Below are 57,671 nucleotides of genomic sequence, written 5' to 3' on the forward strand. Positions count from 1 at the left end.
AGAAATTTAGAGGCAGGCCAAAAAGGACTTTCCGTAGCATTTGATCTCCCCACGCACCGTGGTTACGATTCGGACAACGACCGCGTAGTCGGAGATGTGGGTAAGGCAGGAGTAGCCATAGATTCCGTTGAGGACATGAAAATTTTGTTCAACGGTATCCCTTTGGACAAAATGTCCGTTTCCATGACTATGAATGGAGCAGTAATACCCATAATGGCCTTTTATATAGTAGCAGGTCTGGAGCAAGGTGTTTCCATGGAACAACTTTCCGGAACCATCCAAAACGATATTTTAAAGGAATTTATGGTGCGGAACACCTACATCTATCCTCCCACCCCCTCCATGCAGATCGTTGCGGATATTTTTGAGTTCACCAGTAAAAATATGCCACGGTTCAACAGCATCAGCATTTCCGGTTACCACATGCACGAGGCTGGAGCTCCAGCATCCATGGAGTTGGCCTATACTTTGGCCGATGGAATCGAATACATCCGAACAGGTATAAAGGCTGGCTTAAAAATTGATGAATTTGCACCCAGACTTTCATTTTTCTGGGGTATTGGGATGAATCACTTCGCCGAAATCGCAAAAATGCGGGCCGGACGCATGCTTTGGGCCAAGTTGGTACAACAATTCAACCCTTCAAATCCAAAATCATTGATGCTCCGCACCCACAGTCAGACCAGTGGATGGAGCTTAACGGAGCAAGATCCTTTCAACAATGTGGCCAGAACCACCATTGAGGCCATGGCGGCAGTTTTTGGCGGTACCCAGAGCTTACATACAAATGCATTGGACGAAGCGATTGCCTTACCTACGGATTTTTCGGCACGTATTGCACGGAACACACAGATTTACCTTCAACAGGAAACACACATCACAAAAACGGTAGATCCATGGGCAGGAAGTCATAAAGTGGAAAAATTGACCAACGATATTGCTGAAAATGCCTGGGAATTGATTCAAGAGGTGGAAAAATTGGGCGGGATGACGAAGGCCATTGAAAAAGGCATCCCAAAAATGCGCATTGAAGAAGCCGCAGCCAAAAAGCAAGCCCGTATTGATAGTGGACAGGACATTATTGTTGGTGTGAACAAATATAGATTGGACAACGAGGACGACCTTCAAATTTTGGAAGTGGACAACGCCAAGGTTCGCAAGCAACAAATGGCTCGATTGGACCAAATACGAAGCAGTAGGGATTCCAAAGCTGTGGAAAAATCGCTCGAAGAAATACGTGTTGCTTCCAAAAAGGCCATGGAAAACAACTCCGACCGTGGAAATTTGTTAGCTTTAGCCATAGAAGCAGCCAAACAGCGTGCTACCCTTGGTGAAATTAGTGATGCCATGGAAAGTGCGTTCGGACGTTATAGAGCAAAAATTCAATCCTTTACCGGAGTGTATTCCAAAGAAATCAAAAACGACGAAAGTTTTGAAAAGGCCCGTAAATTGGCCGATGCCTTTGCCGAACAAGAAGGACGTAGACCCCGTATTATGGTGGCCAAAATGGGGCAAGACGGTCATGATCGTGGCGCCAAAGTAGTGGCCACTGGTTATGCCGATCTAGGTTTTGATGTGGATATTGGACCTTTGTTCCAAACACCTGCCGAAGTAGCCAAGCAAGCTGTGGAAAACGATGTTCATGTGTTGGGTATTTCTTCACTCGCCGGTGGACACAAAACACTGGTTCCCGAGGTGGTTCAAGAACTCAAAAAATACGGTCGCGAGGATATTATGGTCATTGTTGGGGGCGTAATTCCAAAGCAAGATTATGACCATCTGCTAAAAAATGGCGCGGTTGCCGTGTTCGGTCCAGGCACCAAAATTGCAGATGCAGCCACGGAAATTCTAAATATTCTATTGGATTAGAACCCATAACAGTCTAACAAATAAAAGTTTAACTTTATTTAACGTAGAATAGTAGGTTTATTCACCCCCTGTTAACAAATTACATTTTATCGCATCCTAAATAATCGTATTTTTAGCACCTAACTTATCTATGAAATGGGCAAGATTATTGCAATAGCAAACCAAAAGGGTGGTGTAGGAAAAACTACCACAACGGTAAACCTTGCAGCCTCTTTGGGCGTATTGGAAAAAAAAGTGCTACTTATTGATGCCGACCCCCAAGCCAATGCAACATCGGGTTTGGGTGTTGATGTTGACTCTATCGAAAAAGGTACATACCAGCTTTTGGAACACACCATGAGTGTGGAAGAAGTGACGATTTCCACCGATTCCCCTAATGTGGATTTGGTACCAGCGCACATTGACCTTGTTGCCATCGAGATTGAATTGGTGGATAAGGACAACAGAGAGTACATGATGAAAGAAGCCTTAAAGAATTTGGGCGATAAGTACGATTTCGTGCTGATTGATTGTGCTCCTTCCTTGGGACTGCTCACCCTGAACGCGCTTACAGCAGCCGATTCTGTAATGATACCCATACAATGTGAATATTTTGCCCTGGAAGGTCTTGGCAAATTGTTGAACACTGTAAAAAGTGTACAAAAGATACATAACAACGATTTGGACATTGAAGGAATGTTATTGACCATGTACGATTCCAGGTTACGACTTTCCAACCAAGTGGTTGAAGAAGTGAAAAAGCACTTCGCGGATATGGTCTTTGACACTATTATCCAAAGAAACGTTAGGCTGAGCGAAGCCCCAAGTTATGGTGAAAGTATCATAAAATATGATGCAAGCAGCAAAGGTGCTTCCAATTATCTTAACTTAGCCAACGAAATTTTGAAGAAAAACAAGGAGAAAGTTTAGATGGCGAAAGCAACAAAAAAACAGGCGCTGGGAAGAGGCCTGTCCGCTCTATTGAATGACCCGGAGAATGATATTAAGTCAGTTTCGGACAAAAATGCGGACAAGGTTATAGGCAATGTAGTAGAGTTGGACATTAATTCCATTGAGGTCAACCCTTTTCAGCCGCGTTCCAATTTTAACGACGAAACCCTTGAGGAATTGGCCAGCTCCATACGTGAACTGGGCATCATCCAACCGATTACCGTAAGAAAACTGGATTTCAATAAGTTCCAATTGGTTTCTGGGGAGCGAAGGTTCCGTGCCTCCAAATTGGTGGGGCTGGAGACCATTCCGGCCTATATCCGCATCGCAAACGATCAGGAATCCTTGGAAATGGCCTTGGTGGAAAACATCCAAAGGCAAGACCTCGACCCTATCGAAATTGCCCTCTCTTATCAAAGACTTATCGATGAAATCGAGATCACTCAGGAAAAATTGAGCGACCGTGTTGGAAAAAAACGTTCCACCATCACCAATTATTTGCGCCTGTTAAAATTAGACCCCATCATCCAAACAGGAATGCGCGATGGATTCATCAGCATGGGTCACGGTAGGGCCCTTATCAACATTGATAAAAAGAAGGACCAAATCGCCATTTATGAAAAGGTCGTTTCCGATGGTCTCTCCGTTAGAGCTACCGAACAATTGGTCAAAGACCACAAAGAACCTAAAAGTTCAGGCTCCGAAAAGAAAAAGAGCAGCTCAGATGTTCCCGACTTTGTTTCAAACAGCTTGGATTCCATCAAAGAACGATTAGCGACCAAAGTGGATATTACCACATCCAAAAACGGAAAAGGAAAAATTGTGATACCCTTTCATTCAGAAGAAGACTTTAAGCGTATCAAAAAATTGTTGACAGGTGAATAAAAACCTCCTTTTATTGTTCTTTGCCTTTTTGTTGTTTCACACAGGATTTTCTCAGGAAGAAGAGGAAAAAGAAAGCAAAAAACAGCCCCAACAAACCAAAGAGGTGGATTCTCTTTCACAAAATATGAAAGGGGAAGGCGTTACTTTTGAAGAGGTCACCAAAAAGGAGAACATTAATCCCCTTGCCCCTAGCAAGGCTGCTTTTTATTCGGCAATCCTCCCAGGTCTTGGACAAATTTACAACAAACGCTATTGGAAGGCCCCCATTGTTTGGGGCGCCATCGGAACAGGAATTTATGTCTATTCTTATAACAACACCGAATATCGCAGGGCAAGAAACGCTTTCAAGCGCAGACTTGCAGGTTTTGAAGACGACGAATTCTGGGATTTGAACAAAGACGGAAACGGGCCGGATTTAACTTCGGAAGCATTACAAGAAGCACAAGAAAACACCCAACGGGACAGGGACTTGGCTTTGGTAATCACCATTGCTCTTTATGCCTTGAACATTATAGATGCCAATGTGGACTCGCACTTAAAGCAATATAATGTAAGTGATGATCTGGCTGTTGACCTCAACCCTTATTTAGATATAAACCCTTTTACCAATCAGCCAAACTACGGTATGGCTATGGTTATAAAATTTTAATGTATGAAGATCGGTCTGTTTGGATATGGCAAAATGGGAAAGATGATCGAGCAGATTGCTCAAGGAAGAGGCCATTCCATCGTAGCAAAGATTGATGACCCTTCACAAGATGTGGATTACGCCTCAATGGATGTTGCCATTGACTTTAGTACTCCAGAAGCCGCTTTTGACAATATCACCAATTGTTTCAAAAATAATGTGCCCGTCATTAGTGGCACAACGGGTTGGTTGAATAGGTTTGAGGAGGCCATCAAAATTTGTAATGACAATAAAAGTGCTTTTATCTACGCCTCCAACTTTAGTTTGGGAGTCAATATTTTCTTTGAACTCAATAAGCATCTTGCCAAAATGATGGCAGAATTAGATCAGTACAAGGTTGCGATGGAAGAAATCCATCACACCCAAAAACTGGATGCACCCAGTGGAACCGCCATTACCTTGGCCGAAGGCATTATTGAAAACACCTCCTACCAAAACTGGAAATTGGAACAATCTGGAGATAAAATCATCCCAATAAAATCCATAAGGGAAGGTACAGTGCCTGGAACTCACAGCATTGCCTACAAGAGTTCCGTGGACACCATCGAAATAAAACACGAAGCACATAACAGAGAAGGTTTTGCTCTGGGAGCGGTTATTGCATCGGAATGGATACTTGGAAAAACAGGTGTTTTTTCCATGAAAGATGTGTTAAACCTAAGCTAAAAAACGTAACAAGAATTTAGACCTAGGGTCTAACAAAGAAACTTTTTTATATGGACGGTACACAATGGATCATTTTTATCCTGATTATTCAGGTTATCCATTTCTTGGGAACTTGGAAACTCTACGTTAAGGCAGGCAGAAAACCATGGGAGGCCGCCATACCTATTTACAATGGCATTGTTTTGATGAAAATCATCAACAGACCTTGGTGGTGGGTAATTTTATTGTTCATTCCCATCATCAATTTATTGATGTTCCCCGTGGTTTGGGTGGAAACCATCCGAAGTTTTGGAAAAAATTCCCTTGTAGATACATGGTTGGTCATCTTAACGCTTGGTTTTTATATCTACTATATCAATTACGCTGAAGATGTACAATATATTGAAGATCGTAGCCTAAAGCCAAAAACGGGATTGGGCGAATGGGTCAGCTCCATTGTATTTGCCATTGTGGCAGCAACCTTTGTCCACACCTATTTCATTCAACCTTATGTGATTCCGACAGGGTCTCTGGAGCGTACCTTGCGAGTGGGTGATTTCTTGTTTGTAAGCAAGTTCCATTATGGAGCAAGGGTTCCTATGACAACCTTGGCCGCCCCCATGGTGCATGATACACTTCCTGTTCTTAAAACAAGGTCATATTTGGCCGATGTGAATCCAGACACTTATAAAACTTCTTGGATAAACAAATTGCAACTCCCTTACATGCGGTTGCCCGGTTTTGAAAAAGTGGAGAAAAACGATATTGTGGTCTTCAGTTTGCCCGCTGATACTTTGTATCAATTCTTTAAGGCACAAAAGGCCGTTATAAAGCCTATTGATAAAAAATCAAACTACGTAAAGCGTTGTGTAGGTACCCCAGGAGATTCCTTGCAAGTTATTGATGGCTATGTGTACATCAATGGGGAACAGCTTCAATTATCTGACAGGGCAAAACCGATGTATGTCTACGATATTTATGCAAAAAACGGGGTTTCCAGTAGGTTTTTGGAAGAGGTGGATGCATCCGACTATGTTCGAAAATACATTGCAACCAATATCAGTGAAGCGCAGTACAATGGATTGGCGCCATTCATTTCCGGTGCAAGACCAACAGAGAATGGCAAAATTGAACTGTACACACAGGAAAATGGGATCCCGACCGATGTTATTCGTCAATTGCGGCTTTCGCTGACCGAGGAAAAACCTCGCTCCCGTATGGCCAATTTAACTGATGAAATGGTCTCGGCCCTCCGAAACAATCCTGCTATTGATTCTGTGGTACAGACCATAGAACCCAAAGGGGAATATGGCGGTGCTTTCCCTCAAAAACCTAACCTATACCCTTGGAACAACGATAACTTTGGACCCATTTTTATTCCCAAGAAAGGAACCACCGTCGAAATCAATTCCAGGACCATTCCACTGTACAAAAAAATTATTCGGGATTACGAATACAATGACGTAAAGGTTACTGGCAACAAAGTGCTCATAAATGGCGAAGAAGCCGATTCCTACACCTTTAAACAGGATTATTATTGGATGATGGGTGACAATCGTGACCACTCCGAAGATAGTAGAACGTGGGGATATGTTCCTGCCGATCATATTGTGGGCAAACCCGTGTTCCTTTGGATGAGCTTTGACAACTTTAGGCAGGGCATCGCCAATTGGAGGGTTCGTTGGGATCGTGTATTTACCACCGTTGGTGGAAGCGGCGAACCTGTATCCTATTTCTGGTATTTCATCGGGCTATTGGCAGCTTGGTTCATTTTTGATTTCTTCCGAAAGCGAAAGAAGAAAAACGCATAAGACAACATAATCCGAGTTCTTTGAAAATTCTTGTACACCCTTCCTATTTCCCTAGTATCGCCACTTTTGCGGCCATTGTGCAGCATGAAATGGTTTGGGAAGCCCATGATAATTTTCAGAAGCAGACGTACAGAAACCGCTGTTATATTTCAACGGACAAGGGCAAGCACATGCTCAACATCCCCATTAAGCACGTAGGCGGCAAAGAAGGTCGACAAAAATATGCTGATGTTACCATGGAGAACAGCTATAACTGGAAAAAGGAACATTGGCGCACTTTGGAAACCGCATATAGGACCTCCCCGTTTTTTGAATTTTATGAGGATGAACTAAGACCGCTTTATGAAGGAAATGATGACGCTCTTTATGACTTCAATTTAAAAACTATAGAAACGATTGCAGATTGTATTGGGCTGGCAATCCCAACAGAAAAATCCAAAAAATACGAAGTAATCCCAGAAACTTATTTTGATGCTCGGTTTTTGGTAGAGGCGAAAAAGGAGAAAGATTGGAGCGTGGAACCCTACACCCAAGTATTTGAGGAACGCCATGGATTTATCCCAAATTTAAGCGTGCTTGATCTCCTGTTCAATGAGGGAACCAACACGCTCAGTTACCTAAAAAGTCTATCTTTGGATTTAAAACATGCTTAGGCATCTACTCCATTACGGTATACATTTTTTGGTTCCCATTGTGATTGCGTTTTGGTTTTTTAAGGACAATAGAATCAAGATAGCTTTAATACTTTTGGCGGGAATTATCATCGATGTAGATCACCTTTGGGCCACTCCTCTATTTGATACCAACCGTTGTAGCATAGGGTTTCATGCCCTACACAGTTATTGGGCAATTGCCATCTACTGCATTTTGCCATTTTTTAAACCCACACGAATAATTGGATTGGCCTTGATTATCCACATTTTTGCGGATACATTGGATTGCCTACTCATGTGAACTGAAGCGTAAAGTGGCCATAACAGGATAGTGATCGGACAGGCGTTCATCAAAATTTTGATGGGAAAGTACTTCAAACTTTGGGTCTGCCAAAATATAGTCAATACGCAGTGGAATCTTCCAAAAATCATAGGTACGACCAAAGCCCTTACCTTTTTCCAGAAAGGTATCTTGTAAATCTCCTTTTACAATTTTGTAGATGTTGGAAAACTGTGTGTTATTTAAATCACCACAAACTATATTGGTATATGAGCTGTTCTCAAAATGAGTCCTAAATATTTCCGCCTGCTCCAACTGCTTCGAAAATGTATGGACCAATCTTTTATATGTCCTCTCCGATTTTTCCCCATCTGAAAAATTATCGGTACTGGGTCTTATTTTAAACGATTGCAAATGCAAATTATAAACCCTAATGGTATCTTTTCGTAATAAAATATCTGCATAAATAATGTTGTTCTGTGTGCCGGGAAGATCTAACGAACCGCTACTTATTATTGGGAACTTGGAGAATATGGCTTGCGTTGCTCTTTTATTGGCATGCGGGGTTTCACTACGGTAAGGATACTGTTTCAATTGCTGATACCGTGCCCTACTATGCTCCTGCACACAAAATATATCGGGGTCCTGTTTCTTAACAAGTTCAACAATACTATCGCCAACACCTGGTTCTTTCATCCATCCATTTTTATTGAAGCCCCACACATTATAGGACATAATTTTCAAGTCGGATGATTCTTTTTTGGGAATAGGGTCATTGCCCAATCCATAAAAAGGTCCAAACATTAAATAACCAAGAACAATCGCAACCAAGGAAAGAACAAGTTGTCTTTTTAGTTTGATGCCCCAGTAAACAAGGAATAAAATATTAAGTAAAAAAAGAAAGGGAACTACCAAACTTAGAACAGATAAGGCCGAAACAATTTGGAGCGGCATATAGGATAGTATGCCGGTGACTATCAATAAAACTGCAACTAACGCATTGATTACATACACAATCCTATCAATTATCGAGGTAGCTTTTTTCACGGTCTAATCTTCCTTACCTGCCTTAAACAAAAAGTCTTTTTCCTCTTTAGACAAGCTCTCGTAACCAGATTTACTGATTTTATCCAAAATCGTATCTATTCGTTTTTGCTTGGCCTGCTTATCGTAATCCGCTTTGCTCTTGGTCGCTGCTTTTTTCCTGTATACCGTTTTCATTGGCGCCTTCTTTTCTTTTGGCTTGAAAAGGTCCAAAATGACATTTCTGAACTTGGTAAAGCCAGCACCTATGTCATTGCCTTTGAACAATTGCCGAGCATACACATAGCCCAAAAAGGCTCCACCTAAGTGGGCCATTCCACCACCAATGTTGTCCCCCATACCTATCAGCACCAAATCCTTAACCACCAAAGCAACCCCGATATACCATAGTTTGATGTTGAAGAAAATCAAACGTACTTCTTGATTGGGAATATAGGCACAAACAAAGATAAGTACTGCGTTAACTCCTGCAGATGCTCCAATCAAGGCGGTATTGGAGTTGACCAGGGTCGGGAATACATTATAGCTGAGCAGAAACACCAGCCCACCCAACATTAAACCTAAAAAGTAAACGTTGATAAATCGTTGGGCATCAAAAAGATTTAAGAATATTCTACTCGCAAAGTAAAGCACGAGCATATTCCAAAAAATATGACCGAAGTCTGCATGGAAAAATGAATATGTGACCAAAGACCACGGTTGTGCCAAAAACTCAAAAAAGTCCTTGGGCAAATGGAACCAATGTGAAAAGGAATAGCCCAGTAATGCTCCGGATAGACCATCCAACAAAAACAACAGTACGTTTACCGCTATAAGTTTTTCCGCTATGCTCAGCCTAGCAAATTGATATCGAAGTCCTCCGTTCATCATAAGCTAATCCCACCTATTACTGTTGAACTGATTCTTTTTCCAGTACCACATCATTATAAAACCAATTAAAGCACCACCAATGTGTGCAAAATGTGCCACCCCTGTATTTACATTGCCTATCCCAAAAATAAGGTCAACGGCAATAAGAATAGGCACAAAGTACTTTGCTTTTATTGGTACGGGCAAAAAGATAAGCATCAGTTTGGCCTCCGAATACATAAAGGCAAAAGCCACCAAAATACCGTAAATAGCTCCCGATGCGCCTACCGCAGGGGTATTAAATGCTGTCAACATGCTGTCGATTGCTCCTTTTCCTGCAATATCGTACCAACCAGGGCTATACTGTCCATTGGCCAAAATATCCAAAATCTGTGTACGGGCAATACCTGCACCTTCCAAAGCACTCATTCCCTCGCTGAAAAGAAAATAATTCACTCCTGTATGCAAGGCAGCAGAACCCAAACCTGCCGAAAAATAGAAGAAAAGAAACTTGTTCTTGCCCCAAATACGCTCCAAAGGGGTTCCAAAGGCCCAGAGCGCATACATATTAAAAAGAATATGCATAAAGTTGCCATGCATAAACATGTGGGTAACCACCTGCCACCATTCAAAATTGGAGTTCTTGGGAAACCAAAGTGACATCCATTGATACATTTGGTCTCCATATAATTGTGTGGCAAAAAACAAGATCACGTTTATGATCAAAATATGCTTTACTGCCTCGGTAAGTCTACCCATTTAATTAAATTTTTTATCTATATCCCCTTCTGAGATAATGGTATATGTTATTTTTTGAAAAGGGCTCAAATTGGGCTCTTTGCACGCAAAAAGATTGTTCACCAAGGCCAATTGCGATTCTTGGTCCAACACATCGCCGGTTCTTACTGCCAAATTCCTACTTAATGCCTTGGCCAACATTTCTGCCTGCGAAATAGAGCCATCGGCATAACCCTCCATATAATCAGCAATCAAACGATCCAATACCGTGCCAATCCCACTCTCGGGAACCATCATGGGTACGCCTGTCACTTTTACAGTCTCCTGTTCCAAGCTATCAAATACAAAACCTATGTTTGTCAGGCTTTCATGGATTTCTTTGACTACGGCCAATTCCTGCTTGTTAAAGCTCAGTTCCAAAGGAAACAATAATTGTTGGCTTACCCCCTCTTTTACGGTAATCTCACCCAAAAATTTCTCAAAAAGAATACGTTCATGAGCTCTATTCTGATGGATGACCAACATGCCCGACTTAACGGTACTCACCACAAATTTGCGTCGCAACTGAAACGTACTGGCCAAATGCTCTTCGACCGCTTCTCCAGAATACAAAGTGCCCTGCTCTTCGCTTTCGGACTCAATAACCACGCTACTAAACCCCTGATGTTCATTCTGGTTGCCAAGACCTTCATACAAGTCCTCCCAACCCTTGGTACTTTGTTTACGGAAGTTACCACTAGAACTACTCTTTTTGGCCGTTGTTTCTTCAAACGGATTAAAAGTAGCATCTACCGTTACTTTCGGAAGTACCGCACCTTTTTCTTTGTACGAATAAGGGGTGTCCAAATTGGGGTCATGGTCAAAATCCAATACCGGGGCCACGTTGAATTGCCCCAGACTATGTTTTATGGTAGATCGTAATATAGCATAAAGTGTATTCTCATCATCAAACTTCACCTCTGTTTTTGTGGGATGAATGTTAATATCGATGGAAGATGGGTCCACATCCAAAAACAAAAAATACCCAGGGTATGTATCGGATTTTATCAAGCCTTCAAAAGCGGTGACCACGGCATGATGCAAATACGGACTCTTGATATATCTATTATTGGCAAAAAAGAATTGTTCTCCCCTGCTCTTTTTGGCAAACTCGGGCTTACAAATAAATCCGGACACCTTTAAAACTTCGGTTTCTTCGGAAACAGGAACCAAACGGTTATCCATTTTACTCCCGAATATGTGCACAATCCGCTGACGGTGTTTGGTACTGGGAAGGTTGAATATTTCAGAGCCGTTATTGTAAAAGTGGAATTCAACATTCGAATGCACCATGGCCACACGATGAAACTCATCTGTAATATGGCGGAGTTCCACTTGGTTCGACTTTAAAAAGTTTCGTCTGGCAGGAATATTGAAAAATAAATTTTTGACGGAAATGGAAGTTCCTTTTGGAGTCGCCACCACTTCTTGGGACACAATTTTGCTTCCCTCGATTTTTAGATGGGTTCCAACTTCATCATCAGCGGTACGTGTTTGCATGTCCACATGGGCAATTGCCGCAATGGATGCCAAGGCTTCTCCCCGAAAACCTTTGGTTTCCAGATTGAACAAATCCTGAGCGGATGATATTTTGGAAGTCGCATGCCGTTCAAAAGACAAGCGGGCATCCGTTTCGCTCATCCCCACACCATCGTCAACCACTTGGATAAGTGCTTTGCCACCATCTTTGATGATCAATTTGATTGATGTGGCACCTGCGTCAATGGCATTTTCCATTAACTCCTTTACTACGGAAGCGGGTCGTTGCACCACCTCCCCTGCTGCTATTTGGTTAGCGACATGGTCCGGTAAAAGTTTAATGATGTCCGCCATTATGGATTTAGGAATATTGATAGATCAAAATCGATGATAAACAGGAACAGCAACACCAAAACGGCCACAATAATCCAAAAACGAAGCTTTAAGTTTTTATCCCCTTCGGTCTGTAGGTCATCTACTGCAGAGGTCAACTTGTTTTTAATTCCCTTAGTGTTGTGAGCCGTACTTCGAAATTTATCAAGTTTGTGCTCAATTTTATAAGGATTCCCCTCTCCCTTGTAATACCTGGGGGAGTAATCGAAGCTCTTGTTTTTTCTAAGTTTTAAAGGGTTTCGCATGGTATCCTTATCGCTGTAGCCTCAAAGGTACTCAAAATAGAAAAAAAGGGTTGGGCGTTTGTCCCAAAAAATGTTAACAGCTAACTAGATCTTTGGATTATTGGATAAATGGATTGTTAGAATTGTTGAACTTGAACTTATTTCCCCAGCATGGCCATTTGAATGGCTGCAATAGCGGCTTCGGTGCCCTTATTGCCGTGTTTGCCCCCACTTCTGGCTTTGGATTGCTCAATGTTATCATCCGTCAACACACAGAAAATAACGGGAACATCATAAGCGACGTTCAAGTCTTTTATGCCTTGGGCCGTTGCGCTGCAAACAAAATCAAAATGACTGGTTTCCCCACGGATAACACTGCCAATGGCCACAATGGCATCGACTTTTCCCGTTTGAATCATTTTTTTGCAACCAAAAGTCAGTTCAAAACTGCCTGGAACGTTCCAACGAATCAAATTTTCGGGAAGTGCCCCGCAATCCAGTAGCGCATCTTCCGCACCTTGATACAGGGCTTCGGTTATTTCGTCGTTCCATTCAGAAACAACAATCCCAAACCGAAGATCCTTCGCGTTTGGGATTTTATTTTTATCGTAAACGGATAGGTTTTTGTTCTCTGTGGCCATGGTTTAATTTTGTGCCAGTCCGATCAGGGCATCAACACTATTGGCTTCTTGTGAGTTGGGATATTCTTCTTTGATACGCTCAAAGTATCCTAAAGCTTTGCTTTTTTCTCCGAGTTCCAAGGCAATCACACCTGCTTTGTGTAAAAATCTTGGTGCAGTAAACTCATTATCGCTGTGTTTAACGGCTTTTTCGTAATAGTCCAAAGCATCTTCGGGCTGGTTCAACTGAGAGAAAGCATCTCCGATGCCACCTTTTGCCATAGCTCCCATAATATCATCATCAGAAGAAAAACCCTCTAAATGCTCAATAGCTTGATCATATTGTTTCAAGTTCAAGTAAGTCATACCTGCGGAATACTTGGCCAAATTGGCCGCCTTGGTCCCACTGTACTCCTCGATAATGTCCAAGAAACCATATTTACCTTGGGCTCCGTTCAATGCCAAAGTAAACAAAGAATCTTTCTCTGTTTCACTTGCCAAGGCTTGATCAAAATATTGTTGTGGATAAAAAAGTTCGTTTGCTGCGGCAGCTTCTTTTGGGTTCTGGATGAATTGGTGGTATCCCAAATAGGCCAAAACACCCACAGCGATTACACCGATTACGCCCAAAATGTAGTTTTGATTCTTCTGAACCCATGCTTCGGTCTTGGAGGCACTTTCGTCCAAAGTGTTGAAAACTTCAGCGGTTGTGCTGTCGTGTTCCTCTAACTGAGCTTCTTCCTCTTTATTTTTTGGCTTAAAGCCTCTCTTCTTGTATGTTGCCATCCGTCATTTAATTGGTCGCGCAAAAATAAAGTTTTTATCCAAAACCAAAAGGTAATTTATTCGTTATTTTTGGATTCCCTTTTTAAAGGACCGCCATTTAATTCCAAAATGTTTCGCTGATCTTTTATGTTTTTAAGACATTTATCTTTAGTCAATTACAAAAACTTTGATTCCAAGACGCTGGAATTCGACCCTGTGATCAACTGTTTGGTGGGCGATAACGGGGTGGGAAAGACCAATGTTTTGGACTCCATTTACCACTTGTGCTTTGGCAAAAGCTACTTTAACCCCGTGTCCACACAAAACATAAAACACGGAACGGATTTTTTTGTGGTCGAAGGGGAATTTGAGAAAAAAGAAAGAACCGAAAAAATACTCTGCTCTTTTAAAAAAGGCACTAAAAAGGTGATAAAACGCAATGGAAAACCCTATGAAAAGTTTTCCGAACACATCGGTTTTTTGCCTTTGGTGATTATTTCCCCATCTGATCGTGATTTGATTTTGGAAGGCAGCGAAACCCGTAGGAAGTTTATGGACGGGGTAATTTCCCAATCGGATAAGGCATATCTGCAGAACCTCATCAAATATAACAAGGTGGTTTCGCAACGAAATTCCCTGCTCAAATATTTTGCCGCCAACCGTACCTTTGACCCAGATACGTTGAGCATTTACAACGAACAGATGAATACCTTGGGAACAGCAATTCATCAAAAAAGAGTGGAGTTTATTGAGTCTTTTCTCCCCATTTTCAAAGAGCAGTACCATAACATCACCGAAAAAGATGAGCAAATCGACCTCGCCTACGAAAGTCAGTTGAGCGATGACACACTTCTGAATCTCTTGGAAAAGAATATTGAAAAAGACAGAGCGTTGCAATACACCTCGGTCGGCACCCACAAAGACGACCTCAGTTTTACCATTGCCGGGCATCCCATTAAAAAATTCGGGAGCCAAGGCCAACAAAAATCCTTTTTGATTGCCTTGAAACTGGCACAATTTCATTTCATCAAACAATTGGCGGATACCACTCCCATTTTATTGTTAGATGATATTTTTGACAAGTTGGACGAGAATAGGGTGTCCCATATTGTTGGACTGGTCAAAGATGATAATTTTGGTCAAATCTTTATCAGTGACACACACGCTGACCGGACAGAAAATGTGGTCAAAAACATCCATCAGAGCTATAAAATATTTAACTTGTAGCATCATGAAACGTATCCTCCCCTTTTTATTGATTTTACTGTTCTGGAGCTGTAATGATTCATCCGTAAATAAAGACGACTTACGTTATTTGAATGGATATTGGGAAATCTCGGAGGTAGAATTTCCTGATGGAAGCAAAAAACAATATGCGGTAAATACCAGCATTGATTTTATAAAGTTTGAAGACGGGAAAGGTTACCGCAAAAAGATGCAGCCCCGATTCGATGGCACTTACGATACTTCAAATGATATGGAAGATTTTGAGGTATCGCACACCAATGAAACAATCATTCTTCTTTATTCAACCGAATTGAGCGAGTGGGAAGAAAAACTGGTGCAGTTGGATTCGGTTTCATTTTCGGTCATCAACCAAGAAGGTGTAACCTATAAGTACAAACGTTTTGAACCCATAAAAATACCACAGTAATGGCAAAACGACATAGTTCCCATATTCCATTGAGTGAAGCGCTTAGCGAGTTCATCCAAGAAAACAAGCTCCAAAAGGGCATGGACAAAGTGGATGCCAGGGAGGCCTGGGCAACATTAATGGGCAATGGGGTAAACAACTACACATCCGCGGTTGAACTGAAAAACGATACACTCTACATATCGCTCACCTCTTCCGTATTGCGAGAAGAATTAAGTTTGGGCAAAACCAAAATCATCAAGATGATCAACGAAGAGTTGGGCAAGGAACTGGTGAAGAAGTTGGTTTTAAGATAATCGCAATGTCATTTCGAGAGAGCTAAGCGACGAGAAATCTAGAAGTAATGTAGATTTCTCAATCGATGCTTTGCATCTCGTTTCGAAATGACAAGTATAATCGTAATGTCATTTGGACAGAGCGAAGCGACGAGAAATCTAACTTAAATCCTATTCTTTGTTTATGAGATTCCGTGTCAAGCACGGAATAAATAAAAAAAGCCACCCGAAAAGGTGGCTTTACTAAAATTATCTTGTAAATCGATTAGTAGATTTCCCTTCCTGAAAAGTGGAAAGCACCTTCGATAGCAGCATTTTCATCGCTATCGGAGCCGTGAACCGCATTTTCACCAATACTGGCAGCATACAATTTTCTAATGGTTCCCTCGGCAGCTTCTTCTGGATTGGTTGCACCAATCAAGGCACGGAAATCATCTACGGCATTGTCTTTTTCCAAAATGGCGGCAACAATCGGTCCTCTTGTCATAAACTCCACCAATTCACCAAAAAATGGACGCTCCTTGTGGATGGCATAGAATATTTCGGCATCCCTCTTGCTCAATTGTGTGTACTTCATGGCCACAATCTTAAATCCAGCAGCCGTTATTTTATCCAAAATCGCACCAATGTACCCGTTTTCAACGGCATCAGGCTTAATCATGGTAAATGTTCTATTTCCAGTCATTTTTTAAATTTTGCGCAAACTTACGCTTTTTCAGGCAAGGTACAAGGCTCAATAGCTTTGTTTTAACTCTTGGAGAACAGTACCATTATCTCCCATAATCTTGAATTCTGCCTTTTTTTCTTCTATATTTAGGTTGATGACACCGTAACTTTTATCCGAAACCACCTCCCCTACGCGATACTGATTGGGTTCACCGCTAAAGCTCGAGTAGGAATGGGTAAGTCCGCTGCTGGTAAAGTCCACCAATGGATAGGATAGGCCGTCAACATCAGCTCTGGAGAACTCGGAAATATGTCGGTCGCCCGATAAAATGATGACTCCCTTTGCTCCAGATTGCTTGATAATGTTTTTCAATTTCTCCACCTCCAACGGAAAGTTGCCCCAAGTCTCAAAACCATGCTCGCCAGATAGTACCTGGATACTGGACATGATCAAATTGAAGTCAGCATCCGAACCGCTGAGCTCCTTTTCCAACCATTGCCATTGGGCATCACCAAGTACAGTCGCAGTGGAATCCATAATTGGTTTGTATCTCCTATTTGAATCCTCATCTTTGATGAGTTCACTCCTAAAATATCGGGTATCTAGCACAATAACTTTCACTTTCCCCTTTGAAACCTCATATTCGTGGGAAGCATACACCCCCTGTTGGTTTCTTCGTTCACTATCTTTCGGTACATTCATAAAATCCAAAAACACCTGCTGGCTTTCTGCCTTTATCGCAAAATCGGACCCTCCGTCATTCACACCAAAATCGTGATCGTCCCAAGTACCGATAATAGGAACTTCTTTTCTCAACTTCGCATATCCTGCCACGGTATCCTGCATCGCATAGATAGTGCGTAATCGCTCAACATCGTCCGTGTCCGCGTAAACGATGTCCCCACCCCAAATCCAAACATCTGGATTTTCAGCCAAAATATCATCCCAAAATGGATTAGGTTCTTGTGACATATTGCAGGAGCCAAAGGCAACCACAAAATCAGGCGCAGGCTGCTCTTGGGACTCAGTTGTTTGCTCCGCCTTCTTTTTACAGGAAATAAACAAAACCAACGCCGCTAAAATTAGGTATGATTGCTTCATGATATGATTTTACAGAACCAAAAATACGGATAAACCAAGTTACCTCTATATTATATTATTGTATATTTGGCCGCATGAATTCAGCGGATATCACGACAGTAAAGTCGATTCTTTCCCAACCTCAAAAGATAGCGATCATACCCCACAGAAATCCTGACGGAGATGCCATGGGGTCCTGCTTGGCACTATACGGATTTTTAAAGAAAAAGGGGCATACCGTACATGTGGTTGCTCCAAATGACTATCCAAAATTCTTGAAATGGATGCCGGGGAACGATACGGTCATCAATTTTGAAAGGGAAAACTCGCAAGCCAAAGAACTTATTCAAAAAGCCTCGGTGATTTTTACTTTGGACTTTAACGACCTCTCCCGTGTTGGCCAAATGGAATCGGTTTTGCAAGAGGCCAATGCTGATTTTATTATGATAGACCACCACCAACAACCAAGTGATTATGCCAAGGTGACCTATTCCGATGTTACCATGAGCTCTACCTGCGAGATGGTGTACAACTTTATCGACTTTTTGGGTGAAACCAGTCTTATTGATGCCGACATCGCCACGAATTTGTACACGGGCATTATGACAGATACGGGTTCATTTAAATATCGGTCAACCTCAAGCAAAACCCACCGCGTGGTGGCCGAACTTATTGATAAAGGTGCTGACAATATGGAAATTCATCGAGAGGTGTTTGATACCAATTCCCCATCCCGTCTACATTTGCTGGGCGTTGCCTTGAGCAATATGGTAATCCTGCCCGAATATAGGACAGCTTACATTACCCTTACCCAAGACGAGTTGGACCAGTACGATTTTAAAAAGGGGGACACAGAGGGATTCGTAAATTATGGGCTAACTTTGGAAGGTATTATTTTTGCGCTCATTTTTATTGAAAATCGCGAAGAGGGCATTATCAAGATTTCGTTGCGCTCAGTTGGGGACTTTTCCGTTAACGAATTTGCGAGAGCACATTTTAATGGAGGCGGACATACCAATGCTGCCGGGGGCAGGAGCGAGATGAGCATGGAAGAGACCATATCCAAATTCAATGAGATTTTGAAAACCTATAAAAGTAAATTGAACCCATGAGATTTTTTCTAGCTGTTTTGTTGGTCACAATCCTTGTGAGTTGTGGAGGTCCAGAACCAAGAAAACCCGTAGAGGTTAAATCGGGCAGTTTTTACAAGGAATCCATTGAACGCACCAAAAAACTTTTGGCCGCAGAGGAAGAAGTTATCCAGGGAATCATCTCCAAAGATACGGTTCACGAATACTTGTCCAGTCCTAATGGATTTTGGTACTATTACGAGTCCAAGAACGATACGGCAACATATCAATTAAAAACGGGAGATCAAATTTTGTTTTCCTATAATTTGATGAGCTTGGGCAACGACACCATTTATACGGCGCAAGAAATTGGGCCAATATCTCACGTAATAGATAAGCAACAACTGTTTCCCGGGCTTCAAAATGCCGTGAAACTTTTAAAAATAAACGAAAAGGCCACATTTTTGTTCCCGTCTCCCCTAGCCTATGGCTATCAGGGCGACAACAAGGCCATTGGACCAAAAACTCCGCTTAAATCATCTGTAGAATTACATACAATCATAATAGACAACGACAGTTTAAACTAAATTCTTAAACAATGAAGAGATTATTTTACATCATACCCTTATTTCTCCTAGTTATCATAGGATGCAAGTCGAGCAAGTATGCAGATTTGGGAGATGGTATTTTTGCTGATATCCAAACTACCAAGGGCGATATCATTATACAACTGGAATACAAGAAGACACCTGTTACCGTGGCCAACTTTGTATCCTTGGCAGAAGGAAAAAATCCATTTGTAAACGAAGAGTATAAGGACAAAAAATTCTATGACGGCATCGTCTTCCATAGGGTCATCAAAGATTTTATGATTCAAGGTGGAGACCCAACAGGTTCGGGAAGCGGCAACATTGGGTATACCTTTAAAGATGAGTTCAACGATTCGTTGAGGCACTCCAAAAAAGGAATCCTTTCCATGGCCAACAGAGGTCCAAAGACCAACAGCAGCCAATTTTTTATCACACACAAAGCAACTCCGTGGTTAGATGACAAACATACTGTTTTTGGTGAAGTGGTCGCAGGAATGGATGTAGTGGACACTATTGCCAGTGTTGAAACCGGTGCGCAGGACAGACCAAAAACAGATGTTGTAATGAATCACGTAGAAATTGTTCGCAATGGAAAGGAAGCTCGACAGTTTGATGCCGTTCAAATTATGAGCGATTATTTTGAGGAAGCCAAAGCAGCCGAAGAAGCATTCAAAAAAATGAAAGAAGATCTGGCCGCTCAGTTTACGGAACAAATCAACGAAGCCGAAGAAACTTCCAGTGGCTTGCGTATTTTGACTTTGGAAGAAGGGGACGGGGAAAAACCCAAAGTAGGCCAAAAAGTATTGGTAAACTATGCCGGATGGTTGTTCAATGGGGATTTATTTGATAGTAATATTGAAGAAATTGCTGAACAGTTCAACCAATTGAACCCAGGCAGGAGAGATCAAGGCGGTTACCGACCTTTCCCAATGGATTATAGCCCCGATGCGCAATTGGCAGCAGGTTTCCGCGAAGGGTTGTTGACCATGAAGGTAGGAGACAAAGTCCGTTTGTTCATTCCTCCACATTTAGGGTATGGCGATAACGATTATGGTCCAATCCCAGGTGGTTCCACCTTGGTCTTTGATATAGAAATTGTTGGAATCCAAGAATAACAACCCGACCAGATAATATAAAAAAGCCGTACTTTTCCGTGCGGCTTTTTATTTTTCAGTGCTCATAACACTTTGCTTTCGTTTTTGATGGGACAAAAAACCAAAACAATCATAGCTCTAGCCCTTCCAGTACAAATGCTTTTGGTAAAGTGGATAGGAAGTTATCCTAACTTTGTTGAGAATTATTACAGCAATGGTATTTACGTATACATTTCCCGCTTTTTGCGAACCTTGTTTGGTTGGATGCCCTTCTCTTTTGGAGATTTGATTTATACAGTTCTTGTTATTCTGGCTGTCAGATACGTATATAGAAACTGGAAAAGCATCAAGCAAAAACCACTGCTTTTTCTAAAAGATATTGCCGTGGTCCTTTCCATTGTATTTTTTGCTTTTCACCTGCTCTGGGGCATGAACTATCACCGACAACCCATCACATGGAAACTTGGCATTGAACGCAATTACACGGTTGACGAATTGGTTGATTTAACCCGATATATTGTCAAAAAAACAAACCAATATCAATTTGAGTTGACAGGAGATACCGTGTCACCTGTACATATACTCTACTCCAAAAAGGAAATCTTCTCAAAAACGGAAGAGGCATACGGGAACTTTGCAAAACAATACCCCGATTTTGGATACGAACATCGCAGCCTAAAGTCTTCCATATACAGTATTCCACTCACTTTTATGGGATACGGCGGCTACCTAAACCCTTTTACCAACGAGGCACAGGTAAACGGGATTACCCCAAAATTTAGGTTGCCCACCGTTAGCGGGCACGAAGTAGGCCATCAATTAGGCTACTCGGCCGAGGGAGCCACTAATTTTATCGGTTTTTTGGTCACTTCACAAAGTGAAGACCCTTACTTCAAGTATTCCGCTTACAATCATGCCTTGGGCTATTGCCTCACCGACCTTTTTCATAAAGATGAGGAACGGTACAAAGAGATTGTGGCCACTATACATCCTGGTGTAAAAGAAAATTTTAATGAATTACGCGATTTTTGGGAAAAATATGAGAACCCCATGGAACCCATATTTAAATCCGTATTCAACACTTTTTTAAAGGTAAACAACCAAAAGGACGGCATCAAAAGTTACAACTCTGTTGTTGGATTGATGATTAATTATCGAAATCAACAGTTAGACTCTCTTTGAAACTTGTGGAGTCCTTTGAGTTAGGTTATATTTAAACCGACTAATTCAATTCAAACCTTATGAAACTTAAACTTTTAGCACTGTTTCTCTTCATGGGCAGTGTTTCTTTGTTTGCGCAGGACTACTTTCCAAAAAATGATGGCGTAAAGGCAAAGAAAAACAACAATTACACGGCATTCACCAATGCCAAGATCTATGTAACCCCAACACAGGTTATCAATAACGGTACCTTGCTCATCCAAAACGGCAAAGTGGTACAAGTGGGGAAATCCGTAAGCATTCCCAAAAATGCCGTTGTAGAAAATCTTGATGGAAAATCCATCTACCCATCATTCATCGATGTATTCTCAGGATTTGGAGTAAAACTTCCCAAAAAAGCCAACGGCGGCGGAAGATCGGCACAATATGGGCCATCCAGGGAAGGATTCTACTGGAACGACCACATTATGCCAGAGAACGATGCCATCAACAGTTTTACTTATGATGAAAAAGAGGCCAAAGAACTTCGAAATGCAGGTTTTGGGACCATCAATGCGCACATTGAAGATGGTATTGCCAGAGGGACAGGACTTTTGGTTGCTTTGAACGATGAAGCATCCGAAGCACAACGCATCCTATCCGATAAGTCTGCACAATACTTTTCTTTTGAAAAAAGTGTCGCATCCAGACAATCTTACCCAGGCTCCTTAATGGGGGCCATGGCATTGATGCGCCAGGTTTATTACGACATGGACTGGTACAGCAAGGGCAATGTGGACACCAAGGACCGTTCTTTGGAAGCACTTATCAACAACAAGGGATTGACTCAGATTTATGCTGCCGGTGATAATGGTAACGTTTTACGTGCTGATAAAATCGGAGACCTTTTTGGTATTCAATATACCATTTTGGGCGGGGGCGATGAATACGAGCGTATTGATCAAATTAAGGCCACAAACGCCAAATTGATCCTACCGCTGGACTTTCCGGATGCATTCGATGTATCCAATCCATACGAGGCAAAGTACATTGCTTTGAAAGATATGAGACACTGGAACTTGGCACCATCCAACCCAAAAGTGTTGGCAGATAATGGCGTAGATTTCTCCATCACTTTGCACGGACTTAAATCCCCCAAAGAGTTGAAGGAAAAAATCATGAAGGCCATCACTTATGGCCTTTCCAAAACAAAGGCATTGGAAGCTTTGACCACTGTTCCCGCCCAGATCTTGGGCAAATCCAACGAAATAGGATCACTACAGGCCGGAAGCCAAGCCAACTTTTTGATCACCTCCGGTGATATTTTTGACAAAGGGACCACACTTTACGAAAACTGGGTGCAAGGAAACAAAAATGTTATCGAAAACATGGATGTTATTGATATCCGTGGCGATTACAACCTAGCTGTGAATGGAACCACTTACAAGGTTTCCATAACAGGAGATGCCGATAAACCAAAGGCGGAAATCAAAAAAGGGGACAAAACCGTGGATGCCAAAATAGATTATTCTGCCGATTGGTTGAATATTTCTTTCAGTGAAGACAATGTAGGTTCTTACCGCATGGTTGCCCATATTTTGCAAAGCACGAAAACCATTACAGGTACTGTGGTTCTTCCCAATGGTGATCAAACTTCGGCAACAATGACCAAGACTTCACCTTTCGAAGAAAAATCCAAAGACAAAGAAACTGCCGAGAAGCCTCAGCTTATGGCTTTGACCTATCCAAATGTTGGGTATGGCTTCAAGAAAAAGCCTGAGCAGGAAAACATCCTATTCAAAAATGCAACCGTTTGGACAGGCGAAAGCATTCTGGAAAACACCGATGTATTGATCAAAAACGGTAAAATTTCTAAAGTTGGAAAAGACCTACGTGCTGGAGGGGCTACTGTGGTCGATGGCACAGGAAAACACCTCACCGCGGGAATTATTGATGAGCACACACATATCGCAGCCTTATCCATTAACGAAGGAGGACACAACTCATCCGCGGAAGTGCGCATGGAAGATGTAATCGACCCAAAGGACGTTGCCATTTATCGCGATTTGGCCGGTGGTGTCACCACCGCTCAATTGTTGCACGGTTCTGCCAACCCAATCGGTGGACAATCTGCCATTTTTAGATTGAAATGGGGAGAAAGTGCCGAAGATATGGTGTTCGACAACTCACCCAAGTTCATAAAATTTGCTTTGGGAGAAAACGTAAAGCAGTCCAACTGGGGCAGCTATTCCCGTTTCCCACAGACAAGAATGGGCGTTGAGCAGGTATATACCGATTATTTCCAACGCGCCAAGGAATATGATGAAAAGAAAAAGAGCGGAGAACCTTACCGTTATGATGAGGAGATGGAAACATTGGCCGAAATCCTAAACGGAGAACGATTCATCTCTTGCCATTCTTATGTACAGAGCGAAATCAATATGATGATGAAAGTCGCAGAAAAATTTGGTTTCCGCGTAAACACTTTCACACACATTTTGGAAGGTTACAAAGTAGCCGATAAAATGGCCGAACATGGTGTTGGTGGGGGTACATTCAGTGATTGGTGGGCGTACAAATATGAAGTGAACGATGCTATTCCTTACAACGCCGCCATCATGTCCAGCCAAGGTGTGACCGTAGCCATTAACAGTGATGATGCGGAAATGTCCAGAAGACTGAATCAAGAAGCTGCCAAAACCGTGAAATACGGAGGTATGTCAGAAATTGAAGCTTGGAAAACGGTAACCTTGAATCCAGCAAAATTGCTTCATTTGGACGACCGCGTAGGAAGTATCGAGGAAGGTAAGGATGCCGATGTTGTGCTGTGGAGCGACCATCCCCTTTCGGTTTATGCCAAAGCTGAAAAAACCTTGATCGAAGGGAAGGTATATTTTGATCTGGAAAAGGACAAAATGCTACGAGAATCCATCAAAAAGGAAAGAAACCAATTGATCGGAATGATGCTGAACGAAAAGAAAAATGGCGAAAAAACCCGTACTCCCGTTCAGAGCAAAAAACAAGAATTTCACTGTGACACCCTTTAAAAAATAGATCATGAAAAAAATATTTTTAATCATAGCAATTGTTTTTGGGGTTTCATTGAACGCACAGCAAACCCCTGCCCCGCCTCAATCCGAACAAGTTGCCATTATTGGAGCGACGGCCCACGTTGGTAATGGCGAGGTGATAGAAAACTGTACCATTATTTTTAATGATGGAAAGATTACCGCTATCGGTGCAGATGTTACGACACCGACTACCGGGACAACGATCAACGCCCAAGGCAAACACGTATACCCAGGCTTTATCGCTCCTTCCAAACCTCTTGGTTTGGTGGAAGTTGATGCTGTTAGAGCAAGTGACGACCAAGATGAAATTGGTGAAATGATTCCCCATGTTCGTAGTTTGATAGCCTATAATGCAGAATCCAAGGTTGTGGAAAGCATGCGCCCCAATGGTGTCCTAATTGGACAGGTAACCCCACAGGGCGGAACCATTTCTGGAACTTCCAGTATTGTTCAGTTTGATGCGTGGAATTGGGAAGACGCTGCCGTAAAAACAGACGATGGCATCCACATGAACTGGCCCAACTTTTTTAGAAGAGGTCGCTGGTGGATGGGTGAAGAAAGAGGTTATATCCCCAACAAGGATTATGGGAAGGAAATGGAAGACATCAAAATGTTTTTCCAAAATTCCAAAGCCTACGGAAAAACAAGCGAGACGGAGAAAAACCTTCCGTTTGCCGCCATGCAGGGTCTTTTCGATGGTTCTCAACGTTTGTACATTCATGCCAATGGCGAAAAGGAGATGACCGATGGTGTGACCATGGCCAAAGCAATGGGCGTGAAGCACGTGGTAATCGTTGGAGGATATAGAGCCAACAAAATAGCTGATTTTCTAAAAGAAAACGATGTAGCCGTTTTAGTGGAACGTACACACGCCTTGCCAAGTTTTGATGATGATGATTACGACATCACCTACAAACTACCAAAATTATTGTTGGATGCCGGTCTTTTGGTAGGCCTTCAAAATGAGGATGCCGCCAATTTCCAAGCTAGGAACCTTGCCTTTTACGCAGGCCAAACAGTAGCCCATGGACTGGATAAGGAAACTGCCCTACAATTACTAACTGGTAACACAGCCAAAATTTTGGGTATTGATGATATGTACGGAACTCTGGAAGAAGGCAAGAGTGCCACCCTTTTTATTTCTGAGGGAGATGCATTGGACATGCGCACCAATAAACTCACTAAAGCCTATATTGATGGTAGGGACATTTCATTGGAAACCCACCAGACCGAACTTTGGAAAAGGTATATGGGCAAATACGAAAGAGAAAAAGAAGGACAATAGTAGATTCCTCACCAAATAAAAAAACGGCGCCCAAATAGGCGCCGTTTTTAATGGATACCACTAGGCGGTTTCACTTCTAATTGAATAACACCCAAATAGTGTCAGTTCGGGCGGAGTCGAGAAACTAAATCAATTTTGATAATCAAGAGGTTTCGACTGCGCTCAACCTGACAAAATCAAAATTTTGTTGCTTTTTAGACCGCCTTTTTCATTTTATAAAACGTTCCTAAATATAATTGAAAGTGTCATTCTGAATTTATTTCAGAATCTCATCAAGTTGATGGTAAAATCAATATGAGAACCTGAACCAAGTTCAGGTTGACGAAACAACAATCAATTCAATTTCTATTGCATGTTGATGGGGACATATTCCCCATTTTCTGGTTTTTCATAAAACACTTGAGGTTTGGAGGTCTCACTCAAGCTAACTTCTTCAAAAGTGACCGTACTGGCGGGCTCTAAAATTTTTCTTCCTTCATATTTGTGCCATGTAATGGATTTTGGGAGCAATAACCCGTTCACATTTTGCCAATCATTATAATTGATCCATCTTACATTGTCCGAACTTTCTCCTGTTCGGTAAGTAACGGTATAGCCCAACCAAGCCATTTGATGGCTCTCAGGGTCAAAATGAATATAATACTCATCTTTAGATGAGGCACCAACTCCCGCCTCGTAAGCTATTTGGAGGCCGGGATATTTCTTCCCTTCGTACTTCAAATCTTCAGTTGCGGAATACATGATGCCATCATCGGCCAACACAAAAGGCATGGCATAGAAATAAAACATCAAATTATGGTAAAACCCCGCATCACCTTTATAAATTTCATCGGTGTTCAACAACCACGCTTGTTCGCCATCAAAACCCATTGAAAATTGTTCGGTATCAATTCTATCTTTTCTGGACCACAAGTCAATAGTATGTGTTTCGGGCAACTCAGGTTTTGGAAGAACATAAGACAATGTTCGTTGCTCTTTCCATTGCTCCAAACCACCATGTGCATCAAAAACTTTGACCATGGCATCTGGATAAACAGCTTCGCTTTCTGAAATCTCCTGCGGAACAGACGCTTCATTTTTTTCGGCTTTGGGTTTTTGCTTACAGCCAGTCATTGCCAAAAAAAGTAATAGAATGGTTAATTTGTTCATGAGATGAGTTTTATCAATTGGTCGAAAACCCCTTTTTATAATTACAGGAATGGCTATTTTTACCATGCGTATGGAAGCTAAACTAATCAGTAGTGCCCAGAATCCCTTGGTAAAAAAGATTCTGCTACTCAAGGAAAAATCCCGAGAACGAAAAAAGACCGGGCTTTTTGTTGTAGAGGGACAACGGGAAATTGAATTGGCCCAAAAAGGAGGTTACATGCTACAGTCGCTACTTTTTTGTCCCGAAATTATGGGCTCCGCTACTATTGAATCGTTTATCAAAGCTTCCAATCCAGAAATTATCCAAGTCTCCGAAGGCGTTTACGATAAAATTGCACACAGAGGCACTACAGAAGGTGTTCTTGGTTTAATGCTGTCCAAAGACCATACATTGGAGAACATCAGCTTTAAAAACAAAACACCTTTGGTGCTGGTGGCCGAAGCTCCTGAAAAACCAGGAAATATCGGTGCCCTTCTGCGAACCGCCGATGCGGCCGCCGTGGACGCCGTTTTAATAGCAAACCCCAAATCCGACCTATATAGTCCAAACATTATACGTTCCAGCGTAGGTTGCCTTTTTACCAACCAAATAGGCGTGGGAACTACGGACGAAATCATTACTTTTTTACAAACCAACCAAATCAAAATTTACTGTGCTGCCTTAACCGCTTCCAAAAATTATGTGGAATGTGATTTTAAAGCCGCTTCGGCCTTAGTTATGGGTACCGAGGCCACTGGATTAACCGAAAATTGGCTTAAAAATTCCGACCAAAACATAATTATACCGATGCAGGGAGAAATAGACTCCATGAATGTTTCGGTATCCGCTGCAATACTTATATTTGAGGCGAAGCGCCAGCGCGGATTTTAAGCTATGGAAAAAAATTCACTCTTTTACATTATACTGGCCATCCTTGTGGTTCAATACTTGGTTCACCAGTATTTGGAATACTTGAACGCCAAAAGGTTTACATCTACGCTGCCCCCTGAACTTGTTGATGTTTTTGATGAGGAAGAATATCGAAAATCCCAACAATACAAGCAGACCAATTATAAATTTGGATTGATTTCCGATGGGTTTTCGCTAATAGTTACCATTTGTTTCCTATGGTTTGGGGGTTTTGAATGGGTAGACCAGTTAACCAGGTCCATCACAGAAAGTACCATTCCAATGGCATTGATTTTCTTTGGAATCATTATGCTGGGGAGTGCTGTACTTGGACTGCCATTCTCCTACTATCGAACTTTTGTGATAGAGGAACAATATGGGTTCAACAAGACCACTAAATCCACTTTTTTGTCCGATAAAATAAAAGGAGGCATTCTCACCATCATACTTGGAGGAGGCATTTTGACCTTGTTTATACTGTTCTATCAGTCAACCGGACCTAATTTTTGGATTTATGCATGGGCTATGGTTGCTGTGGTCATCCTTTTCATCAATTTGTTCTATAGCCGCTTGATCGTACCACTGTTCAACAAGCAAACACCACTTGAAGATGGGAGCCTAAAAAGCTCCATTGAAAACTATGCCCAGAAAGTGGGTTTTGAGCTCCAAAACATCTTTGTGATCGATGGCTCCAAGCGTTCCACAAAGGCAAATGCTTATTTTTCGGGCTTTGGAAAAGAAAAACGCATCACCCTATTTGATACATTGATCAATGATTTGACCGAAGATGAAATTGTGGCAGTATTGGCCCACGAAGTAGGTCACTATAAACGCAAACATATTATCGTTAATCTTATCGTATCACTGTTAACGACCGGATTGACCTTGTTTATTTTATCCTTGTTCATCAACCATCCTGAAATATCGTTGGCCATTGGGGTGTCCACACCAAGTTTCCATGCTGCCTTGGTAGGTTTTGCACTGTTGTACAGCCCAATCTCCGAAATCACCGGTTTGGTGATGAACTATTTATCGAGAAAATTCGAGTTCCAAGCCGACGATTTTGCTAAAACCACATTTGCTGCAACACCGCTGGTATCTTCCTTAAAAAAGTTATCCAAAAAAAGCTTGAGCAACTTAACACCACACCCCGCCTATGTTTTTGTGCACTACTCCCACCCACCACTGGTGGAACGTATCCGAAACCTAAAGGCATAGTTTTTGTTGTTTAGATAATAAGATTGTAGTAAATTTAAAATACTATGACAGAGGCTGCTATTGAAAAAGAGAACAAGGAGATTGCGAAGCAGTACAAGGAATTACTTCGCATAAGCTACCAGACGCTCACGGATGAGGACAAGAAGTTGATTCGTTCTGCGTTTGATGTGGCCGTGGATGCCCATAAGGATCAACGACGTAAATCAGGGGAAGCGTATATTTTCCACCCGATCGCAGTGGCCAAGATCGTAGCATCCAAAATTGGCTTGGATGCCGTTTCCATTGCCTCTGCCCTACTCCATGATGTAGTTGAAGACACGCCATATACTTTGGCTGATATTGAGCGGATGTTTGGCGAGACCGTTGCCCGAATTGTGGACGGACTCACCAAAATTGCCCACCTGAAAAAGGACAAAGACATTAGTCAGCAAGCAGAGAACTTTAGAAAAATGCTGCTGACCTTGCATGATGATGTTCGGGTAATCATTATTAAGATCGCAGACCGTTACCACAATATGCTCACCATGGAATCCATGCCGGAGCATAAACAGGTGAAAATTGCATCCGAAACGCTTTACATCTACGCTCCTTTGGCACACCGGATAGGTCTGTACAATATCAAGACTCATCTGGAAGACCTTTCTTTAAAATACACGGAGCCTGAAGTATACAACGACATTCAGGCCAAAATAGAAGGGACCGAGGAGGAAAGTTCGGCCTATATCGAAGATTTCGCCAACGTAATCCGGACATCCTTGGACAAGGAAGGCTTGAATTATTACATCAAAGGCCGAATGAAGTCCATCTTCTCCATTCGCAGGAAGATGAAGGCCCAAAATGTTTCTTTTGACGAAGTATACGATAAATTCGCCATCCGGATTATATACAAATCCGATAGAAAGAACGAGAAATTCCTCGCCTGGAAAATCTATTCCATTGTTACCGACCACTTCACTCCTAACCCCATCCGATTACGTGACTGGATTACTTCACCAAAATCCACTGGTTACGAAGCGCTACACATTACAGTAATGGGCCCCAAGGGCAAATGGGTAGAGGTACAGATCAGAAGTGAGCGCATGCACGAAATCGCCGAAAAAGGCTATGCGGCACACTTTAAATACAAGCATGGGGCACAAAAAGAACAAGGTATAGAAGAATGGCTGAACAAATTACAGGAAGCACTGGAAAGTGCCAATGGCAATGCTGTTGATTTTGTTGAAGAGTTCAAACTGAACCTATACTCCAAAGAAATATTTGTGTTTACCCCGAAAGGAGACTTAAAATCAATGCCAAAAGGTGCTACGGCTTTGGATTTTGCGTTCAACATTCACACTGAAATCGGTTTAAGGACCCGCGGTGCCAAAGTAAATGGGAAACTGGTTCCGCTTGGAACCAAGCTGCGCAGTGGCGACCAAGTGGAGATTATAACTTCGGAAAGCGCCAAACCCACCCAAAACTGGTTGGATTATGCCGAAACAGCGCGAGCACGTTCCAAAATAAAATCATCACTTAGCGAAGAGAAAAAAGAGGTTGCCGAAGAAGGAAAGGAGATATTGCGACGCAAGCTGAAAGCTCAAAAAATAAACCTGAACGAGGACACCATCAACAAACTGGTAACTTTCTTTAAATTAAAGACCAGCTTGGATTTGTTCTACAGGGTGGGTATCGGGGTTATTGACAACGATAAGCTGAAGGACTTCTCTTCTTCCTATCATAATGCCTTCATCAATTTCTTTAAGAACAGGATGCGTAAAACCCCTGCCCCAAAAGATGTTGATAAAAACGAAATTACCACCAAGTACGATTTACTTGTATTTGGAAAGGAAGAAGAAAGGCTAAACTACAAATTGTCCCAATGCTGTAACCCTATTCCTGGCGACGATGTCTTTGGTTTTGTAAGTGTAAATGATGGCATCAAAGTGCATAAGAAGAATTGCCCCAATGCCATCTCACTGCAATCCAACTATGCCTACCGGATCATAAGCGCCAAATGGATAGATTCCACACAGGAAGAATTTTCCGTGGATATCAAAATCACGGGTATCGATAATATGGGGTTGGTGAAAGACATCACCAAGATTATCTCGGAAAACATGCACGTAAATATGCGCAACCTTAACTTTAGCGCAGATGGAGGCACCTTCAAGGGAAAAATCACTTTGGTCGTGAAAAACAATAACATCCTTAAAAGATTAATGAACAGTTTAAAGCAGGTCGAAGGGATAGATAAAGTAACCAGAATTTAATTTTTAACTGTACCTTTGTGCCTTAGCATAGGTAGAAAGCCATGGGAAACAATAAAAATCAGGAAATTGTAAAAAACGTGTTCACCTCGTTCCTAGAGGAAAAAGGACACCGTAAAACCCCTGAACGCTACGCCATTTTACAGGAAATTTACGAAAGTGACGATCATTTTGATGTGGAATCGCTCTACATTAAAATGAAAACAAAAAACTACAGGGTAAGCCGTGCCACACTCTACAATACCATAGAGCTTTTGTTGGAGTGCAAGTTGGTTCGTAAACACCAGTTCGGCAAAAATCAAGCCCAGTACGAGAAATCATATTTTGACCGTCAGCACGATCACGTCATTTTGACCGATACTGGCGAAGTAGTGGAATTTTGCGACCCGCGCATTCAATCCATAAAAAAAACAATTGAAGAGGTTTTTGATATTAAGATCAACAATCACTCATTATATTTCTACGGAACTCGAAACAAAGAAAAAAACCTAACTGAATAACACCCTAACATTACATGGTAGATTTATTGCTTGGACTCCAATGGGGAGACGAAGGAAAAGGAAAAATTGTTGATGTACTGACCAAGGAATACGATATTATAGCCCGATTTCAAGGAGGGCCCAACGCAGGCCACACCTTGGAGTTTGATGGCATAAAGCACGTTCTGCACACCATCCCCTCTGGGATATTCCATGAAAACGCCATTAATGTTGTGGGCAACGGAGTTGTGATAGACCCCGTAATCTTCAAGAAAGAATTGGACAACTTGGAGAAGTTCAATATTGATATCGAATCCAAGCTTTTCATTTCTCGCAAAGCACATCTGATATTACCAACGCACCGTTTATTGGATGCGGCCTCAGAAGCTTCCAAAGGCAAAGCCAAAATTGGTTCCACCCTTAAGGGCATTGGCCCAACTTATATGGACAAAACAGGCCGTAACGGTATGCGTGTCGGTGACCTTGAGTTTGACGATTGGAAAACAAAATATCGCGCACTTGCCAATAAGCACGAAGCCATGATCGATTTTTACGATGTGGATATCCAATACAATTTGGCAGAACTTGAAGCAGAATTTTGTGAAGGTGTGGAAACGCTTAAAAAATTGACCTTTATAGATAGTGAGGAGTACATTTTTAAAGCACAGTCCGAAGGCAAGAAAATCTTGGCCGAAGGTGCCCAAGGCTCTTTATTGGATATTGATTTCGGCACCTATCCTTTTGTAACATCGTCCAACACTACGGCAGCCGGTGCTTGTACCGGATTGGGCGTAGCTCCCAACAATATTAAAAGAGTTTTGGGAATATTCAAGGCCTATACTACCCGTGTAGGCAGCGGACCGTTCCCTACCGAACTTTTTGACGAGGATGGGGCAAGAATGGCAAAAACAGGTAACGAATTCGGTGCCACTACCGGAAGACCACGGCGTTGCGGTTGGTTAGATTTGGTTGCCCTTAAATATGCGGTCCAAATCAATGGCGTTACAGAACTTATGATGATGAAAGCCGACGTTTTGAGCGGTTTTGAAACCATCAAGGTTTGTACAGCCTACAAATATAAGGGAGAGGAAATTCAGCATTTGCCTTACAATATTGAAGAAGAATACGTAACCCCTGTGTATACCGAAATGAAAGGTTGGGCCAAAGACCTAACCAAACTTACAAAGACAGAGGAATTACCTACTGCGCTGAACGACTATATCACGTTCTTGGAAGATCAATTAAATGTACCCATTAAAATCGTATCCGTAGGCCCCGACAGGCTTCAAACTATTCATAGGTAAGCTATCAAAGTAGTTTTTCAGTATCTAAAACATTGCCTTATGTGACTTATATCACTTTAAGTGCACGACATTTGCTTTATCTTTAATTCAACTCTAAAAATAAAGCGATATGACTGATAAACTCAATCAAATAGGACTTGACAAACAAGCTTCGAGCGACCTATCCGACAAACTGAACGAACTTTTGGCCAACTATCAAATTTTCTATATGAATGCCCGTGGATTCCATTGGAACATTAAGGGTGAAAAGTTTTTTGAACTTCACGCAAAGTTTGAAGAACTCTATAACGATTCATTGATAAAAATTGATGAAATTGCCGAAAGAATCTTGACCTTGGGCTTTACTCCTTTACATAACTATGCCGATTATTCAGCACTATCCAAGATTAAAGCTGCAAAGAATGTATCAAGTGGCAAGGAAGCTGTTCAGGCAATCCTAAATGGCTATGAAGTCCTTCTCCCTTTGGAAAGGGAACTTTTGGAAATGTCCGCCGACTCCAACGATGAGGGCACCAACGCCTTGATGAGCGATTATATCCGTGAACAGGAAAAGCTCATTTGGATGTACTCTGCATTTTTAAACAAATAAATTATATGCAAAGGAGGTTTTTTATTACAACACCTACCATTGCAGACAAACTATGTTTTCCTTAAAACACGGAAAGTATAATAAAATGTGAGGCTGCAATCATTTGGAGCAGAAATGCCAAAGCTTTCTAAACGATATATGCCACGTCCGTTAAAAATCCTACTTTTGGGCAAAATTTTATGGACTTGAAAAGCATTTCATTTCTCATTCTATCACTTTTCGCTTTTAGCGTTTTTGCCCAAGAACAAGAACCCAAAGGAGAAAGGCAAATAAATATTGTTTACGGAGCAAACTTCACCAAGGACGAGGCTCAATTTCCTGGCGCATCCATTTTCAGCAAGGATGATGAGCGACAGGTACAGTTTGAACACCAAGGTGCAGACCTTTGGTGCGATATTGCTATTTTTTATGCCGAAGAGAACCGCTTAAAGGCAATTGGCAACATTCGATTACAGCAAGGGGATTCCATAGAAATGAACAGTGCGAAACTGGATTGGAATGGCAATACCAGCTTGGCCAAGGCCTGGGAGAAAGTGGACCTCACCAACGGTCAGATGACATTGACCACCGATACCCTTTACTTTGATAGGGAAAAACAAGAGGCATACTACAATTCGGGCGGCAAGGTAGTAGATTCCGCCAATGTGCTTACCAGCAAAGTGGGCACCTATTTCATAACACCAAAGAAGTACCAGTTCCAGCGAAATGTACATATAGACAATCCAGATTATATCATAGATTCTGAGCAGTTGGACTACTACACTACCTCCAAAAATGCCTACATGTACGGTCCATCCACCATAACAGGCGAAGAATATAAGATTTACTGCGAACGTGGGTTCTACGACACCAAAATAGAACAAGGCTACGGCATTAAGAATACCCGCATTGATTACGACAATAAAATCATAGAGGGGGACAGCCTTTATTTTGACAAAGCAACCGAATTTGCCTCGGCCACCAACAACATCCAGATTACGGACACCATCAACAATGGAGTGATCAGAGCCCACTATGCCGAGGTACACAAGGCTAAAGATTCCGTTTTTGCGACCAAAAGGGCGGTTTCCATCAGTTTGGTGCAAAAAGATTCGCTTTATATGCACGGAGATACTTTGATGGTAACAGGAAAAGAAGAGGAACGCATCGTAAGAGCTTTCAGAAATGCCAAATTCTTCAAAACCGACTTAAGCGGGAAATCGGACTCCATTCATTTTGATGAGAGAACGGGGGTCACCGAGTTGATCACAGACCCGATTTTATGGAATGTGGACAATCAAATCACAGGTGATAGCATTCATTTGATATCCGATATGGAGACCGACAAACTGGATTCCTTAAAAGTGATAGAAAATGCCTTTATTATTTCGTTGGATACCATTAGTGGTACTGGGTACAATCAAGCCAAGGGCAAAAATCTCTTTGGAAAGTTCATAGAAAACGAACTCAAAATCATTGATTTGGTCCAAAACACCGAGGTGATTTATTACGTCTACAACGATGACGAAGAGCTCATTGGAATTGACAAGACCATTTGCAGTAAGATTCGATTGCTCATGGCCGATAACGACATTGAGGACATTACCTTTTTCGTAAATCCAGATGGGGATATATTTCCCGAGACTGATTTGCCCGTTGAAAGCCGAAAATTAAAAGGTTTTGTTTGGCGTGGCGATGAGCGGATCATGTCCAAAGAAGAAATTTTTGATGAAGACGACAATAATATCGAACTAGTTAAAATTAGGGGAATAGACAGCCCTATTGATATTGATGCAGAGGAAAACGAACGGCAGAAAAACCAAAACGACCCTATAAATGCACCTAATTCCAAGGCTGTAAAACCCAAAAAGCCCGTTCTTAAAAAGAAAGCACAGACCCCATAATGTCCAAAAACGACTTTTTCACATACCAAGCCCAAACTTCCACACACCCATTGGCCTTGGAAGTCTCCCATGCCAAGGGGAGCTACATCTACGACCAAGATGGCAATGCCCATCTGGATTTTGTGGCCGGGGTATCTGCATGCAGTTTGGGACATTCCCATCCAAAAGTTGTGGATGCCGTTAAAGCACAAGTGGACAGGTACATGCACGTGATGGTCTATGGTGAGTATGTGCAAAAACCAGCGGTCGAATTTTCAAAATTATTGGCGGCACACCTACCCGACAACCTGAACACAACCTATTTGGTCAATTCAGGAACGGAAGCCATGGAAGGAGCCATTAAACTGGCACGTAGGCATACTGGACGTTCACAAGTGATTGCAGCCAAAAATGCCTATCACGGCAATACTATGGGAAGTCTGAGCCTAATGGGACTGGAGGAACGTAAAAGTGCATTCCGACCTTTGATCCCAGATATTCGTTCCATTCAGTTCAATGCTGAGGAAGAAATCGAAACCATTACCGAAAAAACAGCCGCTGTCGTCCTAGAAACCATACAGGGCGGTGCAGGCTTTATTTTGCCGAAAAATGGCTATCTGGAAAAAATAAGAAGGCGTTGCGACGAAGTAGGCGCTTTATTAATTCTGGATGAAATACAACCAGGCTTTGGCCGCACAGGCAAATTGTTCGCCTTTGAGCATTTTAATTGTGCACCCGACATACTTGTTATCGGAAAAGGAATGGCATCGGGCCTTCCGGTAGGTGCTTTTGTTGCCTCGCATGAACTGATGACAGACTTGACGGAGAACCCGAAGTTTGGCCATATTACCACCTTTGGTGGCAACCCCGTGATTGCCGCCGCAAGTTTGGCCACTCTAAAAGAAATCACCGAAACAGACCTGATTCCACAAACCTTGGAGAAGGAAAAACTGTTCCGAAAACTATTACAACATCCATTAATAAAAGAAATACGCGGTAAAGGTTTAATGCTCGCTCCGATAATGGAGAACAAGGAAATAGCTGACTATTTGGTCCTCGAGGCCGCAAAAAAAGGACTCATCCTTTTCTGGCTGCTATTTGAGCCAAAAGCTGTGAGAATCTCCCCTCCCCTAACCATTTCCATGAAAGAAATTGAGAAAGGTTGCGACCAAATCCTTGGGATTTTAAACAGCTATAAATCCGATACTGTTAACTAATTTGTTGATAACATACCCCTAAAATGGACTTTAAGAGTAGCTCAAAGGGTTAATTTTAAGTCCATAGTTCAACCAAAAACGTTCCTATGGCGTTAGAATCTAACGAATATCCTGACAAATCCATTAGTAAATTTGAGTCCATGCTCAAGACGGATGACGTCTATTTCTTTGATGCGGAGGACTTTGAGGAAATCATTCACCACTATTTGAACAATGGCAAAATCTCTTTGGGAAAAAAAGCCATCCAGATTGGCTTGGAACAACATCCAAATTCCATGGAACTTAAGCTTTTACAAGTAGAGGTTTTGGCTTTCGAAGACAAATTTGAAGCAGCGGAAACACTTCTGGACGAGATTCAGAACATCAATGCTGCAAACGAGGAAGTATTTATTCAGCGGGCCAATATCCGTTCCAAACAGGACAAGCACCAAGAGGCCGTAAACCTATTATTGGAAGCTTTGGATATTACGGACCACTCCTTTGACATTCATTCCCTTTTAGGTATGGAATACCTGTTCATGGACAACTATGAGCAAGCCAAACTAAGCTTTATGCGCTGTGTTGAGATTGACGACAAAGATTATTCATCCCTTTACAACGTAGTGTACTGCTTTGAATTTTTGGAAGATTTTGATGGCAGCATCTATTATCTGAACGATTATTTGGATCGAAATCCTTATTGCGAGGTTGCATGGCATCAACTGGGCAAAATGTACCTTGCAAAAAAACTATATATCGAAGCATTGACAGCTTTTGATTTTGCAGTGATTTCGGACGATTCCTTTATCGGAGCCTATTTTGAAAAAGGCAAGGTGCTGGAAAAATTGAGAAGGTACAACGAGGCCATTGAAAATTATGAGTCAACCATATCCATTGAAGACCCAACATCCTACGCATTTCTGCGACTGGGCAAGTGCCATGAAAAACTGGGAAACTTTGATTTGGCCAAATACTACTACTATCATACCGTTCACGAAGACCCTTTGTTGGATAAAGGATGGTTGGCCATCACCGATTTCCATTTTGGGCAAAAGAACTACGAGAAAGCGCTGTACTACATCAACAAGGCGATAAATATTGATGGTGAAAACCCAAAGTATTGGAAAAAATCCGGTAAAATATATGCAACCCTCAAAAACTGGGACGAAGCCGATTTTGCCTATAAGCAAGCTGTGGATTTAGGTAACTACGAACTCTCCACATGGAAAAACTGGGCCGAGGTGCTCAACAAAATCGGGGATTACAATTCCGCCATCCAAGTGCTGATCCAAGGATTGGAGTTTTACCCCGACAACTGTGAGCTCATCTATAAATTAGCAGGCTTACATTTAAAAAATGACGACCTGGCCGAATCAAAACAGATTTTATCCAAGGCCATGAAACTGGATATTGGTAAATTGCGACAGTTTGAAAAAGAATTCCCGGAATTCACTGAAGTCGATTGGGTGAAAGCGCTAGTTTCAAAAATCAAAAAAACAGCCAAGTAGCCGGTACATTTTATCCAAATTCATGCAAGCACGTCGTATACTAGACTACGTTTTTATTACCCTGAAAGGAATGGCCATGGGTGCCGCGGACGTTGTCCCAGGAGTATCAGGAGGAACCATTGCCTTTATCTCTGGTATTTATGAAGAGCTCATCACCTCCATCAACAACATCAATCTTTCCTTGGTTCCTATTTTAAGAAAACAAGGGATAAAGGCTGTTTGGAATAAGGTAAACGGCAACTTTTTATTAGCGCTGTTCCTAGGAATTTTCATCAGTGTACTTTCCTTGGCAAAGTTCCTTAGCTGGCTTTTGGAGAATGAACCTATTTTACTTTGGTCCTTTTTCTTTGGATTGGTGGTTGCCTCCATTTTTATGGTAGGCAAAGAAATCACCAGATGGAATTTGGGAAAAGTGGTCGTGTTGATTTTGGGCGCTGCCTTGGCTTTCTTTATAACCGAACTCCCTGCAAGCGATAACTCGGGCAGCCTCCCCTACCTGTTCCTTTCGGGGGCACTTGCCGTCTGCGCCATGATTCTCCCAGGTATCTCGGGAGCGTTTATCCTTGTACTGTTAGGCTCCTACAAAACCATTTTGGATGCTGTCCACGAAAGGGATATCAAAATAATTTTAACTGTGGGCGTTGGGGCGATTTTTGGGCTTTTGAGCTTTGCTCGCCTGCTCAAATGGATGTTCAATCACTACAAAAACATCACTTTGGCACTGCTAACAGGGTTTATCTTGGGGTCCTTAAATAAAATTTGGCCGTGGAAAAAAGTCTTGGAAACCAAAACATTTGGCGAAAAAACAATTGTTGTGGATGATATGAACGTACTTCCGGGCGCTTTTGGGGGCGATAGCAAATTAATACTGGCCATAGTCTTAGCCATCCTAGGTTTTTCACTTATTTTTATCCTGGAAAAAGTAGCTTCCAAAAAATAAGTAAACTACCTCGGGACAAGCCCACGAGACATCGGTAGGAAAACATATTTTGATTTCGAGGCAAGCCTCGGAGCATTTAAATCTCGATTATCGAGAAAACCATCAGGTCTTATGCCACAGCAACCTAGAACATTTCTGGATAACTTCTTCCTGGTCATCAAAGGCCTGTGCATGGGGGCCGCCAATAAGGTTCCCGGGGTTTCGGGCGGTATTGTAGCCTTTGTTGCCGGATTTTACGAGGAGTTTATCTACTCCCTACAAAAATTGAATTCCAAAGCGGTGAAGTTGTTCTTTAACGGCAGGTTCAAAAGTTTTTTCCGATACACCAATGCCAAATTTCTGGGCCTGCTGATTTTTGGAATGCTGGTCAGTTATTTTAGTGTTTCCCGGATTCTAGATTATTTTTTGGACCATAACGAACTCTTTGTCTGGGCCACTTTCTTCGGAATGGTCATAGGCTCCATTTACCATATAGGGAAAGATTTTGCTCCTTGGAACAAACGTACCATTCCAGCAGGTGTCATCGGGTTTATCATTGGAATTTCCATTAGTTTTTTAAACCCTGCCAAAGAGAACGACAACTTATTTTTTGTTTTTTTCTGTGGGATTGTTAGTGTTTCCGGGATGACACTTCCCGGGCTGTCCGGCTCCTTCATATTGATTTTATTGGGCAACTATGTCCTGCTACTGGTAGATTCCGTCAACGCACTCTACGATACTTTTTCTGAAGTTTTATCTGGGGATTTTAGCTTCGTAAAAAATTCCGAACGCATACAAATCTTAAAGATACTAGGTGTTTTCACCTTGGGGTCCGTCACCGGATTGGTTACCTTTTCACATTTGCTCAGTTATGTCCTCAAACATTTTAAAGCTACAACAACTGCGGTATTGCTAGGTTTTATCACGGGATCTTTGGGCGTACTTTGGCCTTGGAAAAGAACCATTTTTAAGGTGGACGAAGCCGGCAACCCTTTATTGGATTCCAACGGGGATAAAATAATTCTCAACTATAAACGTCACCTCCCCCAAGTGGCAGAGGCAGAAACTTGGTGGGCCATACTTTTTATTTTAATGGGGATTTTGGTATTATTGATTTTGGATTGGTATGGCAACAACAGAAAAAAAAATGAACAGGTTCGGGCTACTAGGTAGAAACATTTCCTATTCTTTTTCGCAAGGATATTTCACCCAAAAATTTAAAGATTTGGGACTGGATGACCATAGCTACGAGAATTTTGATCTTCAAAAAATCGAAGAGCTGAAAAGCGTGCTCGCCCAAGATAATCTTAGGGGACTTAACGTAACCATACCTTACAAACAAGAGGTTATCCCCTATTTGGACGAGCTGGACGCCAAGGCAGCGAAAATAGGGGCCGTAAACACCATTCAGTTTACAGAAAATGGCCTAAAAGGCTTCAATACTGATGCTTATGGTTTTCAAAAATCATTGGAACCCTTCTTGAAACCGCATCATAAAAAAGCATTGATTCTGGGCACGGGCGGTGCCTCCAAAGCCGTTCGTTTTGTTCTGGATGAACTGGGAATTGCCAACACCTATGTTTCGCGCAGTAAAAAAGAAGGCCAGTACACCTATGAAGAATTGGACGAAACCATCATTAAGAAAAACACCCTGATTATCAACTGCACCCCACTGGGTACCTACCCCAATGTTGAGGACAAACCTGCACTCCCTTATCAATATATTGGAGCTGACCATTTGCTGTACGACTTGATCTACAATCCCGAAAAAACCAGTTTTTTAGCTTCTGGCGAGGCCAAAGGGGCATCCATCTGCAACGGACTGCAAATGTTGGAGCAGCAAGCAGAAAAGGCTTGGGACATCTGGAACAATGCCTAAAAAAAGGATTTTACATACTGATTTTATCCATCTGCACAAGCATCTCCAACCATAAAAGAAGAATCAATACTTTTGCTATTAGACAATTAAGTTGTTAAATTGGCTATAATTTTCATCAATCAATAGGTAAACAAGCTACGAATGCAGGAAAACGATCGTAAACTTCAGCAAGCTGAAGGTGGTATAGAGGAAACTTCAGAAAATACAAAAGGGCAATTGGAAGAAGGCGTCCAAGCCGAACCAAAAGTGTCCGATGAGGTTGTATCTGAAAATGAAGAAGAAAAAAAGCCTGAAAAGGAGACCGTTACTGAAGACAAAAGCACAGAGGAAAAACCTGAAAAGGAGACTGTTACCGAAGACAATAGCACAGAAGAAAAATCTAAAGAAAATGATTCCGAAGAGCATATAGACGAGATTGACGAATCCAATGCGGAGGATGCCGAAGACGTCGAAAACGAAAAGCGTCATACCATTCCCATGTTGGATTATCACTCCATGTCCATGGAAAACCTGGTCGGGGAATTACAACGATTGGTCAAAAATGAAAAAGTACAGGCAATTAACAAGCATGTTAGTTCCATTAAGTACGAGTTCGACCAAAAATTCCAAGAGTTCCTCGACGAGAAAAAAGAAGAGTTTATATCCAAGGGAGGAAATGAAATAGATTTTAGGTACAATTCCGTAGCCAAAAGGCAGTTTAACGAGGTCTATTCCGACTATCGTGAAAAACGTGACCAGTACTACAAAAAATTGGACCAGTCCTTAAAGGACAACCTACAAAAAAGGTTGAACATTATTGAAGAGCTCAAGGGGCTTATAGATATTGAGGAGGACATTAATACTACCTATAACAATTTTAAAGACCTTCAAAATAGGTGGAAAAATGCAGGGCCCATACCACGTACCAATTACAACGATGTTTGGCGCACCTACCACCACCACATGGAAATCTTTTATGATTTTCTGCACCTAAACCGTGAGTTGCGCGATCTTGATTTTAAACATAATCTGGAAGAAAAGCAAAAGTTGGTGGAGCGTGCCGAAGCTTTGGCGGAAGAACCAGATTTGAACAAAGCCTTCAGGGAACTGCAAACGCTTCATAAAATCTGGAAAGAGGACATTGGTCCCGTAGCCAAGGAACATCGGGAAGAAATCTGGGAGAAATTCAGCACCGCCACCAAGGCCATGCACCAGCGTAGGCAAGAACATTTCCAAGAATTGGAAAAGGTCTACGAGAAAAACTTGGAAAAAAAGCAAGAGATCATTGCTAACATCGCTAAAATAGCCGAAAACGTTGCTGATAACCACAGAGGCATCCAACAACAAATAAAAGAAGTGGAAGCGCTAAGGGATTCGTTTTTTAAGGCAGGTCGGGTACCCCAAAAGGTGAACGAGGAAACTTGGAGCTATTTTAAGGAAACCGTCCGTAAATTCAATAGGACCAAAAACGCATTCTATAAAAACCAGAAAAAAGAGCAACAACAAAACCTTGAAAAGAAAAAGGAACTGTTGGAATTGGCCGTTTCTTTGAAAGATAGTGATGATTGGGCCGAGGTTACCCCACAAATGAAGCGTATTCAAAGGGATTGGAAAAAAATTGGCCATGTTCCTAGAAAATATTCCGACAAAATCTGGAAAGAATTCAAAGACGCTTGCAACCACTATTTTGACCGTTTACACGCGGAAAAGAACGAGGCCCACAAGGAAGAGTTTGAAAACTTTAAAAAGAAAAGCGAATGTTTGGACCGTTTAAAAGAGTTCCAACTGAGCGGTGACAAGAAGAAGGATATTGAAGACGTTAAAGCCTTTTTGGCCGAGTGGAAACAATACGGTCGTATTCCATATAACAAAAAGCACATCAACAGCAAGTTCAATAAAATTGTGGATGCCCTCTTCAAAAAATTAGGGGTTGGCAAACAACAATCGGAACTGCTCAAATACGGGAACAAAGTACAGGAACTTGCCAAAACAGAGGATAATTACGCCATTGGCAACGAACGTGTTTTTGTTAAGCGTAAAATTGATGAGGTAAAATCCGAAATTCGTCAGTTGGAGAACAACCTTCAGTTTTTCTCAGATGATTCAGAGGACAATCCTTTGGTCAAAGAAGTCGTCAACAAATTGGACAAACAAAAAGAAGCACTTCAAACTTGGAAAGAGAAAATGAAGAAGCTGAATATTTTGGAGCACAAACTCAACAAGGAGAGCGAAGAGGAAGAAACGGACAGCAACGAAGAGGAGTAAACCTTTGTGACGGCCCATCAAATTATACACTTTCTTGGGATTTGGCGGCCATCTCTTTTCATACGCTAGCGAGAGTCTCTTGATTTGCTGAAAATTTAAAGTAAGAAGGATACGAGCCTGCCTTTGTGCCGGCAGGCAGTAACTTTTCCTACTAAAAAATCAAACTGATGGTTTTTATAACCATAATATCATCACCGAAAAAGGCTAGCTTACATCTACATCAATCAACGGGCTTATTCCAACAAGGAATCTACGTTCTTCAACCAACCCATAATCGCCAGTTTACTTGGCCACGTTTACAGATCGCGTTTCACGGATTACGGTAACCTTAACTTGACCGGGATAGGTCATATCGGTCTGTATTTTTTGTGATATTTCGAAAGAGAGTTCCGCTGCTTTGTCATCGTTCACTTTTTCGCTTTCCACAATTACACGCAGTTCCCTTCCTGCCTGAATGGCATAGGCTTTCTGTACCCCGTTGAAGCCGAAGGCAATATCTTCCAAATCCTTCAGCCTTTGAATATAGGAGTCCAAGACTTGTCTCCTAGCTCCAGGGCGTGCACCACTGATGGCATCACAAACTTGGACTATGGGAGAAATTAAAGTGGTCATCTCAATTTCATCGTGGTGGGCTCCGATTGCATTGCAAACCTCTCCTTTTTCACCATATTTTTGTGCCCATTGCATACCTAAAATAGCGTGGGGTGTTTCCACTTCAACTTCGGCCATTGGAACTTTACCTATATCATGAAGCAATCCAGCCCTTTTGGCCAATTTAGGGTTGAGTCCCAATTCCGCAGCCATAACGCCACAAAGTTTGGCTACCTCCCTTGAGTGCTGCAATAAGTTTTGTCCGTAAGAGGAACGGTATTTCATTCGCCCTACCGCTTTTATCAGTTCTGGGTGCAATCCGTGGATGCCCAGGTCGATTACGGTTCGCTTGCCTATTTCGGCAATTTCTTCGTTGATTTGCTTTTCGGTCTTCTTCACCACCTCTTCAATGCGGGCCGGGTGAATTCTACCGTCGGTAACCAATCGGTGCAACGACAAACGGGCCACTTCCCTCCTAACCGAATCAAAACAGGATAGGATAATGGCTTCCGGGGTATCATCTACAATGATCTCAACTCCTGTGGCCGATTCCAAAGCACGGATGTTTCTGCCCTCTCGGCCAATAATTCGACCTTTAACGTCATCCGACTCCAAATTGAATACCGATACACAGTTCTCCACAGCTTCTTCGGTTCCGATACGCTGAATGGTGTTGACCACAATTTTTCGGGCTTCTTGCTGTGCGGTGAGCTTTGCTTCTTCCAAGGTATTTTGAAGATATGCCATGGCATCGCTTTTGGCTGTCTCTTTTAAAGATTCCAACAATTGGGCCTTGGCATCTTCCGCGGAAAGTCCAGAAATCACTTCCAACTGTTGTACTTGGCTCTTGTGGAGCTTTTCAACCTCAGATTGTTTTTTGTCGAGTATCTCACTTTTGTACTCAATCTCTTTTATTTTTTGTTGAAATTGATCGTTAAGCTTTTTGTTCTTGGCCAATTCGCTGCTAACTTGGGACTCTTTGTCCCTTGTGCGTTTTTCGGCTTCTGCAATTTTTTTATCCTTATTGATGATGACTTTCTCGTGCTCCGCCTTCAGCTCCAAAAACTTCTCCTTTGCCTGAAAGATTTTATCCTTCTTTATGCTATCGCCCTCTTTACTGGCTTCTTTTATGATGTTAGCTGCTTCTTTTTTTGCATTGGCAATGGTTTTGGACGCTTTGCCTTTCTCCATCATCTTGGCAATTGCGAATCCTATTGCCAGCCCCACAACAGTTGCGCCAACAATAACTATGATATTATCCATGTTTGCTTGTGTTTAGTTAAAAAAAAAGCCCACATCGGAAGAAGTTTTGCACAAACTCCAAAATACAAGTTTAGGGCTAACAGACTGATCAAGGATCCCTATACGTGTAGGGCCTGCTTTTACAATCTAAACTCACCCTTTTTAATTATAATAGTGTTGAGTTTGTCAAAAATTAATTACCAATGTGGGCAGTAACAATATTTTATTTAAAAGAACTTATTCTCCCAATTTGGAGTGAACCAATTCATCCAAGGCCCTGAGGCGCTGCATGGCAGCCTCCGCATTTTCTGAACGGTCTATTCCACCTTGCTCAATTTTGGAAGCAAATTGCAGGGCACACATGGCCAAAACATCCTGCTTATCCCGAACGGCATAGTTTTGCTCAAACTTTTTTGCCAAATTTTCTATGTTCTTGGCCGCTTTTCGCAACCCTTCTTCTTGCTTGGGGTCAATCGTTAAAGGATATACCCTATCGGCAATGGAAAGCTTTATTTTGAGCTTCTCGTCCATAATCTCGGTATCCGTTAATCCGCCAACTTGGCTATGCAAACATCAAGTTCGCGAATCAATGTATTTATTTTGAGCTTAGCTTCTGTTTTACTACTAGTATTACCACCCAGCATTGTGTTCGCCATTTTCAGGGAGTCATATTTTTCTTCCCATTCTTTCAGAGCACGCTCTTTGAGTTCGTTTTTCTCCTTTTGAAGTTCCAATTCCTGTTTTAGTTTGGCATTCACTTGGTGCAACAGCTCCATTTTGTGCAGCAGTTTGCTCACCTTGTTCTCCAAAGAATCCACAATCTCAACAAGTTCGCTCATATATGCAAACAACAATACGTATTACACAAAGTTAACCAACCTAGCACAACCTCGCAATACTTTTTGGATTTATTCTTAGAGCCTGTTTGGGGAGTTGTCTTAAATCTTTTTATCAAATAAAAACATTGGTTACTTTCGTAAGGAAATATTGATTTTTATATGCGCCACAACTTTTTTTTAGCCCTTTTTTTTACTGTATTATACCTGCCTGCCCAAAAAAAATATCCTCAAGGCGAATTTCGTTCTCCTTTGGACATTCCCTTGGTGCTAGCCGGCACTTTCGGTGAACTGCGCTCCAACCACTTTCATTCGGGAATGGACATTAAGACCCAACAACGGGAAGGACTGCCGGTTTATGCCATTGCCGATGGTACTGTAACGCGCATCAAAGTTTCACATTGGGGCTATGGAAAGGCCCTGTACGTAGCACACCCCAATGGATATACCTCGGTATATGCCCACCTTAAAAAATTTGGCCCTGAAATAGAGGAGTATGTAAAAAAAGTACAGTACCAGAAACAATCCTACGAAGTGGAAATGTTCCCTGATTATGGTGAACTTAAAGTCACAAAAGGGGGCACTATCGCCTATTCGGGCAATACAGGCGGTTCTGCGGGGCCCCACCTCCATTTTGAAATACGAAGCAGTGTAAGCGGCAAACCCACCAACCCCCTGCTCTATGGTTATGAAGTAAGGGATGCGACAGACCCAACTTTGCTAGGGCTGTATGGCTACCCTTTGTCCGAAGGCGCCTTGATCAACCAAAGTGCTGAGAAAATTCAGTTAAATTATACAAGGCAGTCCGATGGTTCTTTTTTGGCAGATAAAGTAACTGCCATTGGCACTATTGGTTTTGGCATCGATACTTTTGACCGTTTGGACATGGCAGCGAACAAAAATGGGGTATATGCCGTTAAGCAAACGGTAAATGGCAGGGTATTTTCCGAGTTTGATTTTGAATCTTTCTCCTTTGGAGAAACACGATACATCAACACACTTATTGATTACGCTCATTTTTATGACCACCGGCAGCGTATCCAAAAATGTTTTAAGGAGCCCTACAACCATTTGAGCATCTACAAATCACTGTACAACGATGGTAAAATCAATGTGGAAGAAGGAATGTCCTACAACGTGGAATTGCACATTTCCGATTTGGCCGGAAACACAACCAAGCTCGTTATTCCGGTTGAAGGGAAACGAGAGGAAGAAAAAATTAGCAAAGTTGATGAAACCACCGATAATTTTGTGATAGCCGACAAACCCAACAACTTTGACCTAGGTGCTGCCAAAGTGTATTTCCCCGCCAGTACATTTTATGAAGATTTCTTCATCAACCTGGAAAAAGGGAACGATACCATCACCATACACGACAATAGTATAGCGGCGCACCGAAATTTTACTATTAGTTTCGACCCGTCAAAATATTCGGCTGAAGAAAGAAAACAACTATTTATTGCACATTTGGACAGTAGAATGAACCCTTCCTATTCCAAAACCTATAAAAGGGATGGTTCCTTTACCACCCGAACCCGTACTTTGGGCACCTACACATTGGTAAGGGATAGCATTGCACCCGTAATACGGCCCAAGAATTTTAAGGAAAAACAATGGTTGAGCAATTATAGTTATTTGAGCCTTACCATTTCGGACGACCTTAGCGGTATTGAGAGCTATTCGGCCACCTTGAACGGGAAATGGATCTTGATGGAGTACGAACCCAAGACCAATACTATAACATACAGTTTTGATGACAATATCTCCAACGAAACGGAATGTGAACTAAAAGTTACGGTTACCGACAATGTGGGCAATTCCACAACCTATGAGGGCACATTTTTCAGGAAATAGCGTTATTTTTGCAAACGAAAAAATTAATTCATTTCGACGTGGAACGTCGGGGAATCAACCCCTCGATGAGGGATTAAATCTCAACTTTTTTAAGTTTAGGCCAAATAACTCCCGAATGCTCAGCTAAATAAAATTTGATGAAAAAAATTGTCTTTGTCTTTGTTCTTTTTGCCTCGACCTTAACCATGGCGCAAAAAAACATTTATGAGAGCATACGGTTTGACGAATACACCAATGACCATGAAATTTTGGCGATTGTTCCCTTTATAGCTCATTTGGAACTCAAAAAAGCCGTGGATAAGGATGAGTTAAGCATATTGGCCGAAAAAGAAGGGTACGCGGTGCAGAATGCATTGGAAACCTATTTTTCCAAACGAAAAAAGCGGAAAAAGTTCAGTGTGGATTTCCAAAATATCAGGAACACCAATGCTATTTTGGCCCAAAACAACATCAACTACAACAATATTGACACCTACACCACCCAAGAATTGTGTAAAATTTTGGATGTTGATGGAATTATCAGCGGCAACCTAAACCTAAACATTTTACTTTCCGAGGGCGTGCCCACCGATTTCAGTATTTTGGATTACTTCAGTGGAGATGCTAATTATGGCCGCATTGGGGTAAAAATCAGTGATGGCGAAACCGGAAAATTGCTTTGGAAGTACGAAAACGAAATCTCCAAGAAAACAGGCAAAAACACCACGGAGCTCATCGACAAAATGATGAAGACCGCATCCAGAAAATTTCCTTACGACAAAGAAAAACGTAGGAACAGAAACTGATTAACTGTTCGCAAATTCCTTTAAAACTTCAACAACATAGTCGATTTCTTCCTTAGTGTTGTACTTGGAAAAAGAAAAGCGCAGACTTGGCTTTTCCAATTCCTCCCCGGACAGAATCTCGTTAAGCACATGCGAACCTTGGTTGCTTCCCGATTGGCATGCACTGCCTTTGGAACAAGCAATTCCCTTCATATCCAAATGGAACAAGAGCATCAGCCCTTTTTGTTTGTCAAACGGCAAGCGAATATTGGCCAAGGTATAGGTACTTTTCTCCAAATCTCCCGAAAGTCCGTTGCATTTGGCTCCCGGAACTTCCTTTAAAATTTGGTCTACAAAATATTTTTTAAGCTCCTTTACGGTTTTGGTCTCCTCTTCCAAGTGCTCGTAAGCCCTCATAAAGGCTTCTTCCAAGCCTACAATGTTATGAAAAGGCTCTGTACCCGCTCTAAAACCCCTTTCTTGGGATCCACCAACGATCAATGGTTTTAATCCAGAATTTTTTCTGATAAAGGCAAATCCCACTCCTTTGGGTCCATGGAATTTATGGGCGGCGGCTGTCATAAAGTCAATATGTATAGCCTGCGCGTCCCAAGGATAATGTCCTATGGACTGAACGGTATCCGAATGGAAAAGTGCATTGTTTTCCTTGCAAAGTTCACCAACGGCAACGATATCCGTAATATTGCCAATCTCGTTGTTCACATGCATCAAACTCACCAACTTTTTGGAATCGTCTTTTTTAAGCAACTCCTCCAAATGTGCAAGGCTGGGGCTGCCAAATTCATCTAAATCCACATACCAAACATTGATATTGTACTCTTTTTCGAGTTCTTCCGCGGTATACAGCACGGCATGGTGCTCTATTTTGGATGTAATAATGGTCTCAACTCCCAAATCTCTAACTGCACATCGTAAAATCATGTTGTCGGCTTCGGTTCCACCCGAAGTAAAAATGATTTCCGAGGGTTGCGCATTCAAGGTTTTGGCAATGGTTTTCCTTGCTTGCTCTACGGCGGTCTTTGCCGACCTTCCAAAACTATGTGTGGAAGATGGGTTGCCATAATGCTGCGCAAGCGCTTGTTGCATGCGCTGAATAACCTCTTCCCTTACCTGCGTTGTAGCAGCATTGTCCAGATACACTTTTTGCATGGTTGAGTTCATTTTTTAACAGGGGCAAAAATACGGGAAATAAAGTTAATTTCTTTTAAAGTAGATCTTAGTATTGGCGTATTATAATGGAATTGCTTTAAATTTGGTGCATGAGAAAATTTATCTTTTCAATTCTTACTTTGGGCTTGCTATTTTCTTGCAGTGATGGCGACCTTCAAATTGAAACCATTGATTTTGACAGTGTTGCCATTCAATATTGCGCTGCCCCTGTCAGGAACGCAGGAAATCTGATGTTCAAAATAAATGAGAGCGAAGCCCTTATCTTACAACTGCAAAGTGGGGTCTTGAACAATGGTGTTGTGGGAGACACCATAGTCACCGAAAGTACGGTTCCCGGTCAATCTCAAGTTACTTACAGGGTTTTCTCTGATGCTGTGGACAATGATTATTTCTGTGATGATATTCCAGTGGTAGAACCTACAGTTATTGATGAAGTTGTTGCAGAGGATGGAATGGTAATCGTGGAAACCATGTTGGCCGAAAACGACAGCACCCTTTTTGTTCACAACATTAGCCTGAGCGGAATATCTTTTGTTACCGGCAACGGGGAACGCATTACCAATTTGGCCATAAACGAGTTTGGCGAGGTGACCACTACCGTTCCCAACTAGCTTTTCTGATAAATATAAACCTCGGTAGCACCTAATCCATATTTTTGGTAATCGGCGTCGTAAAACTTCACATTGTCGTACCGATTGAAGAGATAGTGTAGTTCCTCTTTTAAAACACCTTCCCCCACTCCGTGAATAAACACCACTTTTTGGATTCGCTTGTTAATGGCAAAATCCAATTGCCGCTTGGCCGTGTCCAATTGAATGTTGAGCATATCGTAATTACTCATTCCCTTACTGGATTTGACCAATTGATGAATGTGTAGGTCCACTTCCATTTTAGGATCGCTGCGCTCTTTGGGCTTTATGGTCGGTGCTTTTCTTCTTTTGGGCAGTTCCTTTTCTTTTTTGATTTGAGCCACTTCGTAATTCGAAACGGAAATATCACCTTCAATTTTAACCAGGTCTTCCGCAGAAAAATGCATTGGGAAACCATCATCGGTAATCAAAGTCACCTCATTACCATCCACTTTTTGCACGATGCCCGAAATGGCTTCGTCCAACACTTCCGCCCTATCCCCTACTGAAAATCTGCCCATAATTAATTTCTTAGGTAAAAATGATGTAAATATTAAACCCGAATACAAAAATAATAGTATTTTCGGTCTCTACAGACTATGATGTACCCAGCACTGACCATATCTGCCATAGATTTAGAAGATTACATGCTTCCATGCCTCAACAAACAACTTCTGGGAATAGATTGCCCGGGATGTGGCTTACAGCGTTCTGTTGATTTGTTGTTGCACGGAGAGTTTGTGGCCGCTTTTCATATGTATCCAGCTATTTATCCCTTGTTAGCGCTTCTCGCGTTTTTGGTAACAAGTAGCTTTACGACAATCAGGTATTCCCGGCAATTAAAAATGGCTCTTGTGGTAATGACTGCTGGTACTATTATAATAAGTTATATCCTAAAAATGAACAACCTTTTTAATTAAAACCCTAAAACCATGGAACAACAAAAACTTCCAAACGCTACCCTTATAATGGTATTTGGCATCATTTCGATTGTAACTTGTTGCTGTTACGGCATCATTGGGCTTATTTTCGGAATCATTGCTTTAATATTGGCCAACAAGGCCTTGAAACTGTATGCTGAAAATCCAGAAATGTATGAAGGCGTCCAAACTGTAAAAACAGGGAGAATACTTGCCATAATCGGACTTGTGCTGAACATTTTAGCCCTTGCATATATGATTTGGGCCATTTCGTACTTTGGATGGGATACCCTTCAGGATCCTCAGAGAATGCAAGAAATTCTTGAACAATATCAATAAACACAAATAAATGAACCAACAACCCTTACCTGGGGCAAGCACTGTGTTGACAATGGGGATTCTCTCCATTGTCCTCACTTTGTTTTGTTGCGGCCCTTTTGGTGCTATTTTTAGTATCATCGGATTAGTGAAAGCTAAAACCGCCACCCAATTATACCAAGCCAGCCCTGAAAGCTATACCGATTACAGCAATATAAAAACAGGTAAAATCCTATCCTATATTGGACTAGCCTTAGCCTTGGTGTATTTGGTACTTACTATCCTTTATTTTGGATTTATTGTAGCAGCAATTACTACAGGTGAGTTGAGTGGCGAATTTTAATTCGCCACTTCACTTATAAATTTTAGGCGGTATAAGCGGAGTTCCTCGTCTTCGTAATCGCCCTCGAACTCATCAATAGCGGCAGATATGGAGTCTGTTTCTGCTTCCAAAAAGTAATCGTGGATTTCTTCTTGTTGGTCCTCGTCCAAGATTTCATCTATCCAGTAGCCAATGTTCAACTTGGTACCGCTGAACACGATTTGTTCCATTTCTTTAATAAGCTCCGGTAGTTCCAATCCCTTAGCAGAGGCTATATCGTCCAACGGCAGTTTTCTGTCCACACTTTGAATTACATAAAGTTTAAGTCCAGAATTCGCCCCGGTACTTTTCACTACAAGGTCATCGGGCCTGGTAATATCATTTTCATCCACATATCTAGAAATCAGCTCTACAAAGGCTTTCCCATATTTTTTTGCTTTTCCCTCACCAACTCCTTGAATATTTATCAATTCTTCCATGGTTACGGGGTACTTTAGCGACATGTCCTCCAAGGATGGGTCTTGGAAAACCACAAAAGGGGGCACATCCCGTTTTTGCGCCTCTTTTTTTCGAAGGTCACGGAGTAGTTTCAATAAATGTTCATCCGCAACAGCCCCATTGGATTTCTGGGCCGTAACAATATTTCCAGTCTCTTCTTTGGAGTAGACATGATCCTTCGTCATCATAAATGATTCTGGATTCTCCAAGTACTTTTCACCCAATTCGGTTAAATGGAGAATCCCGTATCGTTCAATTTCCTTCTTCAGAAGCCCCGCTACCAGAACCTGTCTGGTCAAGGCCATCCAAAATTCCTTGTCATTGTCCTTACCAATTCCAAAAAAGGGTTTTTCATCAGTTTTATGCGAGGATATCATGGCATTGGTTTTACCAATCAAAACCTTGACAATTTCTTTGGTCTTAAACTTTTCTTTGGTATCCCTAACCACACTTAAAAGTTTAATAACCTGCTCCTTGGCCTCTTCCTTCGGTTTGGGGTTTCTGGCATTATCGTCCATATCGGCCCCTTCTCCATTCTCCTCATCAAAATCTTCACCGAAGTAATGCAGTATAAATTTTCTACGGGACATGGATGTTTCGGCATAGGCAACAATTTCTTGCAATAAAGCATTGCCGATTTCTTGCTCCGCCACGGGTTTTCCTGACATAAATTTTTCCAGCTTTTCCACATCTTTATAGGCGTAATAGGCCAAACAATGTCCCTCGCCCCCATCTCTACCGGCACGTCCGGTTTCTTGGTAATAGCTTTCAATACTTTTTGGAATATCATGATGGATCACAAAACGCACATCGGGTTTATCTATTCCCATTCCGAAGGCAATTGTTGCCACAACCACATCAACCTCTTCCATCAAGAACATATCTTGATATTTGGAACGCGTCTTGGCATCAAAACCGGCATGATACGGAACTGCGCTTACGCCGTTTACCTGAAGTACTTGTGCCAATTCCTCCACTCTTTTACGGCTCAGGCAATATATGATTCCCGATTTTCCTTGATTTTGCTTTACAAAACGAATAATATCGGCATCTACATCCTTGGTTTTGGGACGAACCTCATAAAATAAGTTAGGGCGGTTAAACGATGCCTTGAAAACTTTGGCATCCGTCATACCCAAATTTTTGATGATATCCTCTTGCACTTTGGGTGTGGCCGTAGCCGTTAGCCCAATGATCGGTATATTGTCTCCCAATCGGTTAATGATTCCCCGAAGGTTTCGGTACTCCGGTCTAAAATCGTGCCCCCATTCCGATATACAGTGGGCCTCGTCCACCGCAACAAAGGAAAGTTTCACATTTTTGAGGAAATCCACATTTTCCTCCTTGGTCAAGGATTCGGGAGCCACATAAAGCAATTTGGTAACACCCTTGGTAATATCTTCCTTAACCTGTTTTACCTCTGTTTTGGTCAGGGAAGAGTTCAACACATGTGCAATACCATGCTGTTCGGATATGCCGCGTATGGCATCGACTTGGTTTTTCATTAAGGCGATCAAAGGAGAAACAACAATTGCTGTTCCTTCTTTCATAATTGCCGGCAATTGATAGCATAGGGATTTTCCTCCGCCCGTTGGCATAATCACAAAAGTGTCATTGCCGCTAAGAATGTTCTGGATCACATCTTCCTGTAATCCTTTAAATTTTGAGAAACCAAAATATTTTTTGAGCGAGGAGTGCAAATCAGTGTTCATTAGGCTCATTTCCGCATTTTCAATTTGTTACAAGCAGCCTAAAAGGCAGTTGAAGCTTTTATTTTAAACCATTCAAATACAGATGAATCTATTCTCACTTCTAGAATAGTCTGTAAAAGATAGTTTGATTAGTTTTGTAATCTTAAATATAAGACATTCTTTTAGGAATACAATCAGTTAATCGGTTAATTACTTTGAGCGACATTAAGTCAATTTTATCCATAGCCAAACGGACCCTTGAAATAGAGAGCAAGGCCGTAGCAAATTTGATCAGTCTGTTGGACGACCAATTTGCACATGCAGTACAATACATTTTGGAATCGGAAGGAAGGGTTATTGTTTCCGGAGTGGGCAAGAGCGCCATTGTAGCCTCCAAAATTGTAGCGACATTGAACTCCACAGGAACCCCGGCCATATTTATGCATGCCGCGGATGCCATTCATGGCGACTTGGGCACCATTCAACAAAACGATGTGGTCATCTGTCTGTCACAAAGCGGGAACACTCCAGAGATCAAAGCTTTGCTTCCTTTAATCAAAGTAGGAAAGCACAAGCTTATCGGTATCACTGGAAACATGGATTCCGTATTGGCCAAACAGGCCGATTTTGTCCTGAACACCTATGTGGAAAAAGAGGCCTGCCCCAATAATCTGGCACCTACCACCAGTACATCGGCCCAAATGTCCATGGGCGATGCACTTGCTATAAGCTTATTGGAACTAAAGGGATTCAGCAGTTCCGATTTTGCCAAGTACCACCCTGGCGGTGCATTGGGAAAGAAGCTATATTTGCGTGTTGCAGACATTGTGGTGAAAAACCAAAAACCTCAAGTCGATATCAATACCAAAGTAAAAGATGTTATTATAGAAATATCTGAAAAAATGCTAGGTGTTACTGCTGTATTGGACCAAGGCAAAGTGGTTGGTATTGTTACCGATGGGGATGTAAGAAGAATGTTGAGCAAATACGATAATATAAGTGGACTAACCGCTAGGGACATTATGACCTCCAACCCCAAAACAATTGATGTAGACACTTTGGCGATAAAGGCCTTAAAATTGTTACAGGAGAAAAGCATATCCCAATTATTGGCCTTTGATGGCGACACCTATGCCGGAGTGGTCCACATCCATAACCTTATAAACGAGGGAATCCTATAATGGCTAAAAGAGAAAGAAAAAATCCGGATGAAATGTCCTTTTTGGACCATTTGGAAGAATTACGTTGGCATTTGGTACGCTCCACTTTGGCAGTTGTAATCATTGCATGTGTGGCCTTTGTATTCAGGGGCTTTATTTTTGATACCATATTATTCGGTCCCAAGAACATGGACTTTCCAACCTATCAGTTCTTTTGTAACATCGGGAAGTTCTTTGGGGTAGAATCCGAATTCTGTGGCGATTCGATGCCGTTTACCATTCAGAGTAGATTAATGGCAGGACAGTTCTCTGCCCACATTTGGACATCCATTTGGGCTGGGGTTATCCTTGGTTTTCCCTATATTTTGTGGGAATTGTGGAAATTCATCAGCCCTGGGCTTTACGAGAACGAAAGAAAACATTCCAGGGGATTCATTATTACCGCCTCGGGATTGTTCTTTCTTGGCGTACTGTTTGGATATTATATCGTGGCTCCTTTATCCATCAACTTTTTAGGGTCGTACCAAGTCAGTAAAGAAGTATTGAACGAAATCGACCTTGCCTCCTACATCGGAACGGTCAGGGCTTCGGTAATCGCCTGTGGAATCATGTTTGAATTGCCCATCGTTATTTTCTTTTTGACCAAGGTTGGATTGGTAACACCAGAAATCCTAAAGAAATACAGAAAGATAGCTTTGGTAATAATCTTGATACTATCCGCGATCATTACACCTCCGGATATAACCAGTCAGATCATTGTCTGTATTCCTGTACTTATATTGTACCAGGTAAGTATTTTTATTTCCAAAATGGTTGTCAGAAAAGAAGAACGAAAAGAGAAAGCCAGAAACAATGCCAAATAAAGTAGAAGAGTTCAATGCCTATCGTGCCAAAATGAACGATAAGCTGCTTGCCGAGAACAACAAGCTCATAAAACGTATTTTTAATCTGGACACCAACGCCTTTATGGAAGGTGCCTTGGATGTCAAAACCAAAGAATTACTGGGATTGGTCGCCTCAGCAGTGCTCCGTTGCGACGATTGCGTAAAGTACCATTTGGAAAGCTCCAAAGAAGCCGGTGCCAACAAAGAAGAGGTAATGGAAACCTTGGGCATTGCCACTTTGGTGGGCGGGACCATTGTAATACCTCATTTACGGCGTGCCTACGAGTATTGGGAGGATTTGGAGGAAACCGAAGCTTAAAAAAAACCAAAAGACCATACGGCAGAAAAAGAATATGTTTAGTTTTGGCAAGTTCCTATGAAGCTACGCGCAGAAAATATTATGAAGGCCTACCGTGGTCGAAAAGTTGTTAAGGGCATATCCCTGGAAGTAAACCAAGGTGAAATTGTTGGACTTTTGGGCCCCAACGGAGCGGGTAAAACCACTTCGTTCTACATGATTGTGGGATTGATAAAACCCAATGGCGGAAATATTTACCTCGACGGCACCAACATTACCAGTTTCCCTATGTACAAAAGGGCGCAGCACGGTATCGGTTATTTGGCGCAGGAAGCCTCGGTTTTCCGAAAACTGAGCATAGAAAAAAACATCCTCAGCGTGTTGCAGCTCACCAACTTGAGCAAAAAAGAGCAACACATGAAAATGGAGTCCCTAATTGATGAATTTGGCTTGGGACACATCCGTAAAAACCGCGGAGACTTATTGTCCGGAGGTGAGCGTCGTAGAACCGAAATTGCACGCGCATTGGCCACCGACCCTAAATTTATTTTGCTGGACGAGCCTTTTGCCGGGGTAGACCCCGTAGCCGTGGAGGATATTCAGCGTATTGTGGCCCAATTGAAGAACAAGAACATCGGTATTTTGATTACCGACCACAACGTACAGGAAACCTTGGCCATTACCGAACGCTCTTACCTAATGTTCGAAGGTGGTATTCTAAAAGCAGGCATTCCCGAAGAACTTGCCGTAGATGAGATGGTGAGAAAAGTGTACTTGGGACAGAATTTTGAGCTACGTAAAAAGAAATTGGATTTCTAAGAGCCTGTTTAGGAATTTGTGATTGGAATTGATATAGGGCATTTTTGATGCAGTTTGAGGCATAATTTTTAAACATAGCCGTGGCTACGGTTCAAAATTATAACGAAGAAATGCGCAAAAAGGGGCATAACAAAACAATTGACAAATTCCTAAACAGGCTCTAAACCTACTTTTCCGAAGGCATCAGTAAAGAAGCCAAGACATAAAACAAGATTATCACAGGAATCGCCAAAAACCGCAGAGTCAACAGCAACACCAAGCTTCCAACAATAAACAAATAGCGAACCCCATTGTCCTTAAAACTCCTGTTTTTAAACTTTAAAGCAAACAGTTT

Annotated in this window: 57 protein-coding genes and 1 other RNA gene (2 of these 58 running past the window's edge); 40 read left to right on the plus strand and 18 right to left on the minus strand. The window is 41.9% G+C overall.

Features of this window, described 5'->3' with window-relative positions:
• The 8 genes from scpA to GO009_RS08420 form a co-directional block, all read left to right on the plus strand.
• Positions 1–1,869, plus strand: partial view of a methylmalonyl-CoA mutase gene (gene scpA, locus GO009_RS08385; RefSeq protein WP_163625761.1) — the 3' portion only. Its footprint begins 240 nt before the window's first position; only the last 1,869 of its 2,109 coding nucleotides appear in the window; its start codon lies beyond the left edge, outside the window; the stop codon is at positions 1,867–1,869.
• 135 nt (positions 1,870–2,004) lie between these two features.
• Positions 2,005–2,778 (plus strand): ParA family protein, encoded by a 774-nt coding sequence (locus tag GO009_RS08390; RefSeq protein WP_163625762.1) that lies wholly within the window; start codon positions 2,005–2,007, stop codon positions 2,776–2,778.
• Complete coding sequence (locus GO009_RS08395) at positions 2,779–3,684, plus strand: ParB/RepB/Spo0J family partition protein (protein WP_163625763.1); 906 nt, start codon at positions 2,779–2,781, stop codon at positions 3,682–3,684.
• Positions 3,677–4,333, plus strand: a complete 657-nt coding sequence (locus tag GO009_RS08400) for a DUF5683 domain-containing protein (RefSeq protein ID WP_313790215.1) — start codon at positions 3,677–3,679, stop codon at positions 4,331–4,333. The genes GO009_RS08395 and GO009_RS08400 overlap by 8 nt, the downstream gene beginning before the upstream one ends.
• Positions 4,334–4,336: 3 nt before the next feature.
• Positions 4,337–5,038, plus strand: a complete 702-nt coding sequence (gene dapB / locus GO009_RS08405) for a 4-hydroxy-tetrahydrodipicolinate reductase (protein WP_163625764.1) — start codon at positions 4,337–4,339, stop codon at positions 5,036–5,038.
• A 50-nt stretch (positions 5,039–5,088) separates the two neighbouring features.
• On the plus strand, positions 5,089–6,828 hold the full coding sequence (lepB, locus tag GO009_RS08410; RefSeq protein WP_163625765.1) for a signal peptidase I: 1,740 nt from the start codon (positions 5,089–5,091) through the stop codon (positions 6,826–6,828).
• Between the two features lie 20 nt (positions 6,829–6,848).
• The gene (locus GO009_RS08415; protein WP_163625766.1) at positions 6,849–7,481 is read left to right on the plus strand and encodes a WbqC family protein; all 633 of its coding nucleotides are present in this window, start codon (positions 6,849–6,851) and stop codon (positions 7,479–7,481) included.
• On the plus strand, positions 7,474–7,782 hold the full coding sequence (locus GO009_RS08420; RefSeq protein WP_163625767.1) for a DUF6122 family protein: 309 nt from the start codon (positions 7,474–7,476) through the stop codon (positions 7,780–7,782). The genes GO009_RS08415 and GO009_RS08420 overlap by 8 nt, the downstream gene beginning before the upstream one ends.
• On the opposite strand, the gene GO009_RS08425 is transcribed toward GO009_RS08420, so the two are convergent.
• The 7 genes from GO009_RS08425 to GO009_RS08455 all read right to left on the minus strand — a co-directional run bounded on the left by GO009_RS08425 (position 7,771) and on the right by GO009_RS08455 (position 13,933).
• Complete coding sequence (locus tag GO009_RS08425) at positions 7,771–8,715, minus strand: endonuclease/exonuclease/phosphatase family protein (RefSeq protein WP_163625768.1); 945 nt, start codon at positions 8,713–8,715, stop codon at positions 7,771–7,773. The two genes, GO009_RS08420 and GO009_RS08425, sit on opposite strands and share 12 nt — an antisense overlap.
• Before the next feature lie 96 nt (positions 8,716–8,811).
• Positions 8,812–9,675, minus strand: a complete 864-nt coding sequence (locus tag GO009_RS08430) for a rhomboid family intramembrane serine protease (protein ID WP_163625769.1) — start codon at positions 9,673–9,675, stop codon at positions 8,812–8,814.
• A 3-nt stretch (positions 9,676–9,678) separates the two neighbouring features.
• On the minus strand, positions 9,679–10,413 hold the full coding sequence (locus tag GO009_RS08435) for a rhomboid family intramembrane serine protease (RefSeq protein WP_163625770.1): 735 nt from the start codon (positions 10,411–10,413) through the stop codon (positions 9,679–9,681).
• Positions 10,414–12,264, minus strand: coding sequence for a DNA mismatch repair endonuclease MutL (mutL, locus tag GO009_RS08440; protein WP_163625771.1), 1,851 nt, complete (start codon positions 12,262–12,264; stop codon positions 10,414–10,416). It abuts the gene before it with no gap.
• Positions 12,264–12,548, minus strand: coding sequence for a riboflavin synthase subunit beta (locus tag GO009_RS08445; protein WP_163625772.1), 285 nt, complete (start codon positions 12,546–12,548; stop codon positions 12,264–12,266). Before GO009_RS08445 ends, mutL begins: the two co-directional genes overlap by 1 nt.
• Positions 12,549–12,685: 137 nt before the next feature.
• On the minus strand, positions 12,686–13,168 hold the full coding sequence (gene ribH / locus GO009_RS08450) for a 6,7-dimethyl-8-ribityllumazine synthase (RefSeq protein WP_163625773.1): 483 nt from the start codon (positions 13,166–13,168) through the stop codon (positions 12,686–12,688).
• Between the two features lie 3 nt (positions 13,169–13,171).
• Positions 13,172–13,933: a tetratricopeptide repeat protein gene (locus GO009_RS08455; protein WP_163625774.1), complete on the minus strand. Its 762-nt coding sequence runs from the start codon at positions 13,931–13,933 to the stop codon at positions 13,172–13,174.
• A 126-nt stretch (positions 13,934–14,059) separates the two neighbouring features.
• Between GO009_RS08455 and GO009_RS08460 the strand changes: the two genes are divergently transcribed.
• The 3 genes from GO009_RS08460 to GO009_RS08470 are packed head-to-tail and all read left to right on the plus strand — an operon-like array spanning position 14,060 to position 15,862.
• On the plus strand, positions 14,060–15,139 hold the full coding sequence (locus GO009_RS08460) for a DNA replication/repair protein RecF (RefSeq protein WP_163625775.1): 1,080 nt from the start codon (positions 14,060–14,062) through the stop codon (positions 15,137–15,139).
• A gap of 4 nt (positions 15,140–15,143) precedes the next feature.
• Entirely contained in the window at positions 15,144–15,566 is a 423-nt protein-coding gene (locus GO009_RS08465; protein WP_163625776.1) for a hypothetical protein, read from the plus strand.
• A complete protein-coding gene (locus GO009_RS08470; protein WP_163625777.1) occupies positions 15,566–15,862 on the plus strand; it encodes a DUF721 domain-containing protein in 297 nt (98 codons plus the stop codon). Before GO009_RS08465 ends, GO009_RS08470 begins: the two co-directional genes overlap by 1 nt.
• 244 nt (positions 15,863–16,106) lie before the next feature.
• Here GO009_RS08470 and GO009_RS08475 read toward each other — a convergent pair whose 3' ends face one another.
• Positions 16,107–16,526 carry a nucleoside-diphosphate kinase gene (locus tag GO009_RS08475; RefSeq protein WP_163625778.1) on the minus strand — a complete coding sequence of 140 codons (420 nt, stop codon included), beginning with the start codon at positions 16,524–16,526 and terminating at the stop codon, positions 16,107–16,109.
• A gap of 48 nt (positions 16,527–16,574) precedes the next feature.
• On the minus strand, positions 16,575–17,609 hold the full coding sequence (locus tag GO009_RS08480; protein ID WP_163625779.1) for an alkaline phosphatase D family protein: 1,035 nt from the start codon (positions 17,607–17,609) through the stop codon (positions 16,575–16,577).
• 74 nt (positions 17,610–17,683) lie between these two features.
• On the opposite strand from GO009_RS08480, the gene GO009_RS08485 reads away from it, so the two are divergent.
• From GO009_RS08485 to GO009_RS08510, 6 genes are all read left to right on the plus strand, one after another.
• On the plus strand, positions 17,684–18,700 hold the full coding sequence (locus GO009_RS08485) for a bifunctional oligoribonuclease/PAP phosphatase NrnA (RefSeq protein ID WP_163625780.1): 1,017 nt from the start codon (positions 17,684–17,686) through the stop codon (positions 18,698–18,700).
• Complete coding sequence (gene gldI / locus GO009_RS08490) at positions 18,697–19,245, plus strand: gliding motility-associated peptidyl-prolyl isomerase GldI (protein WP_163625781.1); 549 nt, start codon at positions 18,697–18,699, stop codon at positions 19,243–19,245. Before GO009_RS08485 ends, gldI begins: the two co-directional genes overlap by 4 nt.
• Before the next feature lie 11 nt (positions 19,246–19,256).
• On the plus strand, positions 19,257–20,363 hold the full coding sequence (locus tag GO009_RS08495) for a peptidylprolyl isomerase (RefSeq protein WP_163625782.1): 1,107 nt from the start codon (positions 19,257–19,259) through the stop codon (positions 20,361–20,363).
• Between the two features lie 135 nt (positions 20,364–20,498).
• A complete protein-coding gene (locus GO009_RS08500) occupies positions 20,499–21,524 on the plus strand; it encodes a DUF3810 domain-containing protein (RefSeq protein ID WP_239057425.1) in 1,026 nt (341 codons plus the stop codon).
• Positions 21,525–21,583: 59 nt separating this feature from the next.
• Positions 21,584–24,529, plus strand: a complete 2,946-nt coding sequence (locus tag GO009_RS08505; protein WP_163625784.1) for an amidohydrolase family protein — start codon at positions 21,584–21,586, stop codon at positions 24,527–24,529.
• Positions 24,530–24,539: 10 nt separating this feature from the next.
• Positions 24,540–25,838, plus strand: a complete 1,299-nt coding sequence (locus GO009_RS08510; protein WP_163625785.1) for an amidohydrolase family protein — start codon at positions 24,540–24,542, stop codon at positions 25,836–25,838.
• 345 nt (positions 25,839–26,183) lie between these two features.
• Here GO009_RS08510 and GO009_RS08515 read toward each other — a convergent pair whose 3' ends face one another.
• Positions 26,184–26,987 carry a DUF6503 family protein gene (locus GO009_RS08515; RefSeq protein WP_163625786.1) on the minus strand — a complete coding sequence of 268 codons (804 nt, stop codon included), beginning with the start codon at positions 26,985–26,987 and terminating at the stop codon, positions 26,184–26,186.
• A gap of 49 nt (positions 26,988–27,036) precedes the next feature.
• On the opposite strand from GO009_RS08515, the gene GO009_RS08520 reads away from it, so the two are divergent.
• The 13 genes from GO009_RS08520 to GO009_RS08580 all read left to right on the plus strand — a co-directional run bounded on the left by GO009_RS08520 (position 27,037) and on the right by GO009_RS08580 (position 43,320).
• Entirely contained in the window at positions 27,037–27,858 is an 822-nt protein-coding gene (locus GO009_RS08520) for an RNA methyltransferase (protein WP_163625787.1), read from the plus strand.
• 3 nt (positions 27,859–27,861) lie between these two features.
• Positions 27,862–29,094: a M48 family metallopeptidase gene (locus tag GO009_RS08525; RefSeq protein WP_163625788.1), complete on the plus strand. Its 1,233-nt coding sequence runs from the start codon at positions 27,862–27,864 to the stop codon at positions 29,092–29,094.
• A gap of 44 nt (positions 29,095–29,138) precedes the next feature.
• The gene (locus tag GO009_RS08530) at positions 29,139–31,343 is read left to right on the plus strand and encodes a bifunctional (p)ppGpp synthetase/guanosine-3',5'-bis(diphosphate) 3'-pyrophosphohydrolase (RefSeq protein WP_163625789.1); all 2,205 of its coding nucleotides are present in this window, start codon (positions 29,139–29,141) and stop codon (positions 31,341–31,343) included.
• A gap of 41 nt (positions 31,344–31,384) precedes the next feature.
• Positions 31,385–31,840: a Fur family transcriptional regulator gene (locus GO009_RS08535; RefSeq protein WP_163625790.1), complete on the plus strand. Its 456-nt coding sequence runs from the start codon at positions 31,385–31,387 to the stop codon at positions 31,838–31,840.
• A gap of 14 nt (positions 31,841–31,854) precedes the next feature.
• Positions 31,855–33,123, plus strand: coding sequence for an adenylosuccinate synthase (locus GO009_RS08540; RefSeq protein WP_163625791.1), 1,269 nt, complete (start codon positions 31,855–31,857; stop codon positions 33,121–33,123).
• Between the two features lie 109 nt (positions 33,124–33,232).
• Complete coding sequence (locus tag GO009_RS08545) at positions 33,233–33,712, plus strand: Dps family protein (RefSeq protein WP_163625792.1); 480 nt, start codon at positions 33,233–33,235, stop codon at positions 33,710–33,712.
• A gap of 179 nt (positions 33,713–33,891) precedes the next feature.
• Positions 33,892–35,595 (plus strand): OstA-like protein, encoded by a 1,704-nt coding sequence (locus GO009_RS08550; RefSeq protein ID WP_163625793.1) that lies wholly within the window; start codon positions 33,892–33,894, stop codon positions 35,593–35,595.
• Positions 35,595–36,791, plus strand: a complete 1,197-nt coding sequence (locus GO009_RS08555; RefSeq protein ID WP_163625794.1) for an aspartate aminotransferase family protein — start codon at positions 35,595–35,597, stop codon at positions 36,789–36,791. The genes GO009_RS08550 and GO009_RS08555 overlap by 1 nt, the downstream gene beginning before the upstream one ends.
• An 86-nt stretch (positions 36,792–36,877) precedes the next feature.
• Positions 36,878–38,278 (plus strand): tetratricopeptide repeat protein, encoded by a 1,401-nt coding sequence (locus GO009_RS08560; protein ID WP_163625795.1) that lies wholly within the window; start codon positions 36,878–36,880, stop codon positions 38,276–38,278.
• A gap of 22 nt (positions 38,279–38,300) precedes the next feature.
• Entirely contained in the window at positions 38,301–39,218 is a 918-nt protein-coding gene (locus GO009_RS08565; RefSeq protein WP_163625796.1) for a DUF368 domain-containing protein, read from the plus strand.
• Positions 39,219–39,329: 111 nt separating this feature from the next.
• A complete protein-coding gene (locus tag GO009_RS08570; RefSeq protein ID WP_163625797.1) occupies positions 39,330–40,370 on the plus strand; it encodes a DUF368 domain-containing protein in 1,041 nt (346 codons plus the stop codon).
• Positions 40,324–41,076: a shikimate dehydrogenase gene (locus GO009_RS08575; protein WP_203532416.1), complete on the plus strand. Its 753-nt coding sequence runs from the start codon at positions 40,324–40,326 to the stop codon at positions 41,074–41,076. The genes GO009_RS08570 and GO009_RS08575 overlap by 47 nt, the downstream gene beginning before the upstream one ends.
• 141 nt (positions 41,077–41,217) lie before the next feature.
• Complete coding sequence (locus GO009_RS08580; RefSeq protein WP_163625798.1) at positions 41,218–43,320, plus strand: DUF349 domain-containing protein; 2,103 nt, start codon at positions 41,218–41,220, stop codon at positions 43,318–43,320.
• A gap of 282 nt (positions 43,321–43,602) precedes the next feature.
• Here GO009_RS08580 and rny read toward each other — a convergent pair whose 3' ends face one another.
• The 4 genes from rny to GO009_RS08600 form a co-directional block, all read right to left on the minus strand.
• The gene (gene rny / locus GO009_RS08585; RefSeq protein WP_163625799.1) at positions 43,603–45,174 is read right to left on the minus strand and encodes a ribonuclease Y; all 1,572 of its coding nucleotides are present in this window, start codon (positions 45,172–45,174) and stop codon (positions 43,603–43,605) included.
• Between the two features lie 52 nt (positions 45,175–45,226).
• Positions 45,227–45,336, minus strand: a non-coding RNA gene (ssrS, locus tag GO009_RS08590) — 6S RNA.
• A 54-nt stretch (positions 45,337–45,390) separates the two neighbouring features.
• Positions 45,391–45,684 (minus strand): cell division protein ZapA, encoded by a 294-nt coding sequence (locus GO009_RS08595; RefSeq protein WP_014031631.1) that lies wholly within the window; start codon positions 45,682–45,684, stop codon positions 45,391–45,393.
• Between the two features lie 14 nt (positions 45,685–45,698).
• Positions 45,699–45,992: a hypothetical protein gene (locus GO009_RS08600; protein WP_163625800.1), complete on the minus strand. Its 294-nt coding sequence runs from the start codon at positions 45,990–45,992 to the stop codon at positions 45,699–45,701.
• Positions 45,993–46,151: 159 nt separating this feature from the next.
• Here GO009_RS08600 and GO009_RS08605 point away from each other — a divergent pair, with 159 nt between their 5' ends.
• Positions 46,152–47,843 (plus strand): M23 family metallopeptidase, encoded by a 1,692-nt coding sequence (locus GO009_RS08605; RefSeq protein ID WP_163625801.1) that lies wholly within the window; start codon positions 46,152–46,154, stop codon positions 47,841–47,843.
• 137 nt (positions 47,844–47,980) lie between these two features.
• Positions 47,981–48,628: a hypothetical protein gene (locus tag GO009_RS08610; RefSeq protein ID WP_163625802.1), complete on the plus strand. Its 648-nt coding sequence runs from the start codon at positions 47,981–47,983 to the stop codon at positions 48,626–48,628.
• Here the strand turns inward: GO009_RS08610 and GO009_RS08615 are convergent, their stop codons facing one another.
• Complete coding sequence (locus GO009_RS08615; RefSeq protein ID WP_163625875.1) at positions 48,629–49,777, minus strand: cysteine desulfurase family protein; 1,149 nt, start codon at positions 49,775–49,777, stop codon at positions 48,629–48,631.
• A 110-nt stretch (positions 49,778–49,887) separates the two neighbouring features.
• Between GO009_RS08615 and GO009_RS08620 the strand changes: the two genes are divergently transcribed.
• A complete protein-coding gene (locus tag GO009_RS08620) occupies positions 49,888–50,409 on the plus strand; it encodes a hypothetical protein (RefSeq protein ID WP_163625803.1) in 522 nt (173 codons plus the stop codon).
• Here the strand turns inward: GO009_RS08620 and GO009_RS08625 are convergent.
• Positions 50,406–50,948 carry a Smr/MutS family protein gene (locus tag GO009_RS08625; RefSeq protein ID WP_163625804.1) on the minus strand — a complete coding sequence of 181 codons (543 nt, stop codon included), beginning with the start codon at positions 50,946–50,948 and terminating at the stop codon, positions 50,406–50,408. The genes GO009_RS08620 and GO009_RS08625 overlap by 4 nt on opposite strands.
• 78 nt (positions 50,949–51,026) lie before the next feature.
• On the opposite strand from GO009_RS08625, the gene GO009_RS08630 reads away from it, so the two are divergent.
• Genes GO009_RS08630 through GO009_RS08640 form a run of 3 tightly spaced genes read left to right on the plus strand, consistent with a single transcriptional unit; the run spans position 51,027 to position 52,008 of the window.
• Positions 51,027–51,347, plus strand: coding sequence for a DUF2752 domain-containing protein (locus tag GO009_RS08630; RefSeq protein ID WP_306770399.1), 321 nt, complete (start codon positions 51,027–51,029; stop codon positions 51,345–51,347).
• A gap of 12 nt (positions 51,348–51,359) precedes the next feature.
• Positions 51,360–51,686 carry a CCC motif membrane protein gene (locus GO009_RS08635; protein WP_163625805.1) on the plus strand — a complete coding sequence of 109 codons (327 nt, stop codon included), beginning with the start codon at positions 51,360–51,362 and terminating at the stop codon, positions 51,684–51,686.
• Between the two features lie 10 nt (positions 51,687–51,696).
• Positions 51,697–52,008, plus strand: a complete 312-nt coding sequence (locus GO009_RS08640; RefSeq protein WP_163625806.1) for a CCC motif membrane protein — start codon at positions 51,697–51,699, stop codon at positions 52,006–52,008.
• Here the strand turns inward: GO009_RS08640 and recQ are convergent.
• Complete coding sequence (gene recQ, locus GO009_RS08645) at positions 52,005–54,206, minus strand: DNA helicase RecQ (RefSeq protein ID WP_163625807.1); 2,202 nt, start codon at positions 54,204–54,206, stop codon at positions 52,005–52,007. The two genes, GO009_RS08640 and recQ, sit on opposite strands and share 4 nt — an antisense overlap.
• A 185-nt stretch (positions 54,207–54,391) precedes the next feature.
• On the opposite strand from recQ, the gene GO009_RS08650 reads away from it, so the two are divergent.
• The 4 genes from GO009_RS08650 to lptB are packed head-to-tail and all read left to right on the plus strand — an operon-like array spanning position 54,392 to position 57,337.
• Positions 54,392–55,357 carry an SIS domain-containing protein gene (locus GO009_RS08650; RefSeq protein ID WP_163625808.1) on the plus strand — a complete coding sequence of 322 codons (966 nt, stop codon included), beginning with the start codon at positions 54,392–54,394 and terminating at the stop codon, positions 55,355–55,357.
• On the plus strand, positions 55,357–56,199 hold the full coding sequence (gene tatC / locus GO009_RS08655) for a twin-arginine translocase subunit TatC (RefSeq protein WP_163625809.1): 843 nt from the start codon (positions 55,357–55,359) through the stop codon (positions 56,197–56,199). Before GO009_RS08650 ends, tatC begins: the two co-directional genes overlap by 1 nt.
• Positions 56,189–56,539 (plus strand): carboxymuconolactone decarboxylase family protein, encoded by a 351-nt coding sequence (locus tag GO009_RS08660; protein WP_163625810.1) that lies wholly within the window; start codon positions 56,189–56,191, stop codon positions 56,537–56,539. The genes tatC and GO009_RS08660 overlap by 11 nt, the downstream gene beginning before the upstream one ends.
• Before the next feature lie 57 nt (positions 56,540–56,596).
• On the plus strand, positions 56,597–57,337 hold the full coding sequence (lptB, locus tag GO009_RS08665) for an LPS export ABC transporter ATP-binding protein (protein WP_163625811.1): 741 nt from the start codon (positions 56,597–56,599) through the stop codon (positions 57,335–57,337).
• Positions 57,338–57,503: 166 nt separating this feature from the next.
• On the opposite strand, the gene GO009_RS08670 is transcribed toward lptB, so the two are convergent.
• Positions 57,504–57,671, minus strand: partial view of a phosphatidylcholine/phosphatidylserine synthase gene (locus GO009_RS08670; RefSeq protein ID WP_163625812.1) — the 3' portion only. Its footprint extends 558 nt past the window's final position; 168 of the gene's 726 nt are visible here — the last part of the coding sequence; its start codon lies off the right edge, out of view — the gene reads right to left on this strand; its stop codon occupies positions 57,504–57,506.

Origin of the sequence: Allomuricauda sp. TY007 (assembly GCF_010468565.1) — a bacterium.
Lineage (GTDB): Bacteria > Bacteroidota > Bacteroidia > Flavobacteriales > Flavobacteriaceae > Flagellimonas.

What these genes read in the sequence shown, in the direction of transcription:
- GO009_RS08600 (WP_163625800.1), bottom strand. Translation starts at nt 45,992, where the DNA reads ATGAGCGAACTTGTTGAGATTGTGGATTCTTTGGAGAACAAGGTGAGC.
- GO009_RS08505 (WP_163625784.1), top strand. Translation starts at nt 21,584, where the DNA reads ATGAAACTTAAACTTTTAGCACTGTTTCTCTTCATGGGCAGTGTTTCT.
- lepB (WP_163625765.1), top strand. Translation starts at nt 5,089, where the DNA reads ATGGACGGTACACAATGGATCATTTTTATCCTGATTATTCAGGTTATC.
- GO009_RS08565 (WP_163625796.1), top strand. Translation starts at nt 38,301, where the DNA reads ATGCAAGCACGTCGTATACTAGACTACGTTTTTATTACCCTGAAAGGA.
- lptB (WP_163625811.1), top strand. Translation starts at nt 56,597, where the DNA reads ATGAAGCTACGCGCAGAAAATATTATGAAGGCCTACCGTGGTCGAAAA.
- GO009_RS08605 (WP_163625801.1), top strand. Translation starts at nt 46,152, where the DNA reads ATGCGCCACAACTTTTTTTTAGCCCTTTTTTTTACTGTATTATACCTG.
- GO009_RS08430 (WP_163625769.1), bottom strand. Translation starts at nt 9,675, where the DNA reads ATGATGAACGGAGGACTTCGATATCAATTTGCTAGGCTGAGCATAGCG.
- GO009_RS08630 (WP_306770399.1), top strand. Translation starts at nt 51,027, where the DNA reads ATGATGTACCCAGCACTGACCATATCTGCCATAGATTTAGAAGATTAC.
- GO009_RS08575 (WP_203532416.1), top strand. Translation starts at nt 40,324, where the DNA reads ATGGCAACAACAGAAAAAAAAATGAACAGGTTCGGGCTACTAGGTAGA.
- GO009_RS08640 (WP_163625806.1), top strand. Translation starts at nt 51,697, where the DNA reads ATGAACCAACAACCCTTACCTGGGGCAAGCACTGTGTTGACAATGGGG.
- GO009_RS08460 (WP_163625775.1), top strand. Translation starts at nt 14,060, where the DNA reads ATGTTTTTAAGACATTTATCTTTAGTCAATTACAAAAACTTTGATTCC.
- dapB (WP_163625764.1), top strand. Translation starts at nt 4,337, where the DNA reads ATGAAGATCGGTCTGTTTGGATATGGCAAAATGGGAAAGATGATCGAG.
- GO009_RS08425 (WP_163625768.1), bottom strand. Translation starts at nt 8,715, where the DNA reads ATGCCGCTCCAAATTGTTTCGGCCTTATCTGTTCTAAGTTTGGTAGTT.
- GO009_RS08520 (WP_163625787.1), top strand. Translation starts at nt 27,037, where the DNA reads ATGGCTATTTTTACCATGCGTATGGAAGCTAAACTAATCAGTAGTGCC.
- gldI (WP_163625781.1), top strand. Translation starts at nt 18,697, where the DNA reads ATGAGATTTTTTCTAGCTGTTTTGTTGGTCACAATCCTTGTGAGTTGT.
- GO009_RS08535 (WP_163625790.1), top strand. Translation starts at nt 31,385, where the DNA reads ATGGGAAACAATAAAAATCAGGAAATTGTAAAAAACGTGTTCACCTCG.
- GO009_RS08610 (WP_163625802.1), top strand. Translation starts at nt 47,981, where the DNA reads ATGAAAAAAATTGTCTTTGTCTTTGTTCTTTTTGCCTCGACCTTAACC.
- GO009_RS08445 (WP_163625772.1), bottom strand. Translation starts at nt 12,548, where the DNA reads ATGCGAAACCCTTTAAAACTTAGAAAAAACAAGAGCTTCGATTACTCC.
- GO009_RS08570 (WP_163625797.1), top strand. Translation starts at nt 39,330, where the DNA reads ATGCCACAGCAACCTAGAACATTTCTGGATAACTTCTTCCTGGTCATC.
- GO009_RS08560 (WP_163625795.1), top strand. Translation starts at nt 36,878, where the DNA reads ATGGCGTTAGAATCTAACGAATATCCTGACAAATCCATTAGTAAATTT.
- GO009_RS08395 (WP_163625763.1), top strand. Translation starts at nt 2,779, where the DNA reads ATGGCGAAAGCAACAAAAAAACAGGCGCTGGGAAGAGGCCTGTCCGCT.
- GO009_RS08470 (WP_163625777.1), top strand. Translation starts at nt 15,566, where the DNA reads ATGGCAAAACGACATAGTTCCCATATTCCATTGAGTGAAGCGCTTAGC.
- GO009_RS08540 (WP_163625791.1), top strand. Translation starts at nt 31,855, where the DNA reads ATGGTAGATTTATTGCTTGGACTCCAATGGGGAGACGAAGGAAAAGGA.
- rny (WP_163625799.1), bottom strand. Translation starts at nt 45,174, where the DNA reads ATGGATAATATCATAGTTATTGTTGGCGCAACTGTTGTGGGGCTGGCA.
- ribH (WP_163625773.1), bottom strand. Translation starts at nt 13,168, where the DNA reads ATGGCCACAGAGAACAAAAACCTATCCGTTTACGATAAAAATAAAATC.
- GO009_RS08625 (WP_163625804.1), bottom strand. Translation starts at nt 50,948, where the DNA reads ATGGGCAGATTTTCAGTAGGGGATAGGGCGGAAGTGTTGGACGAAGCC.
- GO009_RS08485 (WP_163625780.1), top strand. Translation starts at nt 17,684, where the DNA reads ATGAATTCAGCGGATATCACGACAGTAAAGTCGATTCTTTCCCAACCT.
- GO009_RS08390 (WP_163625762.1), top strand. Translation starts at nt 2,005, where the DNA reads ATGGGCAAGATTATTGCAATAGCAAACCAAAAGGGTGGTGTAGGAAAA.
- GO009_RS08545 (WP_163625792.1), top strand. Translation starts at nt 33,233, where the DNA reads ATGACTGATAAACTCAATCAAATAGGACTTGACAAACAAGCTTCGAGC.
- GO009_RS08660 (WP_163625810.1), top strand. Translation starts at nt 56,189, where the DNA reads ATGCCAAATAAAGTAGAAGAGTTCAATGCCTATCGTGCCAAAATGAAC.
- GO009_RS08580 (WP_163625798.1), top strand. Translation starts at nt 41,218, where the DNA reads ATGCAGGAAAACGATCGTAAACTTCAGCAAGCTGAAGGTGGTATAGAG.
- GO009_RS08550 (WP_163625793.1), top strand. Translation starts at nt 33,892, where the DNA reads ATGGACTTGAAAAGCATTTCATTTCTCATTCTATCACTTTTCGCTTTT.
- tatC (WP_163625809.1), top strand. Translation starts at nt 55,357, where the DNA reads ATGGCTAAAAGAGAAAGAAAAAATCCGGATGAAATGTCCTTTTTGGAC.
- recQ (WP_163625807.1), bottom strand. Translation starts at nt 54,206, where the DNA reads ATGAGCCTAATGAACACTGATTTGCACTCCTCGCTCAAAAAATATTTT.
- GO009_RS08555 (WP_163625794.1), top strand. Translation starts at nt 35,595, where the DNA reads ATGTCCAAAAACGACTTTTTCACATACCAAGCCCAAACTTCCACACAC.
- mutL (WP_163625771.1), bottom strand. Translation starts at nt 12,264, where the DNA reads ATGGCGGACATCATTAAACTTTTACCGGACCATGTCGCTAACCAAATA.
- GO009_RS08495 (WP_163625782.1), top strand. Translation starts at nt 19,257, where the DNA reads ATGAAGAGATTATTTTACATCATACCCTTATTTCTCCTAGTTATCATA.
- GO009_RS08525 (WP_163625788.1), top strand. Translation starts at nt 27,862, where the DNA reads ATGGAAAAAAATTCACTCTTTTACATTATACTGGCCATCCTTGTGGTT.
- GO009_RS08620 (WP_163625803.1), top strand. Translation starts at nt 49,888, where the DNA reads ATGAGAAAATTTATCTTTTCAATTCTTACTTTGGGCTTGCTATTTTCT.
- GO009_RS08530 (WP_163625789.1), top strand. Translation starts at nt 29,139, where the DNA reads ATGACAGAGGCTGCTATTGAAAAAGAGAACAAGGAGATTGCGAAGCAG.
- GO009_RS08500 (WP_239057425.1), top strand. Translation starts at nt 20,499, where the DNA reads ATGCTTTTGGTAAAGTGGATAGGAAGTTATCCTAACTTTGTTGAGAAT.
- GO009_RS08465 (WP_163625776.1), top strand. Translation starts at nt 15,144, where the DNA reads ATGAAACGTATCCTCCCCTTTTTATTGATTTTACTGTTCTGGAGCTGT.
- GO009_RS08420 (WP_163625767.1), top strand. Translation starts at nt 7,474, where the DNA reads ATGCTTAGGCATCTACTCCATTACGGTATACATTTTTTGGTTCCCATT.
- GO009_RS08455 (WP_163625774.1), bottom strand. Translation starts at nt 13,933, where the DNA reads ATGGCAACATACAAGAAGAGAGGCTTTAAGCCAAAAAATAAAGAGGAA.
- GO009_RS08595 (WP_014031631.1), bottom strand. Translation starts at nt 45,684, where the DNA reads ATGGACGAGAAGCTCAAAATAAAGCTTTCCATTGCCGATAGGGTATAT.
- GO009_RS08435 (WP_163625770.1), bottom strand. Translation starts at nt 10,413, where the DNA reads ATGGGTAGACTTACCGAGGCAGTAAAGCATATTTTGATCATAAACGTG.
- GO009_RS08635 (WP_163625805.1), top strand. Translation starts at nt 51,360, where the DNA reads ATGGAACAACAAAAACTTCCAAACGCTACCCTTATAATGGTATTTGGC.
- GO009_RS08475 (WP_163625778.1), bottom strand. Translation starts at nt 16,526, where the DNA reads ATGACTGGAAATAGAACATTTACCATGATTAAGCCTGATGCCGTTGAA.
- GO009_RS08480 (WP_163625779.1), bottom strand. Translation starts at nt 17,609, where the DNA reads ATGAAGCAATCATACCTAATTTTAGCGGCGTTGGTTTTGTTTATTTCC.
- GO009_RS08515 (WP_163625786.1), bottom strand. Translation starts at nt 26,987, where the DNA reads ATGAACAAATTAACCATTCTATTACTTTTTTTGGCAATGACTGGCTGT.
- GO009_RS08615 (WP_163625875.1), bottom strand. Translation starts at nt 49,777, where the DNA reads ATGCAAAAAGTGTATCTGGACAATGCTGCTACAACGCAGGTAAGGGAA.
- GO009_RS08510 (WP_163625785.1), top strand. Translation starts at nt 24,540, where the DNA reads ATGAAAAAAATATTTTTAATCATAGCAATTGTTTTTGGGGTTTCATTG.